Source organism: Nostoc sp. C117 (assembly GCF_043099735.1).
In the GTDB taxonomy this organism is placed as follows: domain Bacteria; phylum Cyanobacteriota; class Cyanobacteriia; order Cyanobacteriales; family Nostocaceae; genus Nostoc.
On record NZ_CP170991.1, the window covers coordinates 959899 to 1017569 of the forward strand.

The following is a 57671-nucleotide window of genomic DNA, read 5'->3' on the forward strand; positions in this document are numbered from 1 at the left end:
CACAGTTAATGCTCAGCATAGTACAGCAAGACCATCTGACGGTTAATAGCGAACTCAGCCTACTAAACCAGGTACAAGAATGGTTTGAGCAATTTTGTCTGCAACATTTGTCTCGACTTGGTTGGTCAAAAACCCAACTCGATCGCCTCAATTTAGCATTAGCAGAAGGCTTTACTAACGCTGTTCGTCATGCTCATTATGCCTTACCGCCGGAAACAACCATTGATATTGACGTTTATCTTTGGGCTGACCGACTAGAGATTAAAATTTGGGATCATGGAAAACCTTTTAATCCTGATGCGATCGCCGAACCAGAACCAGGTAGTCTCATCGTCGGCGGTTATGGATGGTTTCTGCTGAGGCGCTTGGCTGACCGTGTTGTATACGAACGTGTTGCCGATGGTCGAAACTGTCTGCTCATCGTCAAATATTCTGTAGAAGGACAAAGTTATAACTCAAGCACTCAAGCATAAAACAAGGCAGAATGCTTTTCATATCAATTGACGATCTTGCAGAAAGTCTTTAGTAAGAGAGCAAGCAGTCTTGGAATTAACTACACAGCTATTTGATTGATATTATACTATTTTTCTAGAAGCTCTAAATTGCAGTAATATATTTCTTAAGTAAAATTACTTAACGATTGTGATTTTTTAGTCAAGACTAAAGAGTATTGTTGTATAAAAAGAATTAGTGAATACAGTAAAGATAGCATTCGAGTTATGTAACCTCCTTTGTTAACATTTGTCAGCAGTGTTGAGAGTCTTAATTTTTGTTCTCCAACAGATGCCATTTAGTGCTTAAAGAGATAGAGGACATAGGGGACAAAAGATGACTAAGACAGCCCTAATTACAGGAATTACTGGTCAAGATGGCTACTATCTCAGCCATTTACTCCTCAACCAGGGTTACCGAGTTGTCGGCTTAGTACCCCCGCACCGCCAACCTAATTTAACAAAATTGGGAACACTGGCAAATCAGGTAGAAATTTTCACGGTGGACTTGAGGGATAGTATGGCGCTCTTGACCGCAGTCGAACAACTACGTCCCCAAGAAATCTATAATTTGGCAGCTCCTAGTTTTGTACCCGATTCTTGGAACGATCCCTTAGGCACCTTAGATTTAATAACTGGTACAGCTACTAGGCTATTAGAAGCAGTACGACATGTTGGTTTGTCTACTAGGTTTTATCAAGCCAGCAGTTCAGAAATGTTTGGTGATGTATTGGTTTCCCCTCAAGATGAGGAAACTCCTTTTCGTCCGAAAAATCCCTATGCTGCGGCCAAGATGCACGCCCATTGGACAATGGTGCATCACAGACAGCGCTATGGACTATTTGCCTGTAGCGGAATTTTATATAACCACGAATCTCCTCTACGCGCACCTCAGTTTGTCACACGCAAAGTTTCTTTAGCAGTTGCATCAATTAAATTGGGTTTAACTGACACCTTAGAAATCGGTAACCTAGATGCCAAACGCGATTGGGGCTTTGCAGGAGACTATGTGGAGGCTATGTGGCGAATGTTGCAGGTAGATGAGCCAGAAGAATATGTAATTGGCACAGGGAAGCTACACAGTGTCAGAGAATTAGTAGCTACAGCCTTTGAGTCTGTCGGATTAGATTGGACAGAACATGTAATCATAAATACTAATTTATTGCGACAAGACGAGCATTTTCAATTAGTTGCCAACCCCAGTAAAGCGAAAAGAAACCTTGGTTGGGAACCACAAGTCAGCTTTGAGAAACTTTTAGAAAAAATGGTAAAAACAGATTTAGAGCAGTTACAAAGCGGTGCAATCGCTTCCTTACCACAAGTTTAAATAACCAAACATGCTCATCCCCACAGTGACAGAAAACCTAAAATTAGGTGATAAAGTTAACAAAAAAACCAGCCATATCTTCGTGTTCTTAGAAATTTTTGCCCACGAAGGCGGCATTCAATCATATATAAAAGATATTTTTCGAGCTTATTTGAAACTCAATCAAGGCTACAAGGCGGAAGTCTTTTTGCTACGAGATAGTCCTGAGAGCTTAAATTATTTTGAAAACGAAAATTTTAAATTTCATTACTTTAAAAATCACTCTCCCCATTTGGGAAGAGTGAAAATGGCAGCCGCTTTACTGAAGTGTTTATTGCAAAACCGTCCGCAACAAGTTTTCTGCGGTCATATTAACTTAGCAGTATTAATACAAACCCTTTGTCAGCCATTGGGGATTCCCTATACCGTGCTAACTTACGGTAAAGAAGTTTGGGAACCGCTAAAAAATCAAGAACGTCGCGCCCTAGAATCCGCAGCAGGAATTTGGACAATTAGTCGCTATAGCCGCGATCGCGCTTGTATTGCCAATGGTCTAGATCCCAAAACAATCCAGATGATTCCTTGTGCAATTGATGGTGATAAATTTACCCCTGGTAACAAACAGCCAGAATTAGTTGAAAAGTATGGCTTCAGTGGTGCTAAGGTGTTGATGACAGTGGCACGTCTGTGGTCAGGAGATATTTACAAGGGTGTGGATGTCACAATTCGGGCTTTACCACAAATCGCTGAAGTTTTTCCAGAAGTAAAATATTTGGTAATTGGTCGCGGTGATGACCAACCGCGATTAGCTCAGCTTGCTAAAGATTTAGGTGTAAGCGATCGCGTTGTGTTTGCTGGTTTCGTTGCTACAGAAGAATTAATGGAACATTATCGCCTTGCTGATGCCTATATCATGCCTTCCCAAGAAGGCTTCGGCATTGTCTATTTAGAGGCGATGGCTTGTCAAGTCCCTGTATTATCCGGTGACGACGATGGGTCAGCTGACCCCTTGCAGGATGGTAAACTGGGATGGCGAGTACCACACCGCAATCCTGATGCTGTAGCAGCAGCTTGTATAGAAATGCTCCAAGGCAACGATCGGCGGTGTGATGGACAGTGGCTACGAGAACAGGCGATCGCCCTGTTTGGCTTGGATGCACTCCAACAGAGGTTGCAACAACTGCTTCTCTCCTCAGTTATCAGTCATAATAACAAATGACTAATGACTTATGACCAAAATCGCTATCCTAGAGGGAGAGCAGGACGACATTTAAAAAATGAGCTTTAAGTCATTTCAATTGAATCTTTTAAATCTCCGCCCTTGGCTCACCTTGCTAGCAGTTATTTGGTTGCTAGCGTCATTGGGCTTGGGTTGGTTAGTTAATTCATTACTAATTATTTTCGCGTTGGTGTTGTTAGCACCGATTGTCGCTTTCTTTGGCTTTCGTTGGTGGCTGCAACGCAACTTGATTGCCGATCGATGTCCCGTCTGTGGATATGAATTTACAGGTTTAAATAACAGCCAGGTGCAGTGTCCTAACTGTGGTGAGTCATTGTTAGTACAAAATAGTCATTTTCAGCGATTGACACCAGCGGGCACTATTGACGTGACAGCAGTAGAAGTACCAGCTAAATCATTGGAAGATTAGTCATTGGTCATTGGTCATTTGCAAAGGACAAATGACTATTTATTTTGTTGCGAGATTGAAAGGATGTAGTTAGACTGTTGCTGAGATAATTCGCCCACATACAGCGAGTATGTTCCTGCTTGCCAATACCCAGAAAGTTCTGGCTTGCCTCCAGAGTAACTATCTGCTTGGACACAAAATTTTCCTCCAGGTCCGTCAATTAATAGCGTTGGCTTTCCTTGGCTTTCTACAGTTAATCGTAAGTAAGGCAGTGACTCTTTCACGTGGATAATTTGATTCGGTGTAATGCTAATATTTCCACACTTACTTTTGACAGATCCCCCAGACTTTCCGTTCAAAACTAGCGGATCTGGTTGGAAATTCCGATTAATTTCAATCTGTGGTGTCTGTGCTAAATTAGCCTCAGTGAGCATCAAACTCATCGCCAAAGCTGTAGGAACAATTGTCAGTAGCCTAAGCGTCTTCATTTTACTAATGCTCCAGATTCTTTACTAGAGCAACATAAGTTATACATAGCCTGATTTAGTAGACGACAGCAATTCTTACTTGGTTCCAAAAGCTGCCGTGTATTCTAATACCGTTAAGCCAAAATTTTTTCTAGAGATTTTATCTAGAGACATTCCAGACAAGATGTCGATTCTACAAGAAAAGTTATATGGTTTTTATTTGAAAGTCTCTCATAAGTTGTTGGAATAATTCAGCACTAAGATGCATGAATTTGATACTTAAACTTTGATACAGCATCTAAGTGATAGTGCTAGGCTCAGAATGAAGGCTGGAAGATCGCCAGAAAAAAAGATAATTTTTACCCGTTGAGAAAGGTCTTGCACACACAGACATTAGCTAAAATCACAAAGACAACCACCAAAACAAAATTTGATTGGTCTGTTGTTGAAAAAGTGTCCTAGCTGAGGTAGAAAAATTGATGAATCCTCAAAGAGAAGAAGACTTGCAGCGTCGCCTCGATAAGCTAGAGGCGGAGATTAATTCGTCGCCTGAGGTGGTTCCGCAATCGCCAGAACAAAAACAGGCATTTCAATTTAGTTTTGCTAACCTAAACTTGCAACTAGAGCGATTTCAGATCTGGTTCAACAGTTTATCTGGAGCAAAAAAGCTGGTAGTTGGGGGTGTATCTGTGCTACTAGGTTTGGCGATGGTGCAGGCAGTATTTAAACTGGTTGCATCTGTAATTAGTCTGGCACTTTTGGCAGTGTTAGTGTATGTTGGATACAAATTTTTTGTGTCTGGTAGCTTTCAACGTAAGCAATAGTCTATTTTAATTGTGCCGATAAGGGCGTAGAAATAATGTCAAAGGGAATTATACAATGACGACACCAACTGTAAGGAGAAGTAATCAATCTGGTCAGTCAAAAGAACCGGAAAGAGCCAATTCACTGCTGTTAGCAAGTAGGCGTTTTGCTGCTTGGGCGGCTGAAATCACACTAGTGGTTACTAGTGGGTTGATTCCCTTTGGCATTGGTGTCTATGCCAATTCCAGGAGCGATCTGAATCGGGTGCCGCTTAACCCTGTGCTGGTAACAACAGAAAGAGCGATCGCCAGACCATTGGCTCTGCCTGTGAGCTATGGCATTCCTAACGTAGCATGGCCGACTAATTTTTTATGGACAATAGCCTTATTAGCGCCCGTAACTCTCTCGTGGTGGCAGTTGTATTTACTGGCTAAGACTGGTAGGACAATTCCCAAACGTTGGTTAGGAGTGCGGGTTGTCAACGCTCAAGGAATGCCACCTGGGTTAGGAGCAGTTGTACTCAGAGAAGGAGTTGGTCGTTGGAGTGTACCCATTTCCATCGCTTATCTCCTGTGGCGCTACAGTTTTGCTTTTCCTAATTTAGGATTATTCACATTTTTGGGAGTGTTAATGGTGTTGGGTGAAGCAATAGCTTTACCATCCGGTCGGGAGCGTCGCGCCCTCCACGATCAACTCGCGGGTACTTACAGCATAGATGCTACTCGCCCTTTGCCATCTTCATTTTTAGCTAACAAACAACTTCAGTCTACTAGTGATAGCGATCGAGCAGAAGAATGGCAGGAGGGAAATGAAGAATTAGCTCTAGCCCCAACCCAAGCACCTCATATATGGCGGCGGATAAAACAAAACCCCAATCTGACTTTGTTTGTGGTCGGGCTGACGAGCATGACTGCTGTGCTGGCAACCTTAATCGGCACTCAAGTTTATATTCAAATTCAGCAATCCCAGCGAGCAACCAAGCAAATAAACGGCCAACAGTTCGTCGAACTTGTTAAACAATTAAATCCCAGTTCTGGAGCGACCAATGAGCAACGCCAAAGTGCAATTTTGGCATTGGGCGGTCTTAAAGATCCACAGTCTATTGAATTTCTCGCGGATCTTTTGGTCAAGGAAACCAACCCCAGCCTCCTGGATACGATTCAACAAGCTTTGACAACTGTCGGTCCGAAAGCCATACCCGAATTGAAAAATAAAAATCAGTTCCTAGTAAGTGAACTAGAGTCTTTGAGTAGCAGTCCAAGCCAAGAGCGAGAACTGCAACAAACGCGGTTACAAATCAACCAGCGGACGATCAATAAAATTCTCTCTGTTTACAGCGGGAAAATTGAGGGTGTTGACCTTAGTCGCATCCAATTAGGTCAAAGCGGTACTTCTGGAAATTCCTCATTTAACTTGGTATTAGACAACATTGATTTGTCAGGAGTTAAGTTAAAATCTGCAAATCTTAATCAAGCCAGTTTTAAGGGTAGCCGCTTTCGGAGTATGGGTGAGGATGGACGCTGGGATACCTACGACGATGTAATGGCTGATTTAAGCCAAGCTCAGTTGCAGCAAGCCAATCTCACTGATGCGAACCTCAGCAGAGTTTTGATGAACCGTACCGATTTGAGCCGCGCCACTCTCAATAGAGCCAACTTATCTAGTGCCCGTCTATTTGAAGCTAAGCTAAACAGTACCCAACTAGTAGGAGCGGATCTGCGAAACGCAGTCTTGGAGCAGGCCAGCTTAACTGGAGCAGATTTAGGTGACGCCAAATTGAACGAAGCTAATCTGTACGCTGCGCGTTTAGGTCGCGTTTCTGCCATCGGAACACAATTATCGTTTGCCAACTTAACTAACACTGATTGGGAAGGGGCAGATTTATCAGGAGCCTATTTGGATCGGGCTAATCTCAGCAATGCCAACCTGAGTGCTACTCGTCTGACTGGTGCTGTTTTGCGTTCTGCCCAGATGGAAAACGTTAACTTACAAAATGCTGACCTCAGTCTTGCAGATTTACGAGGGGCAAATGTAGCAGGAGCAAATTTTAAGGGAACAATTCTTGCTCCAAGCAAACAAGATCCAGCCGATCAATTTGTCAAAACACCAGATTTAGGCTCAGTATCTGCTGTAGTCCAAGGCGTTGATTTTTCCCAAGCCAAAAATTTAGATTCCAAGCAACTAGCGTATATTTGTACACAAGGAGGCATTCATCCCAGTTGCCCGTAGAATGGGAGGGAGGGGAAGCAGAGGGGCAGAGGGGCAGAGGAGCTAGAAGAGAATAATTAATTACCCATGCCCCATGCCCAATGACAAATTAAAAATGACAAAATGGTGTGAGGAGTTGGGTTATGAAATATATTCCATATTTGGCTTCAGTTTTGGGGGCTGGCTTAGTCTTGAGTTTGGCTCAACCAGCGCACGCTCAAGTAGCATATGGTAGTTACATCGGTATCGGTCCAACTGTTGGTTTTACCGATGGTATCCAAATTGGTGGGGTTATAGCTGGCCGTTACAAGCTTTTGGAAGCACCAATTTCTCTCCGCGCTCAAGTGTTAATAGGTAATAATACCGCTGTTGTGCCAACGGTTTCTTACGATATCCCGCTCAACTGGCAAGCTGATGCATACTTGGGCGCTGGGTTGGTACTGGCTGGTGGTGGTGGATCTTCTCCTGTGGGCGACAAAATTAGTTTTGCTTTACAGCCAGGCATTGATTATATGATTCCCAATAGCAATACTGTGCTTTTTGGCAACGCCATTATTGCTTTTGATGCCTACCGTGATAGCGGTGGTACAGCTATATCTGTACAAGGTGGTGTTGGTTTGAGATTTTAAGCGGCACTTCTATTGTGCATCCGCTGAGATACATAGGTAGCCTTTTACATAGTATTAGCTTGGAGTTTGTACTTAGGCAGCAGATCGTGGAAATATTCTATGTGTCGGTCAATTCCAAGTTCTATCTATGGCTTTACGCTCTTTTGTTTGGTTGAATCTCTCATCTCGAACCCAATCCCCAGGCGATCGCTATCCCTAAAGAAGCGTTAAACTTCATTGCAAATTAAGAAGTTAGTCCAAACAACATGATAATTTTTGATGGTGAAGAGAAACAGCACAGGATTAACTCAGGAGAACACAGTGGCAATGGAATCAAATTTCTTAACTGATGCAGGCGCAGATGAAATGAATCAAGATTTCAGTGAATATGTCGCTAACCTGCAACTTCATATGACTCTGCAATCACGCAATCTTGTTCCAACCCTGAAGCAAACACTACTAGATAGTCGCCAACAGCTGCTCCATCAAACCCAAGCCAACTTTGAAAAGCTAGTTTCTCGACAAGGGTTATAAATCTATACATACTTTAATCAAAATTCAAATAAAATAAAGGCAGATGTTGTTGAGTTAATGCCAATGGTGTTCTCACAAGGTCTGCTTTTTCTGCGTTTTTAAGTATTAAGTTACTAAAATCACACTTTTGGGGCAATTGTCAAGAGCAGAAAGTAGTTAAGATGATTGCAGCAGTTCCTTTGAAGAGCAGTTAGTTAAGGCTAAATGGCGGCTCGAATTTAAAATGACTTCATTACTTCCCCGAAACCTCAACGTTGTTATTCGACCAGTCCAATTCCGGGATCTGGACGGAGTTGAACGTATCACTCAAGAGTCATTCGCAGCCCTCACTCCCAAGGGAGCAGGTTTTGCAATCAGCCAGATGCAAAGGCTGCGTCGCTGGTATGGATTACTCAAATTTTTAAGTTGGTTTCCTAACCCGCTACAGTACCACCTGTGTGCGTATGTAGCAGAGCAAGGGCGGATGCTTCTAGGGATGATTCAAGTGTCACCGTTTAACCGCACGCGTAGTACTTGGCGGATCGATCAAGTGCTACTAGAGCGTGGTGTCGATAAACAAGGAATTGGTTCGCAACTTTTGCGTCATTGTTTTGAATCGATTTTGGAAGCTCGCACTTGGCTACTAGAAGTTAATATCAATGACATAGAGGCACTGGCACTATATAGACAGAATGGATTTCAGCGTCTAGCAGAAATGACATATTGGGAAATTGAGCCAGAATTACTGGTTGAATTAGCACAAGCAGAGCCAGATTTGCCCAATCTCTTACCAGTGAGCAATGCTGATGCCCAATTACTATATCAGCTAGATACCGCATCGATGCCGCCTTTGGTACGTCAAGTTTTTGACCGTAACACCCGCGACTTTAAAACCAGTTTGTTTGGTGCTTTGACTGATGCAGTCAAGCAATGGATAACCAAAACAGAAGTAGTTAGTGGTTACGTATTTGAACCGCAACGTAAAGCAGCGATCGGTTATTTTCAGGTGCAACTTGACCGTAAGGGCGAAGTCCCCCACGTGGCAACACTGACAGTTCATCCTGCTTATACTTGGTTGTATCCAGAATTACTTTCTCAACTGGCTCGCATTGCCCAAGATTTTCCCCAGCAAGGGTTACAATTAGCTTCCTCAGATTATCAGGCTGAGCGAGAAGAGTATTTGGAGCGAATCGGGGCAAAACGTATAGAACATACACTGATCATGTCTCGCTCTGTGTGGCACAAGCTACGGGAGTCGAAATTCGTCTCCTTAGAAGGAATTCAGTGGACTGATATGCTACAAGGTCTACAACCGGCTCGTAAACCCATTCCAGGTGGTATGTCATGGCTACAACCAGGAAAGTCGCTATCCTCAGATAGACCCCAGCCAACGAAGCCAGAACCGATTAACTTTTCGGCAAAAAACCCTAGCATAGAAGCATCGCCGATTCCGGAATCAATAGATGCACAGCAGGAGAACTAGTGTGATCCCCCAGGAGCAAGCAAAACCTTTTATTTCAGCTTTGGGATTAGATTTCGGCCGCAAGCGAATTGGTGTGGCTGGGTGCGATCGCACTGGTTTGATTGCCACGGGTATCACCACAATCGAACGTACATCTTTTGAACAGGATGTGCAACAAATCCGACAAATAGTTAATGAGCGCCAGGTACAAGTCCTGGTTATGGGTTTACCTTATTCAATGGATGGTTCGCTAGGATTTCAGGCGCGTCAAGTCCAAAAATTTACTACAAGACTTACCAAAGCCCTGAATTTGCCTGTGGAATATATAGATGAACGATTAACTTCATTTCAAGCTGAACAACTGCTGATAGCCGAGAATCGCTCTCCATCACGCCATAAAGGTCTAATTGACCGCAAAGCAGCCGCTTTAATTTTGCAACAATGGCTGGATGTTAAGCGGGCTAGTTCTCGCAGTTCAGTGACGGCTATTGACTATTGATACCTTTTAACATGATATTCTGAAAACGATTACCCAGCATTTGTATTTACGTGTAAAGCTATTTCATAGTTAAACGATTTACAAACTTGCTGGTATTTATTAAAGTTCTACATTTGGCCATGTCTTTCTCTCCATTTCCTGAAGAAAATGATAACGCTCATGAGGGTTCCATCACCTTAACCGATGAAAAAGGGCGATCGCTCGAATGTTATATAGAGCATTCCCTTGAGGTAGATGGGCAAGAATACGTTTTACTTCTTCCTGTAGACTCACCTGTAGAAATTTTTTCTTGGGAAGGTGAGGGTGAGGAAGAAGAAGCAGTTCTAGTAGAAGATGACACTATTATTGAACAAATTTTTGCCACTGCCCAAGCTGTGCTATCTGAGCAAAACCTGATTCTCAAGAATACAGCTTATGCTCTGACTGTTGCAGGTGATTTACCGCCAGTTGAAGAATCAGAACTTTTCACCTTAGAAATCGAAGATGAAGAGGCAGATTTAGAACCCGAGCAATTGCAGCTACTCGCTAGCTTCTATGATGAAGACCAAGAGTATGCAATTTATACACCCCTAGATCCACTGTTGTTTTTTGCACGGATAACAAAAGAAGGTGAACCTGAATTACTCTCTCCAGAAGAGTTCCGCAAAGTGCAACCTCTGTTAGAGGAGCATCTTTTTAATGAAGTAGAATAAGATTAAAAATTCAAAATGTAACATTTTCATTTTGAATTTTTTAATTAGAAATTTTGCATTGTTATCACAATTGAGTTAAACCTTTTGGTATTTTCTATTCAATGTGAAAGCAGTGAAATATTGACATAAAATTGAGATAATTTTGTTTAAGATTCTGGAAAAAAGACTTTGGTAATAGTTTTTAATCTAAAATCCAAGTTGCGCTGTCAGCACATCAAAGATGCGACCTAAAATCCAAAATTCCTATGAGTGAGGCGCTGAAAATGGCTTATAGCGACTTTACATTGAGTAAATTTAAAAAGTCATTCAGCATCCACATTGATGAAGAAACTGATTTGTGTGGGAATATAGAGCCTTTACAGCCAAGTGAAAAACTTACCAATTCTTTAAAAGAAACTACGGAACTTGCTTTAGCAATTAATACTGAAAAAGCTCGTTCAGAAATGATTATTACACCGATATTATTGGAGATAAGACGCATAGCTAATTATCCCATAAGTTTGTTTTCGGGAGCAGAATTTAATGTAGATGCAGAAAAAGGTTTGAATGGTTATTGTGACTTCATCATCAGTCGTTCTCAAGAGCAACTAACAATTAATGCCCCTGTATTGATTATTGTTGAAGCAAAAAATGAAAATATTAAAGGTGGATTAGGTCAATGTGCGGCGGTCATGTTAGCAGCTCAATTGTTTAATCAACAGGAAGGAAATGAAATTAGGAAAATTTACGGCGCGGTAACAACGGGGGATATTTGGAAGTTTTTGAAGTTAGAAGAAAACAATGTATTTATTGATTTGAATAATTATTACATCAAAGAGATAGATAAGATTTTAGGGATTTTATCTCAAAGTGTTCGTGGAGATATTCCAAGATTGAGTTCGACTAACTAAACTGTATTGGTTATGCTCTTTTGTCTAGAGCTGTTTATATTTAACTGTTGAGTATGACCTGGAACAATCTTTTACAGCCTGACTTAATTTTAGAAGGTTCAGTATTAAATCTGACACCAGATATTATCCAAAAATACGCTCTGAAGGGGCTGGTGTTAGATGTGGATGAAACTTTAGTGCCTTTTACAGTGGGGGTAATTTCCCCAGAACTGCAACGATGGGTAGAGGAAATTCGTGTTTGTACTGCATTGTGCTTGGTGAGTAATAACCTGAGTGAAGCGCGAATTGGTGGTATTGCGCGATCGCTCAATTTGCCTTATTACTTGGGTGCAGCTAAGCCTTCTCGACGCAAAATTAGGGCAGCACTTAGGGGAATGGATCTACCAGTGCATCAAGTAGGGATGGTAGGCGATCGCTTGTTTACCGATGTTTTAGCGGGTAATCGCTTGGGGATGTTTACCATTTTAGTTGAACCGATTATCCATCCAGGCGCTGCCCTGCGCTCTCATCCCATCCGGAATTTTGAAGTCTGGGTATCTGAAATTCTCGGAGCCTCTATTACGCCCAAGAAAACCAAGATTCACAAAACTTGACAAATCATCAGGAAAGTAAATCTAAAGAAATACTTAAGGAATCTTACTGGAATCTCAAAATCGGGGATCATAAGTATTAATAACATGGAGTCAGCTAAAAAAGACTCTAGCGCATACAAAATAAATATAAACCCGTAAAGCGCCAGCCTTCACTTATAGAGGGACTGGCGCTTTATAAGTTGGGTATGGGTATTACGTATTAAAAAACTCTTCCTTATTCCCTAATACAACACGGGAGAAATAAAGCACCCATTGTCAACCAATGAAACCCTTATGCTCTATTCATTTTGAATTTTGCCTTGGGTTACGATTCCTGATTCACAGGATATTACATAAAGCCTAACAAGCATTTCATGATGCTACATAAAAGTGATACTATATCACTTAATTTCACTTAAGTGTTTATTTAAAAATATTACATGGTAGAAAATCCTTTTATTGTTGGAATACCAGTACCTCCAGAGCGCTTCGTAGGACGCGCATCAGAAATCGCCGCAGCCTTCGATCAAATTTATAACCGCAGCCACTTAGCGATTTGGGGCGGCTCAGGTATGGGCAAAAGCTCATTTTTACAGAAATTAGAATCACCCCAAGCTTGGAAAGATCACGGAATGGATTCATCCCAAGCAGTAATTGTTCGCTTTAGTTGCGAGAGTATTACTCCTTTTACTCCTAGCAATTTTTGGAAAGAAATACTTACCCTTGTCAAAGAAAAAGTAGCAGATCAATCTGCATTGGCAGTTGAAATTGATACAATTCTGGAAGTAGGAAAACCGACTAAAGATAGTCTGCGACTGATATTACGAAAGCTGAAAATACAAGATAAATATCTCGTGTTACTAATCGATGACTTCCATGTAGCACTAGACACGAACCAAGAATACGACGAAGATGCGATGCAAAGGTTTTTGAGTGAGTGCCGTAATTTAGCTGTTCACTCTGCGGAAGGACAATATCTGTCGATGATTGTTACTTCTCTGAAGCGTCTTAATGAACTAGGTCCAAAGCTTAACCCTAACGCTTCTCCGTGGTATAATCATTATCTATTTTTAAGACTTAAAACATTTAATAATAGTGAAATTGACGACATATTTAAGACATTAAGAATACCAGAACTACGAGAAGCAATTAAAGAAAATACAGGTGGACACCCATCTTTACTACAAACATCTGGCTTTTTACTCCATAGAGATTTACTTACTGCAAATGCACCAAGTGTAGATAAATTTGTTAGCGATTTTGAAAGTATGACACAACAAATTTTTCAAAATATTTGGCATAGGTGTAGTGAAGTAGAGCAAACTCTATTGATGCTCATGGCTCTTTCTGCTTTAAAAGGTCGTCTGCATAAACAAAAACAATTTGATGTGAGTGGAATTGAATTAATTTTTAGTCAAAGAGAAGGAGAGTTAATCAAACTGGAAGAACAAGGTGTAGTAACCCACACTATTCAAGAAGAGAAAAACATTTACTCTTTCAGTTCATCAACAATGGAGCGTTGGGTAATTCAAGAACTTTGGCAAACAAATGAAAAGTGGTTGCAATCACGAGAAAAAGTTTTTCTCAATTTGATGAGTCGCCAACAAATGGATAAATTCACTACAGCTATTAAATGGTTATGGAATAATCAAGACAAAATTCCTAAAATTTTAGATTGGTTTGGTAAGTTAGTAGCTGCTTTCCCCAAAGGATTTATTTTACCAAGTAATTAGTAGTGACAAATAATAATATGAATGGAGCAAATAATCATAGAAATCCTTATATTCTTGGTCGTGTAATACATGAACGGAACAAATTTTTTGGTCGGGAAAGTCTATTCCACTTTATTGAAGATAATCTGAGCCAAGATGTAAAAGTTATCTTATTACATGGTCAAAGGCGTATTGGAAAGTCTTCCGTACTACGTCAAGTTTCAAATTTTATTACATCTAATGATATTATTTTTGTTCAATTTGATTTGCAAGATAAAAGTCAGTCAAGTCTAACTAATATTATCCATGACTTGGCTATGGCCATTACCGAGCAACTTGGCATAGATGCGGAGAAATTACAAACACCAACAAACACACAATTAGAAGAAAATATAAATTTATTTTCTGAAGTTTTTTTGCCAAATATTTATGAGAAAATACAGCATAAAAAAATAGTATTGCTCCTCGATGAATTCGATGTTGCAAATAATGAGACCAACGATATTAATATTGTTGAACAACAAACATTATTTCCCTACTTAAAAAAACTATTAAAGGAACATAATAAGTTATTTATCATACCAGTGATTGGAAGATATCTTAATGATTTACCAAACTTACTAAGTTTATTTAAAGGTGCGCCGTCTGAATTAATTGGTTTGCTAGATGATACTAGCGCCAAACGAATGATTGTGAATCCTGCCGAAGGTATTTTGACATATGAACCAGAAGCAATAAAAGAAATTTTACAGCTCTCAGCACGACATCCATGTTTTACTCAAGTTATTTGCTCTGCTCTTTTTGAACAAGCAAGAGAAAACAATAAATGGACGATTGAACGTGGTGATGTAGAATCAATTTTACAAAAAGCAATTGAAACAGCCGATTCTTTCTCGCAAAGTTTTTGGCAAGTCTTAACTGTCGAAGAAAGAATTATTATGTCAACTGTCGCAGAGGCTCAAAAAATAGCTATTGAGCAACAAAAAAGAGTTCCTGAAGAACCGCTATATTTGCTTGCTAGAAATGGTATAAATCAGACAGAAAAGCTATCTCAAGCATGGAACAGACTAATCGAAAACCATTATTTATCTGATGATGGACGCAAACTCAGAGTTGAGTTAATCCGTTATTGGTTGCTACAATATCATCCACTACAATATGAAATACAAACTTTTAGAAGACAGGAATTACAAACAAAATTACAAATCCAGGAAAATCAAGAAGATATTGTTAAAAACCTGATTGGAGTAGCGAATTATTGGTGTGAACAGGGACAAAACCAGCTAGCATTACAGCTTTACGAACAAGCCTTAGCAATTAATCCTAATAATTTTAATATCGCAGTATCTTTGGCTGAGCAATATTTACAAGTAAAAGATTTTGAAAAATCTTTAGCACTTCACAAAGAACTTTTTCAAGTAGATTTTCAATCTTATAAAGAAGGATATTTAGATGCATTGTCAGAATATGGACATTATTTAATAATTCAAAGAGAATATACACCAGCAAAGGAACAGTACAAGAAAATTTTAGAAATTGAACCTAATGGAAAATTAGCTATACAGAAAATTTTAGAAATTGAAAGTTATGAAAAAAATATTATAACTACGACACCAGATATAAATAATTACCTAACTAACCCAAAAGAGAGAAATCACCGAGGTTCAACTTTAAAAACAATACTCGCAGTAATGACAGTTTTAGTCTTGGGATCTGTAGGTTATGCTACTTATCGTTTCTCATCTGAGTGTCCTGTAGGTAAGGAGAAGCAATTTGGTCTTTTATGTATAGAAGATAAGGGTAGAATTAGTAGTGGCGATCGCACTTTATTTCCTAATATGAGGAATAGCTATCGTGACGAAGGAATTAAAGCTTTTAGACGAAAAGATTATACAGATGCCGCTAAACAATTTGGAGAAGCTATAAAAGCTAATTCCAATGACCCAGAAGTAAGAATTTACTATAACAACGCTTCTGCGCGTAAGGCTGGAAATCCGATAACTTTGGCAGTAGCTGTTCCCGCAGGTGATAACTATACTAACTTAGCTCAAGAAACGTTACGCGGCGTATCAGAAGCACAGCAAGAATTTAATGAAAAAAATGGCTTAAATGGTCGATTGCTGGAAATTAAAATTGCCAACGATGGAGGTAAACCAGAACAAGCCAAAGAAGTAGCTGCGGAATTAGTGAAAGACACATCGATTTTAGGAGTGGTTGGTCACAACAGTTCTGAATCTACTCAAGCCGCCTTAGAAGAATATAACAAAACAGATATTCCTGTGATCTCTCCCAGCAGCACTAGTACACAATTACAGGGGAAGAAGAATTTTTTTAGAACTTTGCCGTCTGATGCTGCTGGAGGAAAAAAATTAGCAGAATATGCCTTCAAGAACTTGAAGTTAAGAAAAGTAGTGATTTTTTCTAATCCTGACAGTTCATACAGTGACAGTATGAGAGAAGAATTTACCAAGACATTTGAAAAATTAGGAGGTGATGTGCTTCACGAACCACAAATTAATTTAGCTGATACCTCACTAGATATAGATGCAGAAGTTTCCAGAAGTTTTTATAGACACAAAGCAGAAGGAGCGGTCTTAATTCCAGATAGGAAATATATAGGTGTTGCTCTCAAGATTGCTAGGGCAAACCAGGATGTAGTTGATAGATTAAAATCTCAAAATAGCACCAAATCGGGACTGAAACTTTTAGCTGGAGATACCCTTTACAGCAATGACATTTTAAATGAAGGTGGAAATGCCGTCGAAAAATTAATTGTAGTTGTTCCCTGGTTCCGGGAAGCACCACAAGCAATGAACTTTGCTGAAAAAGCCAAAAAACTATGGGGACGAGAAGTGAGTTGGCGAACAGCAACTAGTTATGACGCTACAAAAGCTTTTATTGAAGCTTTATCTACTAATTCTGAACGTACAACAGTTATCGAAAAGTTGAAAATTGTTAATCTTTCTCAAGATAATACTTCCGGCGATAAACTTCAATTTAGTGCTGAAGGAGAACGACAAACAGAGCCAATTTTAGTTCAAATACAAAGTGGAAAGTGGGTTATGTTACAGGCAAAATAATCTATTTATGTTAAATAGATTACATCACTGCTATCCAGTGAAAGCCAGTCTGGTGGCCTGAGAAACGACCAGACCAGCAATTCAACATAAAACAATGAAAGGAGCTAGTTGTATGGTTAAAGCAACCAACCCCAGACAATCTAATGATAAGTCAATAGTCAAAGGGATTAACAGTAGTCTGGCAAAAGCCTTGAAATCAACCCCTACTGTTGTCATTGTTGGTGGGTTAGTAGCTTTTATGGCCTTGTGGGTCATAGGCTCGTCTAACTGCGGAGGTTCATTAAACTTTAGGCTGTCATTTTCTATCAATGAGTTCCAACTCAAAAAGGAGGCTTGTCCGCCAACTAAATAGCGAGTAGTTAAATATCTGAGTATCTGCATACTCATAATTAAGGCGATCGCAGCCATACCTTGACCAAATCGCCTTTCCTCTTAAACGAAGAATATTTCCGATCGCATAACAATTATCGAAAAGTTAAGAAATATTAATTTTTGCCGTAATCAATACAAATACTCTTGTAGTATCCACTTCAATTTACTCCAAAAGGAGAAAGACAAACAGAGCCAATTTTAGTTCAAATACAAGGTCGAAAGTGGGTTATGTTACAGACAAAATAATCTATTTATGTTAAATAGATTACATTACTCCTTATTAATGTACGGTTAATGGTATGGCAAACTTGGTATCTCGGAGAAACCCTTATATAATCGGTCGTCCAATCGATGACCCGAAACTACTGTTTGGAAGGCAAGATTTGTTCTATTTTCTTGAAGATAATCTCAGACAAGGTATAAAAGTAACTTTATTGCATGGTCAAAGACGTATCGGTAAGTCGTCTATAATTCGTAATATTCCAAAATCTGTTCACTTAAAAGACTTTGTTTTTATTTCATTCAATTTAGAAGATTATTCTCGTGAGACTCTAGGTAAAATTTTAGCAGAACTGGCTAAAGAAATTGTCGAACATCTAAATATAGATCCAACAACAATTAAACTACCTAAGATTCAAACTTTAGAGAAAGATTCCTCTATTTTTTATAGTCAATTTTTAACGAAAGTTTTGGATAGATTAAATGGTAAAAAAATAGTTTTTTTGTTAGATGAGTTTGAAGCATTAATTGATAACTACTCTGCATCAATGCTAGAAAACTTTTTTAAGTATTTGGATTTCATAATTCAAAAGGAAGACAAACTATTTTTGATTATGTTTGCAGGTAGACAATCTGCAAATATGCCAAATTTACTCGATTATTTTCAGGATGCTTCTAGCCATGATACTCGTGAAATCGAAATTGGTTTTTTAAATAAAGATAGTGCTACACAGCTAATTACACAGCCAGCTCAAGGAATCTTAGAATATGCTTCAGAAGCCATTCAAGCGATTATTGAATTATCGGCAGGACATCCTTATTTTATTCAAGTCATCTGCTTTGCTATTTTTGTTAGAGCTAGAGAATTAGATGAATGGCATATTAATGTTCAAGATATCGATAATATTGTTGATAAAGCAATTGAGAATGCAGAAGCTGGACTAGCATGGTTTTGGGATGGGTTGACTATTCCAGAAAAAGTTGTGTTTTCTGCTGTCGCGGAGTCTCAGAAAATAGCTATTGAAAAATATCAAAAAATTCCAGAAAACCCATTAAAGCTACTTAATAAGTATGGAATAATTAAAACACAAGTTCTGGAACAAGCAGTGAAAGAGCTTATTGCGTATAACTTTTTGTATGACACAGGCGATAGAATCAAAATTGAATTAGTACGTCGTTGGTTACTCCAACGTCATCCATTACGACAAGAAATTAAAGAACTAGAAAAACTCAATACAGAAAAAAATAAGCTGCCCCCACAGGAAAAAAAACAGAATAATTTAGCTCATAAAACTATTTTTGCTCAAAGTCAAAGTCCTAAAAGTTTAAATTATGCCCTAGCTGTAGCTGAAGGATACTCAGATAAGCGTAATTACCCAACATTAGAAAATTTAATATTTTTTACACAAAAAAATAAACGAGAAATTTCAGAACAGCAACAAAATTATCGAAGTATCTCAAAGGTAAAAGACTCTTCTATAGTCACATTGAGGTTACCAAAAAATATTCATGTTCTTGTAGCAGGAGCAATAGCAATTTCTGCCATTGCAGGGATAGGTATTGGTCGTTTATCAACACCATGTTCAGCAAGCGAAAATAAACTATTGGGTGTTATCTGTGTAAAGAATCCCAGCGTGAATTTTAGTAGCGGCGATCGCACTTTTTTTCCTAGTATAAATAATGCTTATCGTGACGAAGGCATTGAAAGTTTTAAAAAGGGCGATTATCAAGCTGCTGTTACATTATTTAAACAAGCAGTAGTTACTAATCATACAGATCCAGAAGTATTAATTTACTATAATAACGCCCTTGCTTATGACAAGGGAAATTATTTTACCTTGGCAGTAGTTGTCCCCGCAGATAACAATAGTGGCTTTGCTGAAGAAATATTGCGTGGTGTGGCACAGGCACAACAAGAGTTTAATAAAAAACATGGCTTAAATGGTAAATTACTGTCTATTCTGATTGCTAATGATGGTAATGGCAAGGAACCAGAAAAAGCAAAGCAAGTTGCTTCTGAGTTAGTACAAAATAAATCTGTATTAGGAGTAATTGGACATAATTTTAGCGAAGCAACCCAAGCAGCTTTAACAGAATATCAAAATTCCGGAATATCACTGATATCTCCTGCCAGCACTACTACTTCATTGCACAAGAGTAATGTTTTCTTCCGAACTGTACCTTCAGATGCAGCAATGGGTAAAAAATTAGCAAAATATGCTATTAAGTTGAATTTAACAAGAGTAGTAATCTTTAAATCTGAAAGTTTATTTAGTGACAGTATGACACAGGAGTTTAAAAATAAATTTGAAGATTTAGGAGGTAAAGTTATTCGTCAAGTTGATTTAACAAAAAGCACACTAGATGCAAAAAAGGAAATTAACCTAAGTTTAAATAATCAAGCACAGGCAGCAATTTTAATTCCAGATAGACAATATACTGATGCGGCTCTAGATATTGCTAAAGCAAATAATTATCTAATTAATAGTTCTAATAATCCCCAAAAACGAGGACTAAAATTATTAGCGGCAAATCCACTTTACAGTGATGATACTTTAAGGAAAGCTGGAAGTGCAGTAGAAGGTTTAATTACAGTTGTTCCTTGGTTTAGGGATGCGGCACAAGCAAAACAATACGCTCAAAAAGCTAAACAATTATGGAAGGTTGATGTAACCTGGCGTACTGCTAGCAGCTATGATGCGACACAAGCTTTTATTCAAGATTTATCTACTGATTCTAGTCCCACAACTATTCTCTCAAGTTTGCAAAATGCCAATTTTTCAGCCGATGAAACTTCAGGATATCCACTAAAATTTAGTTCTGAAGGAGAGCGAGAAACTGAGCCAATTTTAGTACAGATCAAAGATGGGAAGTTTGTTGCTGTACCATAATGAGTTATGATGGCAATTCTTAGATTTTAGATTGAAGGAAAAATCTAAAATTAAATGGCTCCTCACTTCTAACTTTTTAGATGTCATTAACGATTGTTGTCAAAATCGGCACCTCTAGCCTCACCCAACCAGAAACGGGACAATTAGCGCTTTCCACGATCGCCACATTAGCGGAGACACTCTGCCATTTAAGACGCCAGGGACATCGAGTGATTTTAGTTTCCTCTGGCGCTGTGGGGGTGGGTTGTGCGCGATTGGGCTTAACTGAACGTCCCAAAGCGATCGCCCTGAAACAGGCTGTTGCCGCAGTTGGACAAGGTAGATTAATTCGTATATATGATGATTTATTTACTACTCTGCAACAGGCGATCGCTCAAGTATTATTAACTCGCAGCGACTTAGTACAGCGTAGCCGCTATCTCAACGCCTACAATACTTTTCAAGAACTGCTAGGACTAGGAGTAATTCCCATAGTCAATGAAAACGATACTGTAGCAGTAGAGGAACTAAAATTTGGCGACAATGACACCCTTTCGGCATTGGTCGCTAGTTTAGTGGAAGCCGATTGGTTATTTATACTTACTGATGTCGATCGCCTCTACTCAGCCGATCCGCGTTCCGTACCAGATGCGCGACCGATAGCTTTAGTTAGTAGCATTAAAGAATTAGCTCAATTACAAATACAAACAGGTTCCCAAGGTTCTCAATGGGGTACTGGTGGGATGGTAACAAAAATTTCCGCTGCGAGAATTGCGATCGCGGCTGGAGTTAGGACTGTAATTACCCAAGGGCGATTTCCCCACAATATAGAAAAAATATTACAAGGAGAGCCTATTGGGACGCATTTTGAACCCCAACCCGAACCAACTTCTGCACGTAAACGTTGGATAGCTTACGGCCTTCTACCTGCGGGAAAATTGTATTTAGATGAAGGGGCGATCGCGGCAATTTCTTTGGCAGGAAAATCATTATTAGCTGCTGGAATTAAAGCAGTAGAAGGAGATTTTGATACACAAGATGCCGTGCAATTGTGTGACACCAACGGTCAAGAAATTGCTAGAGGACTTGTAAACTACAACAGTAATGAACTGCAAAAAATTTGCGGGCGTCATTCACGAGAAATTCCGATAATTTTAGGCTATGCTGGTGCCGAAACAGTTATTCATCGGGATAACTTGGTTTTGATTTAGTAAAAAATATTATGGCTCAATGTTAGAAAAAAACCATAACTAATTTACACCCCGTAGTTTACGAGTGTTATCAACTAAACTTTGGGCAAATTCGTCAAATCTTTGAGAAAGTTTCTCATCTAGTAGTTTACCTTCAGGGCTGAAAGCACCCCAAGCTTGTCCGATGGCAATTTGTTCTGGAATCACCCAACCATGTACCCATCGAACAATTAGCCTTAATTCATTCAGGGCGTTACTATTAGACTGACCCCCCAAGACGCTAATCAGTCCTGTAACTTTATCAGATAGTTGTTCAAAGCTCATCAAATCTAGAGCATTTTTCAGAACACCACTGACGCCACCATGATACTCAGGTGTCGCTAAAATTAGCCCATCGGCGTTACTAACTGTATCCTGTAACCGTTTCACATCAGGGTATTCTAGATACTCCTTTGCACCATTACAAAATGGTAGTTGCAACTGCCGTAAATCAAGAATCTCTACCTCTGCACCCAAAGCTTCTACTCTTTGTATTGCAACCCCTAAAGCAAGCTGAGTATAGGAATTGGGTCTCAAACTACCGCCAATGCCAACAATTCTCACCATAATTAATTAACCTACAAATTACTAACTAGCTACTATCACAAGGATTCTAAAAAACGAAGTCATTATGACTATGTTTATTTTAGCGATTTGTATCCGAATGTGTCAAATCGATATCGAGGGAATTGGGGATTGGGGACAAGGGGACAAACAAAACTCCTAACTCAGCAAGGGCTAAACGCCCCGCTATCCATGTACAGCACTCCTAACACTCAATGCAGTATAGATATTTGGGAATGTTTTTATCTGGAAGTTAGACTAGATAAGAAAACTCTAATTTCCAGTTATTGGGATTTTTGCTAAAAGAGTAGGCATAAAACCATAGCTCAGCTTATGCCAGCAGACAAAGGGTAATTATTATGACAAATTTGGGAAAAAAAACATTGATAAAACAGCGATCGTCAAAGCGAGTTGCTTGGATTGGTTCTATAGCAGCTAGTTTGATTATGTTGCCCGGAATTTTCGGGAGTACGCCTGTTTTGGCGCAAAAAGCAGACAGCAACTCTCTAAATTATGGCGAGTTGATCAAGAAAGCGAAGGCGGGAGAAGTCCAAAAAGTTGAGCTTGATGAAGCCGAACAGATAGCAAGGGTTTATCTAAAAGGGCAAAAAGAGAATACTCCACCGCAACAGGTGAGACTTTTAGCACAAAATACAGAGTTAATCAATATACTGAAAGATAAGAATGTTGATTTTGGTGAGATTTCTTCTGCCAACAGTCGGGCTGCTGTTGGGTTGTTGATTAATCTTATGTGGATTTTGCCACTAATAGCTTTAATGCTATTGTTCCTGCGTCGTTCTACTAATGCTTCTAGCCAAGCGATGAATTTCGGCAAATCCAGAGCTCGCTTCCAAATGGAGGCAAAAACTGGAGTGAAATTTGAAGATGTTGCTGGAGTTCAAGAAGCGAAAGAAGAACTTGAAGAAGTTGTTACTTTCCTGAAACAGCCAGAAAGATTTACTGCTGTAGGCGCACGTATTCCCAAAGGAGTGCTGTTAATTGGTCCTCCTGGTACAGGTAAAACTTTACTAGCAAAAGCGATCGCTGGTGAAGCAGGTGTACCATTCTTCAGTATTTCCGGTTCAGAATTCGTGGAAATGTTCGTTGGTGTGGGTGCATCCCGCGTTCGTGACCTCTTTAAAAAAGCCAAAGACAATGCACCTTGCCTAATATTTATCGATGAAATAGACGCTGTAGGCAGACAAAGGGGTGCTGGTATTGGTGGCGGTAACGATGAGCGAGAGCAAACCCTCAACCAACTGCTCACGGAAATGGATGGTTTTGAAGGTAACACTGGCATCATTATTATTGCTGCCACTAACCGCCCAGATGTATTAGATGCAGCACTGCTAAGACCGGGACGCTTTGACAGACAAGTGATGGTAGATGCACCAGATCTGAAAGGGCGAGGAGAAATACTGCAAGTCCATGCGCGGAATAAGAAGATCGATCCTAGTGTGTCATTAGAAGCGATCGCTCGCCGCACTCCTGGTTTTACCGGCGCAGACTTAGCCAACTTACTCAACGAAGCTGCCATTCTCACAGCTAGGAGACGCAAAGAAGCTGTCACCATCTTAGAAATCGATGCTGCTATAGATCGAGTCGTCGCAGGTATGGAAGGTACCGCCTTGGTAGACAGCAAAAGCAAGCGCTTAATTGCCTACCATGAAGTTGGACATGCCTTAGTCGGCACACTACTCAAAGACCACGATCCTGTGCAAAAAGTTACACTCATTCCCCGAGGACAAGCACTAGGATTAACTTGGTTTACTCCCAACGAAGAACAGGGATTAATTTCCCGTTCCCAACTGAAAGCACGGATCACTGCTACTTTGGGTGGTCGTGCCGCTGAGGAAATTGTTTTTGGGAAGCCAGAAGTGACCACAGGTGCAGGGAATGACCTGCAACAAGTGACAAGTATGGCTCGGCAGATGGTCACCCGGTTTGGGATGTCAGAATTAGGCCCATTGTCCCTGGAAAATCAGAGTACAGAAGTATTTTTGGGACGCGATTGGATGAATAAATCAGACTATTCTGAGGAAATTGCCGCCAAAATTGATTCCCAAGTCCGCGAAATTGTCAACAATTCATACATCAAAGCAAAAGAACTATTGGAAGGAAACCGCATAGTTTTAGAGCGTTTAGTAGATTTGCTAGCAGAACAAGAGACAATTGAAGGCGAATTATTCCGCGAAATTGTTGCCAATAATGCCGAAGTAGTTGATGAAAAAGTGGCTGTATCTCATTAAGAGATTAGCCAAGATTTAATAGTCAATAGTCGATCAACTCTCAACCATTGACTATTGACTTCTCTGCGCCTCTGCGCCACCCTGCGGGTTCGCTCTTAGCGTTCTCGTAGAGTAGCCGCAAAGCGTCTACTGGGTGAGAAAAAAGTCTAAATGCGTAGCCCTAGCCATCGCAGTTTTGACTCAGACATAACTCTATATCCACCTCTTACGCTAAAGTTGCAAATAACCGTGCATCTAGAGCTAGGAGGAAAGAGTCGTGAAAGCAGTCTTGATGACATCAGCTGGCAGTCCCGAAGTTTTGCAACTACAGGACGTGCCAAGCCCTGCTGTTCCCGTGGGAAATACTGAACTTTTAATTCGCTTAGTAGCAGCTGGTCTTAACCCCATTGATACCAAACTTCGTAGCCGAGGGACTTTTTATAGCGATCGCCTCCCAACCATTTTAGGATGTGATGGTGCAGGTATCATTGAAGCAGTAGGCGCTGGCGTACAACGTTTTCGTCCAGGTGATGAAGTATATTTTTGCTATGGTGGCTTAGGCGCACACCAAGGTAATTATGCTGAATATACTGTTGTGGATGAGCGGTTTGTGGCACGTAAACCCGCCTCTATCTCCTTTGCCGAAGCAGCGGCAGCACCCTTAGTATTAATCACAGCTTGGGAAGCCTTATACGAACGCGGAAGATTGGAACCTGGGGAAAGAGTTTTGATTCATGCGGGTGCTGGTGGCGTCGGACATGTAGCAATTCAATTGGCAAAACTCAAAGGTGCTAGTGTTTGTACCACAGTAGGTTCTGAAGAAAAGTCTAATTTCGTCAAACAATTAGGCGCTGACCATGTAATTTTATACAAAAAAACAGACTTTGTACAAGCGGTATTAGATTGGACTAACGACGAAGGCGTAGAGTTAGCTTTTGATACCGTGGGTGGCGAAACCTTTCACAAAACTTTCCCCGCAGTGCGAGTATATGGTGATATTGTGACGATTCTCGAACCAAATGCCAATACTGTTTGGAAAACTGCTAGAACACGTAATCTTCGCATAGGTTTAGAATTCATGCTGGCACCAGCATTGCTAGGCTTAGAAGAAAGTCTCCAACATCATGCAGAAATTCTCGAACAATGCGCCACCTGGATTGATGAAGGTAAGTTAAAAATCCATGTTGGTTATGAGTTTCCCTTAGAAGAAGCCGCTAAAGCCCACCAATTACTTGAAAGTGGTTCTGTAACAGGTAAAATTGTTCTGCTGATTAAGGATGAATAATCAAAGAATTTGCACAAATTATTTTTTAAACGCAGAGGCACGCAGAGGTTAAACGCAAAGGTACGCAGAGTTTTTTCTTTGGGTACCTCTGCGCTTTCCTTAGCGTTCCTTTGCGTTTTATCAATTCTTCTCTTCTTCCCTCTACCTACCTGGGCAACGCCACAACCAGAACGCACACCTTTAACTCTAGAATTATTACAAGAACGCCTGCATACACCAACACTCCACGAAGGCAATTTGACGGTGGATTTGCAGAAGATGGTGATTGATTTGCGTCCAGAAAATATTAGTTTTCGTGATGCTTTTTACCAATTATTGCGAAAAGAACTGGGTGCAAAACCTCTGGCTTTAGACCTGAGTTATGCTTTGATTTTGGGGGATTTTGTGGGCAGCGATTTGGGTTTAAGAACACCTTTGTATGCCAACGCGATCGCCCCTATTTTTACTACCAGCGAACAAGAAGAATTAGAACGTTTGCGCTTCATTTGTTTGGAGTCACTGAGCATCCCTTTACCCAACTCTAAAGATTGTCGATCGCTTTTAGGAACAGAGTCAACTACATCGAGTGAAATTAGTGTCTTTCGTGGTGTTTTGACACTAGTGCAAACTCGCTTCAATGGGGAAGTGAAGTTTTCTCACACCTTCTTTCTTCAGTCTGTGGATGCCCAAAATGCCACCTTTGTCCAAGCTACTAACTGGAATGAAACTAGATTTGCTCGTCCTGTTAGCTTCGCCAGTGCTAACTTCCGACAACCAAATAATTTTCATGGCAGTATTTTTTTTGATAAAGCTAATTTTAAACAAGCTCAATTTCAAGAAACTACTAATTTTCAAGGTAGTTTTTTTGAAAAATCTGTCAATTTCAATCAAGCTTATTTTAAGCAATTAGCTAAATTTAATAGCGTGCAGTGGCAAGAAAATACTGATTTTTCTGATGTGCGTTTTGCTAATCAAGCACAGTTTACTAAAAGTAATTTTAATCAGTTACTCCTCCTCAAAGAAACGACTTTTGAGCAAGCTGTAATATTTCGAGAAGTGCAGTTTAACCAATCGGTAAATCTCCAAAATGCAAGTATTATTAACCAAGCAGATTTTAGCGATGCGAGGTTTGCTAAAGAAGCTTGTTTAAATGTACCTGGTCTAACTTTTAATTCTAACCAAGCAAAAATATTAGGTAATCCAGGTGAAATTGGTAAGATGTTTTGCATCCCGACATTGCAAGGTAATCAAAGTATTTTGCGGAATTTGGGGCAAAACTTCCGTCAACAACAGCAAGTTGCCGATGCTAATGATGTGGAGTATACAAAACAACGACTGCGATTAATAGAATTAAGCCGCAGTTTGACGGCTACAAATATTAATAGTGCAACTGTTGCAAGTTTGATTAACTTAGGTTTTTCTCCAACTCAGTCCGAAGCGATCGCCCAGCGTCGTTTAGTAAAATTATTTCGTAATAGCAGTGAGTTACTGACTTTAGCAGACATCGATTTAGAAAAATACACCCAATTGAGCGATCGCTTAACAGTTGGCGAACCCTTTTCCATAGTTACATGGTTACTGCAAGCTTGGAGTTGGCTGGCATTAAGTGTACTGCTTTTATTGAGTGGTTATGGGACAAATTTTTGGTTAGTGTTTGGTGTCGGAGGAGTAGCGATCGCTTACTTTGGCTTATTATTTTGGTTAGTAGATCGCTGTCGTCGTGTGCGTCCCCTACCAATTCTTCCCACATATTACGAAACTATTTCAATATTAATAAGTTTTACAGTTTTAGAACTATTGAGCTTATTAGCCATTTTTCGCAATGCACAACAGCCTTGGCTGACATTGGGGTGTCTTTTAATCATTATTGTCCCCGTCCCAGTGGCTTTATTAATCCGACTTTACCAACAAGGTCGTTATCATAACTTAATGGATATTTCCTACTTTACAGAAGACGGAACATTTCGACAATTACGATTATTAATTGGACGTTTGCCAGTTATTCCGAGAAATCAGACGTTTCGTGAACGATATATGCCACTGCAAAGCGATCGCCATTGGAACTGGCTCAACTACTATGATTTTAGTCTCAATAATCTTGTGAAATTAGGATTTAATGATATTCGCCTACGAGACGAACATTTACCAGGTCTGATCTCTGCACTTGCTTGGTATCAATGGAGTCTAGGTTTAATTTACATCACCCTAGTTTTGTGGACACTTTCCCGCACAATTCCCGGATTGAATTTGCTGATTTATTTGAAGTAATCTCTGACTTATACCAATTTAACGTGAAGTTGCACATATCTTGATCCCCCTAAATCCCCCTTAAAAAGGGGGACTTTAATAGATGTTTTTCTGGCTCCCCCCTTCTTAAGGGGGGCTAGGGGGGATCGAATTATATGCAGCTTCATAAAAAATTGGTATTACATTTGAACAAGTTTTAGCAGTGGGTAACATTGCTTAGAAAATAGCGATCGCAGTTATTGATATTGTTGAAAAGAAGAATTAAACAGCGATCGCTCTTGATATTACTATTGTAAAATTTTTAACAATGCTTCTCGATAAATTTTTAGTCCCTCTGCATTCAGATGGTCACCATCACTTGTTAAATCCTTTTTCAGAACATTATTTTCATACAATGGTGCTACTGCTGCTGCTTCAACTGGGACTTTTTCTGTTTCTCCAACTTGATTAATTAGAGCATTAATTTGCTCGACTCTAGGAAGTGGCGCTGAAACAGTTGGATCTGAGCTAGCCTCAGCTGTTGAATAAAAAGCCGGAATCAGAAAAATCTCTTTAGTTCCCATTGTGCGAACAAGTGCGATCGCCTCTTGCAGATTCTTAGTAAACAACTCATCACTAATTCCATACCAAGCATCATTTCCACCTATGGCAATAATGGCTTTTTCGCATTTCACCTTGGTAGGAATTAAACTTTTCAGTTGTTCTAGTAATGATATTGTACTCAAACCATTTAATCCAAAATTAAAAGTCCCATTCCCAAGGGTATTACCAAGTCCAGCCGAAATAGAATCACCAAATAAGCAACCGGAAAACTGTTTATTTTGAACGGCGAGTGTCTGATATTGCAATGCAATTTGCCCTAAAGGTGAAGAACTTACATTATCCTTTGGCGGTGCATCAGCAGAACTAGAAGATGAACTTGCCATACCAGCTAATTTGGAAATTTTTGAGACATCAATGACTAGTTCGTTACTGGGATAGGCTTCTAGAAACGTGATAAGCCCTAAACCTTCTGGTGATTTTGCTCCCAAGATAATAGCAGATCGTAGCGCTTGGACACTGGCTCGATCGCGACGGGCGATCGCTTGGGAAGCAAAATATAAAATTTGCTTGCCCATTTGGGTGTTTACTAGCTTGTCTAAAGCCACAATATCAAGAGACATTTTTACTTGAAGTGCGTCTTGCAACTGCTGTTTCTCTTTGGGACTGAGATAACCTAAAATAGATTGCAAATTAGCAGAAACCTTTTGTGTTTCTCCATACTTGCGTATATCTGCGACAGGAATCGATTCCTCAAATAATCCATACCTGACAAGAACTTTTTCGGCTGCAAAACTAGGCAATACACCAAAAAAACTATGCACTAGTGGAAATATTGAGTAACCAGATAGGGTTAATAAGAGACGATAAAAAGATTTCATCACAAAAGGTAGTTAGAGAATCAATAGTTAATAGTCAATGGTTAGTGGTCAAGAGTCAAGAGTCAATAAGATGCGATCGCCTTTATGAAGGCATGAATATTATTGCTGTTACAGGCTTAAAAGCCATTCGGAAGTTCACAATCAAAGCTTTGGTAGCAACTGAAATATAATTCCTTGAATCCCCTAATATATGGGCTAGAAATATCTCCGATTTGATTTTGGGAATACTTAAATCAGTAGGCGTGAGGATAGAAAAGTGGTAGAAGAAGGTGCATATTGGCTAGCTTGGTCGCAAATTTCGGGGATTGGCCCGGTATTACTCCGACGGCTACAACAGCATTTTGGTACACTAGCCACAGCTTGGAACGCCACCAAGGTACAGTTAGGAGAAGTTGAGGGTTTTGGCTTTCAAACACTCGAAAAAGTAGTCCAACAGCGATCGCGTTTATACCCAGAACAGTTATTCACTAAGCACCAACAGGAAAACTCTCATTTCTGGACACCAGCAGATGCAGATTATCCCCGTTTACTCCTAGAAACTCCCAGTCCACCGCCAATTTTGTACTATCGTGGTGAAGTTGAACTCCAAGAAAATCTTGCACAAAAACCACTAGTGGCTATTGTGGGAACACGCCGCCCTTCAGAATACGGCATTCGTTGGACTCGCCAAATTAGCACAGCTTTGGCTAAAAACGGCTTTACAGTGGTTTCTGGAATGGCAGAGGGAATCGACACAGAAAGCCACATCGCTGCTATGAAAGCTGGTGGACGCACCATCGCAGTTTTAGGGACTGGTGTCGATGTCATCTATCCCCAGAAAAATCGTGATTTATACAAGCAAATTTTGACGGCTGGGTTAGTTGTGAGTGAGTACCCGACAAAAACCCCACCCGATCGCACTCACTTTCCTCGCCGCAACCGAATTATTGCAGGTATAAGCCGCGCCATCCTAGTAATCGAAGCCCCATTAAAATCTGGTGCCTTAATAACAGCTACCTACGCCAATGAATTTGGTAGAGATGTCTATGCATTACCTGGGAGAGTAGACGATCTTCCATCTCAAGGATGTTTAAAGTTACTGAGTCAGGGAGCATCTTTCATCCTCAAGGAACTAGATGAACTATTAACAATGTTGGGAGCAATACCACAAATTGATGAAGTCGAAGCTTCCACAGCACCAGAACAATTAAGTTTGCCTGATTTATCACCAGAATTGCAACAGGTAATGAATGCGATCGCCTTTGATGTTTTACCCTTCGATCTAATTGTCCAACAAACAGGTATACCTGCTGGCTCAGTTTCCAGTGCTTTGTTACAGTTGGAGCTTATGGGTTTACTATCTCAACTACCAGGAATGCGGTATCAAAAAAGTTAAAAATTCAAAAACAACATACGAATTATTTACGGTCGCGTATCAGAAACCCCTTTTGCCACAGTCCTCCCTTATACAAAGGGGTGCGTTACAGCTAAAGCCGTTACGCACCCTATCTAAGATTTACTGAATTCTGCTGTAATTCAGTTGAATTAGATATTTATACTTTGGGGAATTTGGGAAGGTAGCAAGAACTTGTAAGGCATTATTCTTTGACAATTCTTCTCATTAATTTTTTTCTCAATTCCTTTGAGTTCATTTTGAAAAGTCAGCAGAGCCGAACTCATCTGTGGCTTGGATTTAAAATATGAGTTGGAGTACTGTCCTAGCTGGGTATAGTAAACCGACCCAAGTAAATAAGTTACCTTAAGTTGGGTTTTAGCTTGGTCTAGGGGAGGTAGCATACTCATCAAGTCGCCTGGTTGGTCAAGATTTGTGGGTGCTGGCGAGTACATGGCTAGAGGAAAAGCAGGTGTATAGGTCATGAGTTCGCCTTGGGCAAAGTTAACCGCAGCGTGTTGGGCGCTAGCAGTAAAAATAACGGTCGAAACAGCATCAATTAGATAATCTAGCGTTTTAATTGTCCCTGAGGCATCTTCACCAAAATTCTGGAGGCGACCACCTTGTTCGGAAATCAATTCCTTTGCCCAATTCTGTAAAGCTTGGTCTGCTAGTAGCTGTTGTTCGCTGGTGTAGTAACTGCTCAAATAGGCACGCACCCATTGATGAATAGCATTCCAAATCAGCAGTCCGTCATCTCGATAAGGATATTCGGGTAGCTGAGAAGGGTTATTAACACCACGACTGATTAAAGTCTTGGGAAACATGGCATCGTTGAAATGATGCAGATAGTCTTGGGCACCTTCAACAGTGAGTTGGCGATCGCTCTCAATTTTACTAGCTAAAATCGCATCTACTTCACGGCCATCGGCAACCAAGATTTTATGAGCGCCGTAATTGATTAATATAGTTCCCTCAAAATGCGGTTCCAGCAAAATTCTTAAATGGTGGTTTGCTGGTAATCGGCGTCTAGTAGCGATCGCAAATGGTTCGACAAATAAATGAGTGCGACCAAGATGGCTAATTAGTTCATGGTAGTTGCTATCGGCCATTTGCACAATGCTTTTAGCGATCGCCCAGTTCTCTTTGCCATTGAGAGGTGTGAATACTGGCTGTTCAGCCTGACACTGAATAGCTAATGGCACTAAAGACTGAGGTTTGCTACCAGATGGTGGGACTGCAAATAATGCTAAAGGCGAATAGATATATTTTTGTCGGTTAGGAAAACTTCCATTTTCCATATTTTTTAACTTAGAATAATCAGCTTTATAGAGCCGACCTTCTTGAATTGCAGCTTCCAGGGAATCGTTTGGAATACCGATAATTTGCTGATATTCTTCGTTGCTAATTTGTAAAGGTTTGTCCTGTTCTGATACTTGTTGCAACATCAGCGGATTTGGTCCAGCAACCTGCATATAGCCAAAAACTAAATCCTCTTTAAACCTAGAGCTAATCTCTGGTAGAGTTATTTTCTTAAATAATTTATTATAATCTTCAAGACTTGGGTTACTTCCAAATGCATCTGTAGAAAAGTCTACTTCTGCGGGCAAGGCTTGAGTGTTTTCTAATTCCAACAATTTTGCATCAGAATTAATGATTTTCTTGAAAGCAGAACTTAACAAGTCTGTGATTGAATCATCTAAATCAGATGGCGAAGAAAAATCTATATCTCCTGAATTTTCATGGGCTTGATGTAAATCAATTTGTTCGTCAATCCTTCTAAGCTGTTCCTCAAAATCTGATATTTCTCCAATATCAAATGACACATCACTAGACGGGTTAGCAGCAACAATTTCGTCGGTAATTGCTTGAGTAATTGATGCCAGACTTAAAGCAATTTGTTCTAAGTCTTGGCGACTTTCAGCATCTTGAATTCTTTGCTCGATATCTTCTAAAGCTTGTACTTTAGTGTCGATGGATAAGTTATTACTGTCGTCATCATCATCCACTCCGAAAGATATGCCGCGATCGAAGAAACTTGAAAAGCTACTGAGAGTATCATTCACCAAAATCAGCGTTAGCTTTTGAGCTACTGCAAGTACCCATTTTAAATTAGGTAACTCTTGGACTGGGAGTTCTACGTTAATGACTGGCAATGGCAGAGCGCCTGTCATAGCTAGAGGAGGAATATAATTATAATTGTATTCATATTGCATGTATTGCAATGATGCTTTACTAATTTTCACTAACTTGTATAAAAGTATCAGAAGATTTTGGATATCTGATTTTGAGAGACCTAAAGAAGAAGATATGACGTGAGAAGTTAGAGACATATTGACTCCTAAATTTAACAAAATTTTTACGACCAAATCAACATAATTATCTCTATATAAACATTTTTGTTGATGTGGTTAAATCAATCAAAGATAACACAAGATATGAGAAAAGACCTATATCAAACAAAATAATACTTCTAATATTCTCAGTAACAAACTCATTAATTTTTAAGATATTTTTGTTTTAATTAAGCTAAATATATAGCAATCATATTTGATTTGCTCTCCACCGATAGGCTCAGATACCCAACTTCTTCAAGAAGTCGGGGATCTTTGTGTTCACAACTTATTTAGAATTGCTATGATCTATGCCTACGCACATATTCTTATCGCTATCACTTTCTGGTATGTCCTGGCGATTTTTGAGATAGTAGCTTGCCCAATCACAGGCATTAACCATGAGCGAATCTAGTTGCCAATCCCACAGAATGATCGTTTTGTCGTCACCAGCAGCAGCAAGGGTTTTGCCGTCTGGACTAAAGACCAGAGTTTTGCCTACGGGTTCATAAGATGTGGGTTTGCCATCACGGTAACGGACTTCGTTTTCTCTTTCAGGTTTATCATAAAGAGTGTATAAAAGTTTGCCCGTTAAATCCCAGACGTTAACGGCATAGTTATTAGTAGCAGAAATCAGAGTTTTGCTATCAGGACTAAAGACTACACTATTGACATCAACCTGATGGTAAAGGGTTTGCAGTTTGTTACTTTCTAAATTCCAGAGTTTGACGGTTTGATCTTCACTAACAAGAGCAAAGGTTTGACCATCTGGACTGAAAACTAAACTGTTGACTCCAGCCTTTTTGAAGGTATGTAGTTCCTTACCCGTTAAATTCCAGAGTGTGACGGTTTGATCTTCACTAGCAGAAGCCAGGGTTTTGCCATCTGGACTAAAAACCACACTGTTAACCGCAGCCCGATCTTTGAAAATACGTAATTCCTTACTCGTTAAATCCAAAAATTTGATACCATCTTGATTAGCAGAGACTAGAATTTTGCCGTCAGGGCTAAAGACCACGCTATTGACCTTAGTCTCATCGGGAATAATTTGAAGTGTCTGACTTGTTAAATTCCAAAGTTTGAGTGTTTTGTCAATACCAACAGAAGCCAAAATTTTGCTGTCGGGGCTGAAGACTACATTTTCAACCTCAGCATGATGCAGGAGAGTTGGTAGTTCCTTGCCTTTTAAATCCCAGAGTTTGAGTGTTTTGTCACTACCAACAGAAGCCAAAATTTTGCCATCGGGGCTGAAGACTACGCTTTCAACCTCAGCATGATGTGGGAGAGTTGGTAGTTCCTTGCCTTCTGAATCCCACAGTTTGAGTGTTTTGTCACGACCAACAGAAGCCAAAGTTTTGCTGTTGGGTCTGAAGACTATGCTTTCAACCTCAACTTGATGGTGAAGGGTTGGTAGTTTCTTACCTGTTAAATCCCAGAGTTTGATAATACCATTGTCGCTAGCAGAAGCCAGGGTTTTGCCGTCTGAGGTAAAGACTAGTTTACTGACCAAATCCTGGTTGTAGAAAGTGAATAATTCCTTACCTTTTAAATCCCAGAGTTTGATTTTACCGTCACGGCTACCAGAGACAACGGTTTTGCTGTCGGCGCTGAAGATTACGCTTTCAATCTGAACTTTATTATGGTCGAAAGTGTCTAGTTCTTTAGTTTTTAAATCCCAGAGTTTAACTTCATTATCACTATTAGTATAAGCTAGAGTTTTGCTGTCGGGGCTGAAGTTCAGATTTTCGATCTTATCCTGATTTTGGAGGGTGAATACTTCCTTGGTTTTTAAATTCCAAAGTTTCAATGTACTATCACGATTACCAATAGATGCCAAAGTTTTACCATCAGGGCTGAAGACTACCTTTTCAACATTAGCCTTTTCAACATTAGATTTATGGTCAAAGGAGAGTAATAGCTGACCTGTTAAATCCCAAACTTTGACTTTACCCTCTCTACTACCAGAAGCAAAGGTTTTACCGTCAGGGCTGAATGCTATACTGTTGATGAATTCAGCCTGATGGTCAAGGAAGAGTAATTGCTTACCTGTTAAATCCCAAACTTTGACCTTACCGTCACTACTAGTAGAGGCAAAGGTTTTGCCCTCACTGCTAAAGACCAGATCATTAACCTCATCATGTTTGAGGGTATATAATTCTTTGCCTGTTAAATCCCAGAGTTTGATGATACCGTCATAACTAACAGAAGCTAAGGTTTTGCCATCGGGGCTAAAGACCAGAGTATTGACCTCATCATGTTTGAGGGTATGTAATTCTTTGCCTGTTAAATCCCAGAGTTTGATGATACCGTCATAACTAACAGAAGCTAAGGTTTTGCCATCGGGGCTAAAGAAGATTAACTTATCACCAATATCTAACCGATTGTACTCTCTGACTCTATAAACTGCTTTTTGTAATGCTCCTAAAACCTGAGTTTGTGTTACTTGATATTCATTGAGGATTTTTCCTGCTCTTATTCCTTCAATAAGGGCATCAAAATATTGATGAGATGCAAACAGTGATAAGGAATATTGACCTAGCGCTTCAGCTTTAGTTATTTGCGCGTCTCGCTTTTGAGACAAAGCCATCCTTCCAAAAGCAGTACTAACAATCAAAGCAAGCACCGCTCCCCCAGCTACTCCCCAAGCTGTTCTAATTTCTCGACGGCGACGCGCTTCTTTTTCCTTTTCCTCACGTTGGCGCAATTCCCTGCAAGCGTTAACATAGTCAGCCTCTGACTGGTTTAAAAAATTAGTGTGTTTCGCCAACAGCTGAGCATCTTCTAATCTTCCTCCGCGATGCACCAAATAATTATCATCTTTTTGCAGCTTTTCCCACTCCAAAGCTGCTTGACGGATAGTTTCGCGGAGTTGTAAGTTAATGCGGTTATCATCTAGCCACTTGAGCAATCGCGGCCAATAGCGGATTAAGGCTTCATGGGCTACTTCCACCTCTTCTCGATTTGTAGAGGAGTCTACACTGGTAACTACTAATCGCGCTCCTTCACCAGCCAACTTCTGCACCAACTGTTTGGTACTTGCCAAATCACCACCCGCAGCTACTAGTTCATCTAGCCAAACTCGCCGTCTTGTATCTCGGCGTTTTTCTCCTTCCATCGCACTTTCATCTAAACGGGTTAAGCGGATGAAGATATTCTTAACTTGGTCTTGTTCTGGGACTGACAGACTATTGTAAACATCATCGGCAGTTTGAGCGATCGCCATATTCACACCACCGATCGCTTCATACTCCACACCACGCAACCATCTACCATGTCGCCTCTTCCACATCTCTAGCAATGCATGTTGCAGCAGTGGCATTGCTCCTGGCTCACCTTGAACATCATCGAGAATCGAGTTACTTAAGCCTGGTTCAAAGCGTAGCCCTACTTGAGCCGCTTGCATTTCCATTGCTTTTCGCAATTCTGCTGCATCCATCGGCCCAATTAGTTTTTGCCTAGCTTCCATCAAATCTTTCAGGTTGCGATAGGTTGCACACTCACCCCAAAAGTCTGCCCGCATAGTGATGAGAACTTTTTGGTGAGGAATCAGGCTTAACAATTTTTCGATGAAAGTTATTCTCTGTGCTTCATCAGTACAGAGGGTAAATAGTTCTTCAAATTGGTCGATGACTAGTATTGAAGATTGGCCTTGAACTGGGGAAAGACTAGTTTGCAGTTGTTCAATAGGGTTACTGCTTGGTGTCATGTATGCTAACTGCAAATCGCTCTGTTTTTCTTGTAGCAGCGGTATTAACCCCCCTAACACCACCGATGACTTACCACTACCAGAGGCACCTAAAACAGCTAAAAAGTTGTCTTCAGTCAGCTTTTGTTGCAGTTGGGTAATTAGTTGTTCTCGCCCAAAGAAAAATTCGCGGTTTTCCACCCGAAAAGGATACAAGCCCCGGAAGGGACAACGAGAATCATAAGTGGGTGGTTGCTGACCTAATGCCAAAGCATGAAAGGTGAGGTCTAGTATTTCCTCAGAGAGGTTGTTAATTTCTTCTAAAGTCTGCTCTCGTTCTTTGAGGGCTTCTTTGCTCAAGGCTGCGACATCTGCCCCTAGCGTGTTTTTTAGCTGCTGTGCGATGTCTGTGAACTTCTTTCCGAGAATAGGCGATCGCTCTGGTAGTAACTCTAAAATCTTTTCCAAACCATATTGAATTTCGGCGTTGGTTAATTCTCGGTCAAGCTGATCGCTGAATAAAGGACGCCCCCCCAAACGGCTAAATAGTGCTGGTACAGTCACATCACCACGTTCTGCTAGACCGGCTGTAGCTTCATGTAATGCTGAGTCCACCTCTCCCGACTCTCGAAGTTGGAAGTAAAATTTCTCTGCTAGCGCCTGTGCCGTCTTGATAGTCACTTTCTCGGTCATCGCCACCACCGCAGGCATCCCTAAATCCCGCACCAATCGCTGTCCTAATCCTCCCAATCCGGCTTCTGCACTGGGGCTGGCGCTCTCACAAGTGCAAAGAAAAGTAAAGTGGGGTAGCCCTCTTGCTCCCCGTAACGGGCGCACTCTTTCCAATAACCTTGTTGCTGTCACCACCTCCACTGTGTTGTCAGGCTTTGACCAATAAAGGAGGGTTTCGCCATCATCCATTACCCTTCCGTGGCTAACGAAATGTAGTATTGTATACTGCTTTGTTCTGTCAGTGAGGTGAGTACAAAGTTCATCGAGGGTAGGTAAACCAATAGCACCATCAACTGTTGCTAAAACATCTGTGGGAATATCCCCCAAAGCTGACTGCACACTCTTCACAGTAGCTTCAACATCAAATGTGTCTAATTTATACCGTTGAGAATCCGATGGACTCGCCACTAGTACCAGCGCCCGCAAGTCCCGACGCCCAATGGGGGGAAAAAGTCGGTCAGTAATGGCAGGAATGTAGAAGCAAAAGGGCACTCGTTGATTGATGGCTAACATCTGCCAGTCGCCATCAATAGGAGCGCATAATCTTTCCCAGCGTAAAGTTCTGAGTTCTTTGTCTGCGGCTTCAATAAACAGCAACACCCGTAATGTTTGTTGGTTGTGACTCAATGCCCTGACAAATCCATCACGCACTTCGTCTCGTAACAGTGCTTTCCCCAAAAAGGTACCGTAATCCGCTACCCGTCCTAAAAGACTGGTCAAACGCTGGAAATCTTCATCAGTCAGACAGAGATTACCTTCCGATCGCAACGGCAGAAGAATACCCGGTTGGGTATGTTCCACTACAATTGGCCAGTTATCTCCTGATTTTCGTTGGATGGTAATCTCAAAGGTATTCATTTAGTTAAGTATTTATAGTATTTTTAAACGGTAAGAGTTAAAAAGCTTTGATTTTTATGCAATTTTACAATTAATTAAAATGTAAAATTAGATACGTAAAACCTGGCTTTAAAGTAAAATTACTAAAAGCCAGGTTTTTCACGTTTGCTGTTAATTCAATTTCTTCAAGGTGTCAACTAGACTAACGACGGCTAATAGCGCGGCCTGAAGTTTTTCTGTGCGGTCAACTGGAGCTTGCTCAACTGTGTTGACAAACTTTTCTAGAGCTTGGGTTAAGTTTGTCTGGGCATCCTGGATTGTAGATGATGTATTGGGTGTAGTTGCTTCGAGTATTTTAGGTGCAGCAGGTAAATTAACTGTGGCGATAACGGAGCGATCGCCTACTGAATGATCACCCACAACTAACCGCACTGCGGGGTCACCAACAATGGCGTAACTCCGAGCGTCATTGTTGGCTGTCCACATGTCAGACAAAGTTGTGTGTTCAGGAGTCTCACCATATTTAATATCTTCTAATTTCATACTCAAATCAGAAGAAAGTTCAGCATAGCGCTCGTTGAAATACTCAACAGCTGATCCCACAGGATGACCTTCTAGCAGCCTCTTGAGGGTACTTTGAAACACTGCCAATTGCTTACCAGTGCGTCCCCAGACGAAAGAGCAACCCCAAGCTCGTTCTACATGACCGATGACAGCCAAAGCACCACCTTTGGGGTGACTCAATAGACGACGGGGTAGAGGAGCAACAAAGGCATTAGGGGCGATCTCTGCCCTTTCACCTTTTTTATGGGCAAACTCATCAAACTTGGGTGTCCCAGCACCATAACAAGCAAAGTGAAAGGCAATTAGCCCTAGTAAGCGAGCATCGTCGCTAACATCGTCCGCAGAAAAGTAAAATTCTTCGGGAATTGGTTTTTTACCCCACTCATCTTTGCCAGGCCAGTCCTGACAGAGTAAAGCACCTTGATGGCGTAGTTGTCGCTCATCCCCATTGCGAAAGCCCATACCATGACTTGCAGTGAACAACAAAGCAGGTGTTTCTTCACCGCCTAATAGTTTCCCTAACCGCGCCTTGGTAGCTTCTTCTGCGAGTAAGGTTTGTACTGCCCAATTATTGTCTTTCTGGTCATCAAGCATCCAATCAGCTAGGGGCTGAATCAAGTTATCAGCACTGAGTTCAGTGGCTCCATCACCCTTGGTACGCACACCGAAAAAGCTAGCTTTACGAGCCAGGTTTAAATTAGTAGTTTCAGCCTGTACGACACTGCGAGCATACTGAGCATATTCTTGGGGTGTATCAAAGTAGATGCGACCCACCGCATACTGCACATCAAGTTGATATTGAAAACGATAAGGAATGGCCTCTGGATCGCCAACAATCAACAGATAATAAGGCATTTTCTTTGGATCGACAGGGCCAGGAGCAGCATCATTACGGCTCAAAAACTCATTCTTCGACTCCCCTGGACGATAAATGTATTCCTTATAATACTTCTCGTTATTTTGAGTCGCTTGCTTTTGCCGATGCTCTAACAGTTCCTTCAGTCCTTCTTTGATTGCTTCTTTGATTGCTGGGTCGGGATTATAAGCGAAGATAACTCCCCAACCTGTCTCTGCGAGATTTTTTGGATCTATGCCCTCCATCGGGGCAAAGTGACCATCTAGTTTTTTAACTTGGTTATCTTTTGCCTTGAGTTCTTTGATATCTGTAGGATCGAACTCTTCGCCCTGAGCAATCTTGGAAACCTGCTCAGGTGTCAAAGGAGGCAACAAATAGTCTCCTGATGTACCATCAATTCCATTGAAATATAGCTCTTTGGTCAACTGTTCGATGCTCATTTTACGTAATCCTTGTGTTGGTAATTTGAAAGTACAAAAGTAAAAGAAGTAATGATTGCGATCTGCCTAAATTTATTTATGGATAAAAAAGGCGTAGGCGTAGCCCATCGTAGACATCGCTTAAAATTCCCTGATTTTAATTACGGGGATTCTCTTGGCGTTTTATCAAGTAGCGTATGCTGCCGACCATACAGCATGAGCTACTTCAGGTTTATCAATGGCGTTGTGAGCGCCTGTGAAAATATCTAGTTCGCTAGAAGGAACAACAATATAATCATTGCTATTCAGGTTATAAATTTTACCTGGTTCAAAGTCGTAGGATTTTTCTAGCGATCGCATATATGTTATGTCGGCGCTAATTTGCAAACCATCACCCTGAATTCCATAACAACCAATGCCACCGACACCAGGATAATTCGTGGTATTAACGTCAAAGTCTATATCTTGCCCGCCAAATATTCCCAGTGTTCCTGCCATCGGATAGGCATTTTTAACAGCGTTATCATACTTAGATTGGGTGGTAATAATTGCTCCTGTAACTTTGCGATCGCTAATAATCGAGTGGAAGTAACCAGGAATATTTTTTCTATGAGGGACATTTGAGCAGAAAGACCAGAGTGATAAAGCGCCTTGTATTAAGACTAGAGAATTAACTGGACGGATTAATTTATTATTTTTAGTACCTGCTACAGTGGCTGAAACAAAAATACATCCAAAACTGTGACCTATGAGGTGGAATCGCACAGTTTTATCTGTTACCTGTTGCAGTCTGTTTAACAAATTGAAACCGCTGGTTTGACCAATTTTCCGAGCGAGGTCTTTCATCTTCCAAAAAGATAATAATCTCGGAATGTTTAAAAATCGATCGGCGGCTAATTTCAAATCATCGCCAATTCCAAAGCTGACATCTCCACTTTCTTCTGCCAGGGTAGCTTCATATACACTTTCAGGATTTAAATCTAATGGTTCGTTTTCGCTCCACCCATCTGCATCTTCTCCTTCAGCACTCAAAGATGCTTCCTTAATCAAAACCTGGCAAGCTTCGCGTACTTCTGATGGTAATGTATCGGGTGCAACTTCATATTCTCCCGCTGCTGTGAAAATTGTTCTGAGCGCTTCTCTAGTAGTTTCAGTATCAGCTATCCGCTGAGCATATTGTTCAATTAAGTCTTCTTGAGAATTATCTGCCGTATCAAAAGAGACAATTGTTTTATCTGGTGAAACTGCCTTCAGGTCTTCATTTCCCCAAGGTTTACTAGGCCAATGTAGACCAATCAACAAGGGGTTAAATCCTGGTCGCACCTGTTTCATTTTTTCAAAATCAGCCCGGTTTTGACCCATAGCTGTAATCCATTTTTTGTACTGGCTTGTTGCCGCAGGAACATCACCTTGCCATCCGTGGCTCATTAAGAAAATATCAGTAATTGGTCGATTTGACTGTTGAGATTTAGATAAAATATCTAATACTTTTTGGCTGATTAGCTCACCATTGTTTTCGCGTTCTTTGCCATTAGCATCAAAAGCGATTAAATAGTAGGTCAAAGTAGTTCCAATTAATGTTTCTTGCATATCTAAATCCTTCTAAATCAGGGTTTAATTTCATCAAAAGAATAATGAGAAAAGTTCATTAATTTCACAAGAATTTCAGCTGCTGTTCGATAACAGCACACCTCATTTTTTGCCTAAAATTACTTAGACAAATATTTCACCAGCAAATCTTTGAACTTCTGCTGCTTGTCGCACTGTCTCGGTCTTTGCGTAAGACTACAGTTTCATGGTCATTAATGAGATTTTGGCGTATCTTTACACAGAACTCGTATAAGATAATTAACGCCAAAAGCTGATGAAAATTGTTGCTGGGTGACCAGTTAAGAAGCAAAGTTAGCGACTAAGCTTGCTAATTTGTGGCTGATCGATCGCTAGGATCTGGTGAATGCTAAATTAAGTTCCGGCTTTACAATCTGTTAACACGTAGTAAAGGTTACATTAATACTTACAGAATAACTTTGCAGAGCGAAGATAACCTGAGTGATGATACTGAGCTTTAGGGGAATTTTACTTAAAATATATTGAAAAAAAATAATTTCATATCAGTACCGTAACGCATAGGAAAATTAAAGAAGATTTGATGTCATGTCCCATTGAAAGATTGATATGGGGACGCGGGGAGATTTTTTTTTGATGATTGGAAATGATTGAGCGGTATCTATGCATCCAGGTACGGCATAAATTTAGGGTGGGCAAAATTTTGCCCACCCTATAAAACTAAACTATCTGTGTGCGTCCCTCAAAAACGCACATTAATGATGATGGTGGTGGTGGTGGCGATCGCCAGCTAGTTGGGGATTAACTGCCAAGGTTTCCTCTGACAACAACTGTGCAATATGATCGTCAGCCCATTCGGCAACCATTGCTAAGAACTCTGGGCGATCGTTGACGCAAGCCATTTGCACGTAGTTTGTACCAGGATGCTGTTTTTCCAAAGCATGGATAATATGGTGTACATCCAATAGAGTTTCGTGGTTTTCTGTGGCAAAGCCAATTGGCATAAAAATTACCACTTTTGCACCTAGTTGAATCAAGTTATTTGCTGCTTGTTCGGCGTTTGGCTGTGTCCAATCAATTAAGGGCGTGTCATGATTAAGCCAACCCACCGAGATTAACGGATAGCGGTTAATCAACTTATCCCGAACTAAATCGTACATTGCTTCACTTTCGGCAATCCCAGAAGTAAAGCCTTTAGCTTTATGGGGACAGCCATGATTCATTAACACAATACCGATTTGAGAAGGTAGATAAGCTCCTGCTAACTCAGCAATTTTCTCCTCAACCAAATGAGCCATCAAATCGATGTAAGCTGGTTCGTTGAAGAAAGAAGGAATGTAGCGCTGTGCTTTAACCCAGTGTTCTTCACCATCAGTTAACTCAACGAGAGCGTTGTTAACTTGCTCGATGGCAATACCACTGGTAAAGATAGAATCAACCACCAGCAATGGGTAAATTAGCAGCTTCTCAAAGCCTTGGTTTTTAATTTCTGCTAAAACTTGGTTGGGCAGAAAAGGGGCACAGAAGTTGAAAGCTTTGAAAACTTGAACCTTATCACCCCATTTTTCTTGTAAATTCTTCTCAATCCCAGCCCGTTGCTGTTCAAAGATGGCATTGTGTGGGGAGATAAAATCATGGTGTGTGTGTCCCCACTCATGGCGGTCAAATAGCGCCAAAAGCTTTGCTAGAGGGGGATAAATCCAGGTTGGTACTGGTGCAAATTTTGCTGTCAGTAGATTTAAAGCCTGTTCGTTATAGTTGGCGAAATCTTCGTAGCTTTCGACTTCGCCGTAGCCCATAAGCAGTACGGCTACACGGTCTTTACCTGATAGATGCTCGTGGGTATGTTGTACTTTTTCCGGCGTGGCAACCACAATTAGTTCCTCAAATATAACCAGAGTGCAGAGAAATATAAAGTTAGGGAATAGTTTACACATTTTCCCTACTAGTAACTTATCCTATCCCATCCAGGGGGATAGGATGGGTCGGGAAATCCCAATAATACATCAAAAGACATAAAACACTGACGTGGGGCATTGGGCATTGGGCATTGAACTAATGCAGCATCTGCTATGTTGCTGGAATAGTGAAAGTGCTGAAGATGCCAAAAAGACGCGTTTTCAGTGAAATTAATTTGGTACAGCTTTTTGCTAAATGCGTCTATGAACGCCGTGAAATTTTGCCTATCATCAGATAGTGTGAAAAATGAGTTAATCAAAGTAATTAGGGCTTTGTGTAAATATTCTGGTTTAGAAGTTACACAGTTAATTCATTTAAAAATAAAAGCTATTTATAAACGCAAGTGTAAGAAAATGTTTCAGGTGGAAGAGTTTCAAGAGAGGGTTATTAAGATATAACAGGAAAATAAAAGGTTGAAAATTGAGAGTAAAAGACTGAGGTTGTATATATTAGATTTTTAGCCCACCTTCGGCACCTTAACTGTCACAAAGGTAAATGTTCTAGAACTTACGCATTGACAGGGGTAGGGTCACACAGCTAGCTGTGCGCCCCTACAAATGATTTGTCAAATAATTGCCTTTTTCCCTAGATTAAATCTTCATCTCCTTGGTTTTGCTTGGTTTCTTTCGTCCTTCCGGCAGGTGTGCCTCCGATGAAGACTCGCGTTAATTAACAGTTTCATTCCCTTTCTTGTCAGTATTATCGTTGCCAGAGACAATGAACCAGTCTTCACCCTGTACACCGTCAAGAGTGTCACCGGCTACTGAGTCTACGACATTATCATCAGTGATATTGGCAGGTTTGAGTGCATAGAGACTATCAAAGCCTACGCCATTCTTGAGGTTGCTGATACGTTGAGAGTAGGAAACTGGTTGTAACCAAGCAGCTAACAGAGCAGCGATCGCACTCAAATCGGATGAATATCTATAGCTACCAGAAATCAAAATATCGTCACCCTTGTCAGCGTTGATGGTATCTTGCCCGAAGCTACCTAACAAAATGTCTTTGTCTATACCACCATAAATCGTATCGTTATCATTGCCGCCATCGATAAGATTGTTGCCAATTCCTCCACGGATAGTATCATTGCCGACATCGCCAAAGATAACTGCGTTAATCGCGCCAAGGTCAGAATTAACTGTGATGGTATCATCCCCGGCGTTACCGTAGATAATAATCCGACCGATAGTTGAGCCATTAGTGGTTCTAGCAAATTCGCCTTTGTCAGCGCCGTTGACTAACACGCGGATTGTGGAAGCACTGCTACCGCGGCGTACCTCAATGTTATCATTACTGCTACCACCACCGACAAACAAAGCGCTTTGGGTGGAGTTGGTTGGGTCTTGGGCAACGAAAACTTGATTGAGAGTCACATCGTTATTATTACTAGTAGTGGGTGGGTTGGTTGGCGGGTTGGTACTACCTCCACTTAAAGGAAGGGCTGTGGTGCGATCGTCTTCGGGGCCGCCTTGGGTATCGCGTCTGGCTTGGGTATTGCCAGGTTGGGGGTCACGAGGTGAACCACCTTGGTCTTGCCACTGGGGATCTTCTTGTGTGACTAGACCCAGTTCGCCATTAGGTTCGCTCAAGGTGCGGTCGGCTCCACTTTCTTTGCCCAAATCCAGTAAGAACTGCTGAATCTGCGGTGAAGGTGAGCGGACAACAGTTGGGTTACCGAAGGCGCTAAAGGGAACCAAGTAGCTGTTAAACTCGCCGCGCCAGTCGAAGAGGCGATCGCCACCTGTGTTGGCAATCAGCACATCTAGTCCACCGCCGCCGAAGGCAAAGTCGCGATCGGCAAATTCTACGGCATCGGGTTGGTTATTCAGACCGCCAGCCGTGTCATGATTATCATCGGCGTTCATTAGGTCGTCACCAAAACCACCAAAGAGACGGTCATTCTGCGTTCCACCAACTAGCCAATCGTTACCCAAATCCCCAGATACGCGGTCTTTACCATCATTGATTTTATTGCTAGCACCATCGACAGCATCAAAGTTGAGGAAGAAGTTATTAATTTTCTTCATCGGATTATTGGCATCATAGGCTGCCAATTTGCGAGTTACTGGGTCATAGCCCAGTGGGTTGGTGTTGGTAACTGGATTGCTATTGTAGAAAGCAGCTTGGGCTTCTGCACCGGAAATGCCATCGTCACCTGCACCACCGTGGAGGAAGTCATCGCCCAGACCACCGTAGATAACGTCACTGCTGCCACTTTCTAAGGCTGCTAAATCCACTGTTTTGTTTAAGCGGCCAGTGATGAAAGTCCATGCACCTGTGAACGGCCCAGGCAGACTGATTTGGGTTTGGGCATTAATTGCATTAACGCCGTAGAGACTTTCAGTTAGTCCATTGCGGCTAGTAAAGATTTTGCCATCATCCCCAAGCACGCCGTCTTCGCCAGTACCAGCGTAAATGCGATCGCTACCCACACCGCCATAAATATCATCATCCTGTCCTTCACCAAAGATCACATCGTTGCCTGTCATACCGTGGATTACGTCGTCGCCTGATTCACCGTGTAGTAGGTCGGCTGTACCGCGATCGCTGGCTGCACCACCTTGAGTGTAATCCAACAACTGAATTGTCCGTGGAATTACCTTCAGGGAACCGTAGAAGTCGTAGTTGAATTTGAGGAATTGACCATTGCTACCAATTAGGCGCAGGATATTACCGTTATCGCCAAGGATGTAGTCAGCATCACGGGCATGACCGTTGGCAGATTGATCGCCCAAGTCATTACGGGCAATATCGGTTCCTGCACCACCAAAGATGGTGTCAGCGCCGTCGGGTCGCTGGGTAGATGCAGTCAGGCTAAACAGGTTAGAACTGCCACCAACAATGTCATCTTGTCCGAGATTTCCTAAAATCAGGTCGCCGCCGCCGTTGCCTTCAATGTAGTCATCGCCATCAGTGCCAGCACCAGCAAAATCTTCCACGGATGCAGTTGTGGGAGTTACGTTAATTGAAACTGAACCGTCACCTTGAATGGTATCGTCTCCCAATTGACCGAAAATCACATCATCCTGTGCGCCACCTGCAATGTTGTCATTGCCAAAGGTGTTGGCTGCTGGGGTGTCGGAGTGGTCAAACAGGACAATTTGCCGTTCTTCGACGCCAGTAGGATTGACTTGGAGACTACCTGTAACTTGGGCAGTGCCGTTACTATCGTAGATGGCTTGACCATTGAGGACGCGGATACGAGGATTCAGGGCATCACCACGGCGGAGGATGGAAGCATTATCACCAGCAATGACATCGTTACCAGTGCCGCCGTCTAGTACGTCGTTGCCATCATTACCACCAGCTACATTGTGTCCGCCAACGATGTCGTCATCTTTACCGCCACCGTAGACGGTATCTGCACCCTGTTGACCAAGGATGATATCCTTGCCATCGGTTTGCTGTTCTGTGAGAATTTCGTCACCGTAAATTAAATCATTGCCACCGTTAAAGCTGTTGAGTGTGAAAATTGACTCAAACCGGAATGGATGTTGGGCAACTGGAAGACTCAGTGGTAAAAGTTGCCTGTTAATTGGTTGTCCTGCGACATTCGTCTCCACAAGTCCGTGGTCGCCAAATATCAAGTCATTGGCTGCGCCACCCATAATCTTGTCGCCAGCCGCACCACCAATGATGATGTCGTTGCCCAATTCCCCGGAGATTTCATCACTGTCACCGTTGTTCGGCTCCTTGGTTGTCAGTTTCAACACCTGACCAGTGGTGAGGATTTTGGTATTAGCAGCCACGTTTTGAGTAATTTCACCATGATCGCCGAATATCAGGTCATCAAACTCACCTGGGTTGCCTGCAACTATGGTTGCGTTAGGTTCAAAGTCACCAAATATCTTATCCTTACCACCTAGCAGATTGTCAGCGTTGAGGAATGTACTGGTGTTTGCTGTGGGGATAGTCAGCGTGCGGGTAATCACGTCAACATTGACACCGGAATCACCGTAGATATGATCCGCTCCTCGCTGTCCGTAAATCGTGTCATCACCGGAACCGCCTGCTAGATGGTCGCCAGCTTGAGAGCCGTAAATCGTGTCATTGCCTGCACCACCGTAGACGGTTAAACCGACACTAGGAAGTTGTCCAGCCGGGATGGTCTTGAAGAGATTGCGGGCATCAATGATATCATTGCCGCTCAGGTCAAAGGAATTTGCTAAGGGGAAGAGGAAGCGATCGTCAGCAGTACCCACTTGGTCAAAGGGCTTTTGACCAAAGTCTGCACCTGTAACGGTTTCTGGGCTGCCGCTATACCAAATGCCATCTTGAGAGGTGTCGCCATAAACCACCAACGGAGAGGCTGAACCACCACCACCGTTGACAGTAATTGTGTCACCGCCGATAATCTTTTGACCATTGCCATCGAGGATGAATGCCCCAGTGGTTGGATTGGTGAGGTAGCGGTTGCCACCACCGTGAACTGTTGTGATTCCGCCGTGGGTAGCAGTGGTGTTTAGTGTACTTTCAATTGTCAAGTTGTCGTTGCCACTGCCAAGTAACAAATTCAGGACTTCAAAAGTGGATTTGCCTGTAGTCGGGTCGCCGTAGGTAATGCCGCCCTTGAACACACTCGGCTCACCAAAGGTGGTGGTTCCTGAGAAAGTCAAATCCCCTGCCATGTTGAAGCCGGATAGATTAGTGGAAGTGAGTACACCTGTTTTATCTTCTTGGCTAGAGTCGTCAAAGATGTTGAGGGTGTCAATTTGCTGTTCTTCCGGCGGTTGAGTACCAATTCCCAACAGTGGCGCGTTCAATTCCTTAGGCAGGATGACGGCTGGATTCAGCGAACGATTGACTGTGGTAGTACCGCCAATGACTTCCAAAGGCCCGCGCAAGTTGCTTAATAGGTGCGGCTGGGTTGGGAACTGCTTCACCTTTTGGGTGCTAGGAGTCGGGACAAAGGAGGAATTGGCACTGACATTAACTGTCTGCGGTTGGAACCAGTTCGTTTGGTTGAAGGTGAGGGAAGTAGGCGTTGTAGTAGCTTGCCCATCATTTAACAGGTCAATGGTGACTTGCCCAACAGGTGCTTTAGTCAAGCGAACTGTGTACGTATCCCCTACTCCTGGGTTTGCTGGTGTGCCATCACCCTTAATTAGCAGGGTAGAACCATCGGTTTCCGTGACAATAACACCTGGTGTTTCGTCGTCTAAGACTTCTACATCTAATGAGCGTTCTCCCTTGGAGTTGCCGAAGGCATCGCTCACCACAAATGTACTATCTGTACTAGTAACCTTGTGTGTAATCACGGAAATCTTGGCATCCTCTGGTGCAACATCTTGGGTTGCAGAAACCTTAACGATAAACGGTGTATTCCAGTTGTTTTCGTTGAAGGTGATGGATTTATTTGCCGCCGAGAAGCGTGTATCTGCGGGATTAGCTGCCGATAGGGCAATCTGTCCATCATTAGCCAGCGTTACTGTCACTGTCCTACCAGCAGCAGGAGCCTTCGTTAGTTGCACGGTGTAAGTGTCAGTAATACCCGTTGTGGCATCTCCCTCCAGCACCAGCGTGCCGCCATTGCTTTCATTAATAATCAAGCCAGGCTGGTCATTGTCCAGCACCGTCACTTCAACATTTTTCACTGCCGCTTGATTGAAGGTGGCATCTTGGCTGGCGACGCTGTGGCTGACTGTAACTACCCGTTCACCCTCGGCGAAATTGTCATCATCTGCCAGTACATAAACCGTCTGCTGTTGATTCCAGTTGCTGCTATCAAAAACCAGCACAACTGAGCGATTATCTACAACTTCCGGAACCCCATTGCGAAGCACCGTATGGCGGAAGTTGCTTGCATCTTGAGAAACGAGGAGAGAATCAGCTCCTTGGGCTGCTTCTTCTGACGCTGACATGGCAGCAGAGACGGTAATGTAAACTTTAGCGGTGGGTGCTTCAGCTAGGCGCACTGTGTACTGGCCGACAGTTCCACCTTCGCGGACAACTGTCTCACCACCAGCTTGCTGAATCACCACCGCGCCTTGTTGCTGGTTGGCAACGTTGAGGTCAACACCCGCAGCTAGGAGCTTGTCATAACCTGCATCGGTGGCAGAACTGACTTTGTGGTTAATTACACCGCTCTGTCCTTCAATTTCTTGGGTAATGATGTTTTGGCTAACATCACCCCCGACATTTACGTTGTCACTACCCAGTCCGCCAATGATTCGGGTAGCTATGCCGAAGGGTGTACCAGTGACGAAGAAATCATCATCTCCTTCCAAACCGTCGATTTCAACGACTTCCACCCCGTTAAACTTGACATTTACGCCAGCGCCGAAGATGCCGTCTTCCGAAATCACAAAGTTATCGGCGAATTCCGTACCCAGGACGACTACTTTATCGAACCCAGTGCCGCCATCAATGGAAACGGGGGCATTGATGTTGTACTGTACTTGGTCATCACCGCTACCCGTCTTCACATCGACATTGCCATTGGTAGAGAAGTTGCCGACGACTGGATTCCCATTTTCATCGGCGAGGGCAAAGGCACGGATGACAAATTGGTCGTTGCCTGCATCTCCTTCTAAACGTAGCTCTGCTTTGTTCGCATAAACGGAGAAGGTATCATCGCCTGTACCGCCTTGAACAACTGTGGAGAAGCTATTGCCTTGGCTGAGGAAGCCACGGGTAGTTCTGATGGTACTGAAGACATCGCTGGCAGCTAGATTACCAATAGCGGCGGTGCGATCGCTACCATATAGTTGCCCGATTTGGAATTGGTCGTTGCCTTTGCCACCATCTAAGGAGGTGATGGCGCTGTTGTCGTCGCTTGCAAAGAAGTCATTTCCACCCAAACCGTAGACGTTGAGCCGTCCATTAATGTTGGCATCGTAGTTGACGCGCTGTACTTGTTGTGGGCGAACGCTGGCTAAATTACTGGGGGTTTGTGTCTGTCCTAATGTGCCATGCAGCAGGGCAACAAAGGCGGGAGAATCTGCTGTTTCACCAGGAATAGAAGTCATGCCCCGCAGCAGGAAGATATCATCAACTGGATCGTTAGCAGCGTTGGCGTTGCTGTCTGCACCGTTGATGGTCAGCGTATCTACACCATCATCTTTTGCTCCTGTATCCAAGGCGTTGATGACATAATCTCGGCGATCGCCTTGGCTGCCAGTGGTATTAATAGTGTAAGTATCCGTGTCTGCCTGTCCATCCAGGTTGAGGGTATCGCGCTTACCGCCCCTTGATGTTGTCATCGACTGGAGTTGGTTGACGGTGAACTGGTCTTCGCCATCGTTTGCCCCAGCAGTCACAGTTGCACCACCGAAGACGTTGGTCTGTCCTTTGAGGAAGGTCTGGTTGAAGACGAAACTATCGGCATCTGCATTACCAAAGATTTGTGTCTTATCAGTGACATCTGCACCAGATTGAATTGTCCCTCGTAAATCCATAACTGTGCCGAAGCCAGCATCAGCGTTTAAGTAATCTCCCTGAATTGTAATGTTGTCACCAGCAACTATTTCGCTGTTGTCTGTGGTGCTAACGTTGTCACCGACTCGCAGGTTGACTCCCTTAGCTGCTGCAATCCGTCCATTGGGAATTGACGTACCCACAGAATTTTCACCGCTTGCCAGTAGCTTCAGGTCTTCGCCTTGTGCTGATGTTTCATTCACTGTTAGCCGCACATCACCATCTACGGATTCTGTCAATAGTACATTTAGTGTACCATTCGTCTCCGTGAGGTAAATGTTGCCGTCAGTTGTAGTACCGCCATCTGCCTCCGCCACCAAGCGCCCAGTTGTCGGGGTGGAAGAGTTAATTTCCAGGTCATTATTACTGGTGCCAATACCACCACCAATGGCTTTCAGGTCAATGTTAGTCGCGTCAATATTACTGTTGCTGTCATTGCGGGAGTCTAAAATCGAGCCTTTGCTGGTGGTTAAAGTGACATCGCCTGCTGTGGATGTTACCTTATCAACGTTCAAGTCACCATTTGTCTCTGTAATGAAGATGTCTTGAGGAGCGGTAGCATTAAGATCCCCAACATTGGGGTTAGAGGAGTCGATTTCTAGGAAGTTAGAACTTGAACCAATGCCACCCGTCTGCGCTGTCAAAGTGATATTTTCACCTGTGACATCACTTACTGCATCGTTGAGGACATCGACAATCGATCCCAGAGCCGTCAAAGTAACATCATCATCAAGGGAAGTAATCGCTCCTACCTCGAGGTCGCCTGTTTTTTCAGTAACATTAATGGAGCCATTGGTCTCAATGTCAACGCGACCAGTGCCTAAGATATCCGTGATGCCAATGATATTAATTCGGGTAGTCGCAGTTGAGTTTTTCTTAACTACAATGTTGCCGCCAGAGGTAATTGAAGGATCGTTTGTGGGGTTGCCATTGGCATCTCTGCTAGCAAAGCGATAGGTGCTGGCGATCGCACTTGGGATGGTAGCAAAAACACCCACATCTTGGTCTTTACGAGCGCCAGCATCTGGTCTGAAGAAGTTGTAGTAAGGATCGGGGTGCTGGCTGGCTGGTTCATTAGTGGCATCAACGGTAATACCGCCGACTTTGCCAACTGTCGTTTCCTTAACACTGTCTTGCAGCAACAAGTCGATATCACCGCCAGCAACCAGCGGATCGATGTTAATTGTGAAGTCAGAAACAGCTGCATCCCGCAGACGACCTTTTAAGCTGAGTGAAATATCGTCCTTGGCGTTGATAAAAATCTGCTCGGCGCGATTGGGACTCTGCACCAGTTCCACATTCACTCGATTGTTAACGGTACCATCTGTGGCGATCGCACCGATACTGTTATTTGTGGCATTAACGTTGAAAATATTAGTGCGAACGGTTTGGGAAGTACCAGCTAAAATATTACCGCCCTGATTGAGGATGTTTGTTTTGCCGATGGGGTTCTCAATCAAACCATTGAGCGTAATATTAGATGCACTCAAGTTTTGGATATCCACCAAGGTTGGTGCGACGCTGCGCTCAATATTAAAGTTGAGGGTTACATTTGTGGCAGTGAGTCCTACCTTTGGTTGACCAGTGCGGTTGACAACATCAATGTTATTGACGGTTAGCTGCTTGGAAGATTTATTAGTGATTTTGACTGACTTAAATGTATCCAGGAAATCAAAGGTGCCTTGAGTTCCTTGAATCGTGCCATTTAACGCCTCAAACAACACCTCAGCAGTGCCTCTGTTTTGGATATTATCAACAGAAATATTCCCAGATATGGCTCCTGTGGTTTGACCGCCATTTACTGTCACGTTCACTGCTTTGGCGATGTTACCGTTGGCATCAACTTCTAACACCGGATTGGGAACGCCAAGAATCTCAACGTCAGCATTCCAAGTTACTTGCCGAGTTTGCACCTCGCTTGATTGATTGCTGTCAAAGTAGCGGTCTGATGTGTCAACGGAACCAGCCGACCTTTCTAAAGGAGCGTTAAAGGTTTCTACGAACAGTGCTAAATCATCTTTGTTCTTGTCTTCTAACGGGCTATTGCTGCCTCTAGCTCCTGCAGAGATTTTTGCCCCGGCTTCAGCGTTAACTGTACTAGAAATATTATCTGTACCCAGCGCCCGCGCTTCTTGGGGTGGAATCAGTGCCACTGCCAAACGTCCTGCTTTGCGCTTGATTTCAAAATTATCGGTGTTAGCGGTATTAGAGTCGTCTTGGTCACCATGTCTAGCTTGAATGTCAACGCCCTGGTTGCCTGCAATCTCGGCGTTGCTCTTAATTGCCACATTAGCATCGGAATCAATGTCAATTTCTGCATCCGAGAAGGCTGTGGCAACTCCCAACAGAATTGGGCTAACGGCTAAACTCTCAGCGGTGGCGGTGGCTTTCATCCGCGATACTTTGGCATCGATGTTAACCGCCTCGCCAGTGACGATCGCTCCTTGACCAATTTCCACCTCGGAAATTGCCCCTGTGGATTTCCCAACTCTTACACCACCAGGGAAATCGCTGTTATCTTCTTTATCGGCGTCAGCACCAGCACCGATAGCGATCGCTTTGGTTTTAGAATTACTGGAGGCGGTCGTTGCGGCATCTGTGTGAATATTTACCAAGTTGCCGGCGGTAATGTTGGCATTTCCTCCCACCTTTGCCTGGGTCTTGTAGTCAACCTGGGCTGAAGTATCAGCAACCGCCGCCGAAATGGCACCGCCGCCTTCGGCAGTAGCGCTAACATCCACTACGTTATCGGAGGTGGCAGAGAGTTCAAAGTTACTGCCTGCTTTAATCACCACATTCGTAGCATCGCCACTTTCGTTGCCAACAAAGGCGGTTGTAGTTGCTTCTCGCGTCACCTTCGTCCGCACAACACCGATTTGGATGGCACCACCCGCTCGGTTATCTGCCAAGGTGGAAATATCTCCAGCAGATGAGGAAAGAATTGCCACATCTCCACCAGCATTGATTTCGTTGGCAGCAATGTAAGCTTTAACGGTTGGTTTTGACTTGGCAACAGATGTCGGAACTGCCACATCTGCCAGAGAACCACCAGCACTGACTACTGTTGTTGAAGATTTCCCATCGCCGGATGTCGGTAAAAGCTGACTGAAGGGTGTACCACCAGCACCCAAGAGCTGATGCTGTCCAGTCGGCTGGGAACTGAGATCGATGTGCAGTGTATGGCTTCCTGTTGCCCCACCAGATAAATCAACGCCTTCTGTGCCGATGAAGTGAGTTCCGGTGATGTTAGTTGCATTCAAAGTAATGGCAGTACCGTTGGGAGTTGCCGCCAGTTGGAAGGTGCCAGCACTTTGGTTGGCGTTGACGACGTAATAAGTGAAACCATCTTGCAGACCAGAAATTGGCTTGTCGCTGGCTCGAATCAAGGTGTGGATAACGTTTTGGTCGGCTGCGGCAGTTTTCGCAGGTATTAAATCGATCGCCTTCACCGCAATGTCATCGCTGGTATCGTTAGGCGTTCCGTTATCACTGCCTGTTGCTTGTGCCTGGGTTGCTGCCAACTGGATTTCATCGGCGTTTTTCACGATTACATAGTAAGTACCGCCATCAACGAGATTACCGATGGTAGCTCCGTTGCCCTGCTTGCGATAAATCACAGCTTGACCTGTGGTGAAACCGTGATTTTCTAGGAAGATGTTGTTTCCTTCCGGTACATTTTGAATGTTATTGTTACTGTCTAGCCCTAGTTGGCGATCGCCGTTGTTTTCCACAACGGACACATCAACTAAGCTGCTACTGAATTGCTTGGCTGAAGGGGCGCGGTAAGTAACAACCTGTCCATTGCGGAAGTTATCATTTGTGTCATTATTTGTGATGGTTAATGTACTACCGCTAATGGCTGTTGGGCTGAAGGATTTAGTTGGTGCTGTCGCCTCTGCTAAACTGCTTGCTAACTTAATGGTGGTGTCATCAATCTTGCGGACGTAGTAAACTTGGGTTTCATTCAAGCCACCAACATCGGTGTTGCTGCCACTGCGATACCGAACCACATCTCCAGTCTGGAAATTATGGGGGCCGTCGAAGGTAATAGTATCTTTTTGTGCATTAATCTTGGCAGCGTTAAAGGACGATCCCAAACGGATGGAAAGAGGCTTAACGGATATATTGCTTGCCGTTTCCGTTTCTAGTTGATCCTGACTACTCAATGTCAGCGTTGAGCCGCTAATCGCAGTAATGGTATATGTGCCTTCATTCTTCGTCAACCCTGAGATGACGATGCGTTGTCCAACACGGAAGCCGTCTGTCGTCCATTGTTGACCATCGCTGCGAGTGATGGTATCTGCACTGCCAGCGTTGGTAAATACCAATTGCTTAACGCTGACGGCCGTCGTTGCCAAAACGTTGTATTCCCGTCGCTCTTGTTGATTTCCTGGGGCTGTGATGAATTCCTGCAATCCGCCGATGGCCGAGGAATTATTTGGTGCATCATAGGTGACGACGATGCCATCAGGCAACTCATAACCAAAGTCAATTGTGTCTTGGGTCAAGTCAACCGCCGTCGATGGTGTGAACAGATCCGTCGGCGGTGTACCATTTCCGTCAGATGCTGCCTCGGCTTTAACACCAATGTTACCCTCTGCTTTGATGGTCGAGCCTGTGCCGATGTAACTGCTGACTTCCGGCGAAATCGTGGTATTCACCGTAGCCGCACTCACGTTAGCGCCAATGCTACCGCCATAACTCCGAGCAGTGGCATCTCCTTCTGCCCGAATTGATTTCGCGTCTACTGTGACATTGCCGGCTACTTTGTTTTCTGTGTTGACATTGTTACCAATATATGCAGTTGTTGTGGGTTTAACGTTAACTGTGGCATCAATGACGTTGACATTTGCCAAGACGCTGCCTGCACCTGCCAGCATGTCGGCAGTGACAACATCTGTGCTTTCAGCATTGATGGCGATCGCTCCTGCCTGTTTAATGGTCGCGTCATTGCCAATATAAGCCAAGGTTGCTTGGGTATCTTCGGAATTTGCCACCATACCACCCACAGCAACCAATCCGCCGACACCTACGCGGGTATCAGCTTTGGCTGTTACCTTCGAGGTGGCTTGCACCTGAACTGTGCCATTGGCAGCGGTAATGGTGGTGTTACCCGTGGAAGTACCATCTGCTGCTTTACCGATGTAAGCCTCTGTCTTGCCTTGTGCCTTCGATATCGAATTAGCGCCAGCACCAGCACCGCCAATAGCAAGTGCTACTGAGGTCGCTATGGAAAAGGCTGTAATATTGGCAGTTGAGCCAGCGATCGCTGTAATACTACCCGTTGTCGAGGTGACATTCGCGCCATCAATGTATGCTTTAACTTTGTTGCCAATGGTATTTTCACTGATAGAAACACCAACTGAAGCCCCAGCTACAGCAAAGGACAATGCCCCAGAGCCTACATCAGACTTGATTGTGGCAGAATCCAATCCTGAAAGGTTAACGGCTCCAGTGGCGTTAATTTTACTACCACCAGTGATATAGGCGGAAATTTGGTTAGTTGTTTTGTTCTTGGCGCTAGCTCCCGAACCTGCTCCCGCAAAACTGAATTGAGAAATTGCCCCAGCCACGGAAACAGCCACAGACAAGGCAGTAATAGTTTGAGTAGACTTAGCTGCTAGTTCAACACTACCCGCAGATGTCACAGTTGAGTTGTCAATATAAGCTTTAACGCCGTTGTTGATGGTATTCTCAGCGATTGATGCGCCAACAGCCACCGAGCCTGCGCCACTACCCCCGGAAATGGCGACGCTACCGCCGCCAGCATTGGCGGTAATAATGGAGGTATCAGTTGCAGTTAACTTAACTGTGCCGTTATTGGTGGTGGTAACTGTACTGCTGTTGCGAATTGATGCGGCGATCGTATTGTCAATTGTGTTGTAAGATCCAACTCCAGCCCCCGCCAACGCAACGCTACCAGAACCGCTAGCAGCCACAGAACCAGCCCCAGCTAAGGCAAGGACATCGACATCGGCGGTGGAGGTGGCGCTGAGTTCTACATTACCAGCAGTGGTTACAGTCGAGTTATCTACGTATGCCTCAACAGTATTATCGATGGTGTTATTAGCTAAAGAAGCACCAATGGCTAGGGAACCAGCACCACCAGAACCTGCGGAAATTGCGATCGCCACACCACCCGCATCGGCGACAATTGTGGAGTCATCCGTTGCAGTTAGCTTGACGTTGCCAGGATTTGTTACAGTCACATTCGCTGTATCCTGAATCGATGCTTCAATTGTGTTGCTGATGGTGTTAGTTGTTTGCGAACCAGCACCAGAACCAGTTAAACCACCGCCACTACCACCTGCCACTGATAAACTGCCAGCGACTGCCAAGGCATCGATATCTGCGGTGGATGTTGCTGTCAGGGCTACACCAGTAGAGGCATTAACTGTTGATTTGTCAATGGTTGCTTTGATCGTATTGTCGATGGTATTAATAGCGATCGCTGCACCCACAGAAACAGCAGTTCCACCACTGCTACCACCAGCCAGGGCTACTGCTACCCCACCTGCATCGGCATTAATAGTAGAAGTGTCAATTGCTGATAGCGTCACACTTCCGCTATCTGCTGTGACATTAT

Annotated in this window: 32 protein-coding genes (1 of these 32 running past the window's edge); 22 read left to right on the forward strand and 10 right to left on the reverse strand. The window is 42.5% G+C overall.

The window, feature by feature from the left end; genetic code table 11:
- Positions 1-8: 8 nt before the first annotated feature.
- From ACFG4S_RS05660 to ACFG4S_RS05675, 4 genes are all read left to right on the forward strand, one after another.
- Entirely contained in the window at positions 9-473 is a 465-nt protein-coding gene (locus ACFG4S_RS05660) for an ATP-binding protein (RefSeq protein ID WP_392533864.1), read from the forward strand.
- Positions 474-828: 355 nt separating this feature from the next.
- On the forward strand, positions 829-1818 hold the full coding sequence (locus ACFG4S_RS05665) for a GDP-mannose 4,6-dehydratase (protein ID WP_392533865.1): 990 nt from the start codon (positions 829-831) through the stop codon (positions 1816-1818).
- A 10-nt stretch (positions 1819-1828) separates the two neighbouring features.
- Positions 1829-3016 (forward strand): glycosyltransferase family 4 protein, encoded by a 1188-nt coding sequence (locus ACFG4S_RS05670; RefSeq protein ID WP_392533866.1) that lies wholly within the window; start codon positions 1829-1831, stop codon positions 3014-3016.
- A 58-nt stretch (positions 3017-3074) separates the two neighbouring features.
- Positions 3075-3446 carry a hypothetical protein gene (locus ACFG4S_RS05675; protein ID WP_392533867.1) on the forward strand — a complete coding sequence of 124 codons (372 nt, stop codon included), beginning with the start codon at positions 3075-3077 and terminating at the stop codon, positions 3444-3446.
- A gap of 35 nt (positions 3447-3481) precedes the next feature.
- Here the strand turns inward: ACFG4S_RS05675 and ACFG4S_RS05680 are convergent, their stop codons facing one another.
- Complete coding sequence (locus ACFG4S_RS05680) at positions 3482-3913, reverse strand: hypothetical protein (RefSeq protein WP_392533868.1); 432 nt, start codon at positions 3911-3913, stop codon at positions 3482-3484.
- Between the two features lie 458 nt (positions 3914-4371).
- Between ACFG4S_RS05680 and ACFG4S_RS05685 the strand changes: the two genes are divergently transcribed.
- The 11 genes from ACFG4S_RS05685 to ACFG4S_RS05735 all read left to right on the forward strand — a co-directional run bounded on the left by ACFG4S_RS05685 (position 4372) and on the right by ACFG4S_RS05735 (position 16932).
- Positions 4372-4716 (forward strand): hypothetical protein, encoded by a 345-nt coding sequence (locus ACFG4S_RS05685; RefSeq protein WP_392533869.1) that lies wholly within the window; start codon positions 4372-4374, stop codon positions 4714-4716.
- A 55-nt stretch (positions 4717-4771) separates the two neighbouring features.
- Positions 4772-6925, forward strand: a complete 2154-nt coding sequence (locus ACFG4S_RS05690; protein WP_392533870.1) for a pentapeptide repeat-containing protein — start codon at positions 4772-4774, stop codon at positions 6923-6925.
- Positions 6926-7047: 122 nt separating this feature from the next.
- Positions 7048-7533, forward strand: a complete 486-nt coding sequence (locus ACFG4S_RS05695; protein WP_392533871.1) for a hypothetical protein — start codon at positions 7048-7050, stop codon at positions 7531-7533.
- 306 nt (positions 7534-7839) lie between these two features.
- Complete coding sequence (locus ACFG4S_RS05700) at positions 7840-8046, forward strand: hypothetical protein (RefSeq protein ID WP_392535917.1); 207 nt, start codon at positions 7840-7842, stop codon at positions 8044-8046.
- 223 nt (positions 8047-8269) lie between these two features.
- A complete protein-coding gene (locus ACFG4S_RS05705) occupies positions 8270-9508 on the forward strand; it encodes a GNAT family N-acetyltransferase (RefSeq protein ID WP_392533872.1) in 1239 nt (412 codons plus the stop codon).
- On the forward strand, positions 9489-9986 hold the full coding sequence (ruvX, locus tag ACFG4S_RS05710; protein ID WP_392533873.1) for a Holliday junction resolvase RuvX: 498 nt from the start codon (positions 9489-9491) through the stop codon (positions 9984-9986). The genes ACFG4S_RS05705 and ruvX overlap by 20 nt, the downstream gene beginning before the upstream one ends.
- A gap of 119 nt (positions 9987-10105) precedes the next feature.
- Positions 10106-10678 carry a DUF3727 domain-containing protein gene (locus tag ACFG4S_RS05715; protein ID WP_392533874.1) on the forward strand — a complete coding sequence of 191 codons (573 nt, stop codon included), beginning with the start codon at positions 10106-10108 and terminating at the stop codon, positions 10676-10678.
- 263 nt (positions 10679-10941) lie between these two features.
- The gene (locus ACFG4S_RS05720) at positions 10942-11568 is read left to right on the forward strand and encodes a hypothetical protein (protein ID WP_392535918.1); all 627 of its coding nucleotides are present in this window, start codon (positions 10942-10944) and stop codon (positions 11566-11568) included.
- Between the two features lie 53 nt (positions 11569-11621).
- Complete coding sequence (locus ACFG4S_RS05725) at positions 11622-12161, forward strand: YqeG family HAD IIIA-type phosphatase (protein ID WP_392533875.1); 540 nt, start codon at positions 11622-11624, stop codon at positions 12159-12161.
- 419 nt (positions 12162-12580) lie between these two features.
- The gene (locus ACFG4S_RS05730) at positions 12581-13873 is read left to right on the forward strand and encodes an ATP-binding protein (RefSeq protein ID WP_392533876.1); all 1293 of its coding nucleotides are present in this window, start codon (positions 12581-12583) and stop codon (positions 13871-13873) included.
- 17 nt (positions 13874-13890) lie between these two features.
- Entirely contained in the window at positions 13891-16932 is a 3042-nt protein-coding gene (locus ACFG4S_RS05735; RefSeq protein ID WP_392533877.1) for an ABC transporter substrate-binding protein, read from the forward strand.
- Between the two features lie 81 nt (positions 16933-17013).
- Here ACFG4S_RS05735 and ACFG4S_RS05740 read toward each other — a convergent pair whose 3' ends face one another.
- Entirely contained in the window at positions 17014-17340 is a 327-nt protein-coding gene (locus tag ACFG4S_RS05740; protein ID WP_392533878.1) for a hypothetical protein, read from the reverse strand.
- Positions 17341-17603: 263 nt separating this feature from the next.
- On the opposite strand from ACFG4S_RS05740, the gene ACFG4S_RS05745 reads away from it, so the two are divergent.
- Positions 17604-20414 carry an ABC transporter substrate-binding protein gene (locus ACFG4S_RS05745; protein ID WP_392533879.1) on the forward strand — a complete coding sequence of 937 codons (2811 nt, stop codon included), beginning with the start codon at positions 17604-17606 and terminating at the stop codon, positions 20412-20414.
- An 80-nt stretch (positions 20415-20494) separates the two neighbouring features.
- The gene (proB, locus tag ACFG4S_RS05750) at positions 20495-21604 is read left to right on the forward strand and encodes a glutamate 5-kinase (RefSeq protein ID WP_392533880.1); all 1110 of its coding nucleotides are present in this window, start codon (positions 20495-20497) and stop codon (positions 21602-21604) included.
- Positions 21605-21643: 39 nt separating this feature from the next.
- Here the strand turns inward: proB and ACFG4S_RS05755 are convergent, their stop codons facing one another.
- Positions 21644-22189, reverse strand: a complete 546-nt coding sequence (locus tag ACFG4S_RS05755; RefSeq protein WP_392533881.1) for an NADPH-dependent FMN reductase — start codon at positions 22187-22189, stop codon at positions 21644-21646.
- 356 nt (positions 22190-22545) lie between these two features.
- Between ACFG4S_RS05755 and ftsH the strand changes: the two genes are divergently transcribed.
- The 3 genes from ftsH (at position 22546) to ACFG4S_RS05770 (ending at position 27946) form a co-directional block, all read left to right on the forward strand.
- Complete coding sequence (gene ftsH, locus ACFG4S_RS05760; protein WP_392533882.1) at positions 22546-24435, forward strand: ATP-dependent zinc metalloprotease FtsH; 1890 nt, start codon at positions 22546-22548, stop codon at positions 24433-24435.
- A gap of 256 nt (positions 24436-24691) precedes the next feature.
- Entirely contained in the window at positions 24692-25699 is a 1008-nt protein-coding gene (locus ACFG4S_RS05765) for a zinc-dependent alcohol dehydrogenase family protein (RefSeq protein ID WP_392533883.1), read from the forward strand.
- Between the two features lie 9 nt (positions 25700-25708).
- Entirely contained in the window at positions 25709-27946 is a 2238-nt protein-coding gene (locus tag ACFG4S_RS05770) for a pentapeptide repeat-containing protein (protein ID WP_392533884.1), read from the forward strand.
- Positions 27947-28212: 266 nt separating this feature from the next.
- On the opposite strand, the gene ACFG4S_RS05775 is transcribed toward ACFG4S_RS05770, so the two are convergent.
- The gene (locus ACFG4S_RS05775) at positions 28213-29289 is read right to left on the reverse strand and encodes an alpha/beta hydrolase (RefSeq protein ID WP_392533885.1); all 1077 of its coding nucleotides are present in this window, start codon (positions 29287-29289) and stop codon (positions 28213-28215) included.
- 11 nt (positions 29290-29300) lie between these two features.
- On the opposite strand from ACFG4S_RS05775, the gene ACFG4S_RS05780 reads away from it, so the two are divergent.
- Together ACFG4S_RS05780 and dprA are read left to right on the forward strand one after the other, a co-directional pair.
- Positions 29301-29516: a hypothetical protein gene (locus ACFG4S_RS05780; RefSeq protein ID WP_392533886.1), complete on the forward strand. Its 216-nt coding sequence runs from the start codon at positions 29301-29303 to the stop codon at positions 29514-29516.
- An 86-nt stretch (positions 29517-29602) separates the two neighbouring features.
- Complete coding sequence (gene dprA / locus ACFG4S_RS05785) at positions 29603-30721, forward strand: DNA-processing protein DprA (RefSeq protein WP_392533887.1); 1119 nt, start codon at positions 29603-29605, stop codon at positions 30719-30721.
- 149 nt (positions 30722-30870) lie between these two features.
- Here the strand turns inward: dprA and ACFG4S_RS05790 are convergent, their stop codons facing one another.
- The 6 genes from ACFG4S_RS05790 to ACFG4S_RS05815 form a co-directional block, all read right to left on the reverse strand.
- Entirely contained in the window at positions 30871-33051 is a 2181-nt protein-coding gene (locus tag ACFG4S_RS05790) for a lipoxygenase family protein (RefSeq protein WP_392533888.1), read from the reverse strand.
- Between the two features lie 289 nt (positions 33052-33340).
- Complete coding sequence (locus ACFG4S_RS05795; RefSeq protein WP_392533889.1) at positions 33341-38326, reverse strand: CHAT domain-containing protein; 4986 nt, start codon at positions 38324-38326, stop codon at positions 33341-33343.
- A 150-nt stretch (positions 38327-38476) separates the two neighbouring features.
- Positions 38477-40165, reverse strand: a complete 1689-nt coding sequence (locus ACFG4S_RS05800; RefSeq protein ID WP_392533890.1) for a hypothetical protein — start codon at positions 40163-40165, stop codon at positions 38477-38479.
- A 165-nt stretch (positions 40166-40330) separates the two neighbouring features.
- The gene (locus tag ACFG4S_RS05805; RefSeq protein WP_392533891.1) at positions 40331-41734 is read right to left on the reverse strand and encodes a hypothetical protein; all 1404 of its coding nucleotides are present in this window, start codon (positions 41732-41734) and stop codon (positions 40331-40333) included.
- A 731-nt stretch (positions 41735-42465) separates the two neighbouring features.
- Positions 42466-43584 carry a ferrochelatase gene (locus ACFG4S_RS05810; RefSeq protein ID WP_392535919.1) on the reverse strand — a complete coding sequence of 373 codons (1119 nt, stop codon included), beginning with the start codon at positions 43582-43584 and terminating at the stop codon, positions 42466-42468.
- Positions 43585-44334: 750 nt separating this feature from the next.
- Positions 44335-57671, reverse strand: partial view of a DUF4347 domain-containing protein gene (locus ACFG4S_RS05815; protein ID WP_392533892.1) — the 3' portion only. 8113 nt of this gene lie beyond the right edge of the window; the window shows 13337 of its 21450 coding nt (coding positions 8114-21450); the start codon falls outside the window, past its right edge — the gene reads right to left on this strand; the stop codon is at positions 44335-44337.

Excerpts from the sequence above, each read along its gene's own strand:
- ACFG4S_RS05660 (WP_392533864.1), top strand. The coding sequence starts at position 9 with ATGCTCAGCATAGTACAGCAAGACCATCTGACGGTTAATAGCGAACTC.
- ACFG4S_RS05700 (WP_392535917.1), top strand. The coding sequence starts at position 7,840 with ATGGAATCAAATTTCTTAACTGATGCAGGCGCAGATGAAATGAATCAA.
- ACFG4S_RS05800 (WP_392533890.1), bottom strand. The coding sequence starts at position 40,165 with ATGAGCATCGAACAGTTGACCAAAGAGCTATATTTCAATGGAATTGAT.
- ACFG4S_RS05795 (WP_392533889.1), bottom strand. The coding sequence starts at position 38,326 with ATGAATACCTTTGAGATTACCATCCAACGAAAATCAGGAGATAACTGG.
- ACFG4S_RS05695 (WP_392533871.1), top strand. The coding sequence starts at position 7,048 with ATGAAATATATTCCATATTTGGCTTCAGTTTTGGGGGCTGGCTTAGTC.
- ACFG4S_RS05715 (WP_392533874.1), top strand. The coding sequence starts at position 10,106 with ATGTCTTTCTCTCCATTTCCTGAAGAAAATGATAACGCTCATGAGGGT.
- ruvX (WP_392533873.1), top strand. The coding sequence starts at position 9,489 with ATGCACAGCAGGAGAACTAGTGTGATCCCCCAGGAGCAAGCAAAACCT.
- ACFG4S_RS05680 (WP_392533868.1), bottom strand. The coding sequence starts at position 3,913 with ATGAAGACGCTTAGGCTACTGACAATTGTTCCTACAGCTTTGGCGATG.
- ACFG4S_RS05720 (WP_392535918.1), top strand. The coding sequence starts at position 10,942 with ATGGCTTATAGCGACTTTACATTGAGTAAATTTAAAAAGTCATTCAGC.
- ACFG4S_RS05685 (WP_392533869.1), top strand. The coding sequence starts at position 4,372 with ATGAATCCTCAAAGAGAAGAAGACTTGCAGCGTCGCCTCGATAAGCTA.
- ACFG4S_RS05690 (WP_392533870.1), top strand. The coding sequence starts at position 4,772 with ATGACGACACCAACTGTAAGGAGAAGTAATCAATCTGGTCAGTCAAAA.
- ACFG4S_RS05735 (WP_392533877.1), top strand. The coding sequence starts at position 13,891 with ATGAATGGAGCAAATAATCATAGAAATCCTTATATTCTTGGTCGTGTA.
- ACFG4S_RS05725 (WP_392533875.1), top strand. The coding sequence starts at position 11,622 with ATGACCTGGAACAATCTTTTACAGCCTGACTTAATTTTAGAAGGTTCA.
- ACFG4S_RS05730 (WP_392533876.1), top strand. The coding sequence starts at position 12,581 with ATGGTAGAAAATCCTTTTATTGTTGGAATACCAGTACCTCCAGAGCGC.
- ACFG4S_RS05675 (WP_392533867.1), top strand. The coding sequence starts at position 3,075 with ATGAGCTTTAAGTCATTTCAATTGAATCTTTTAAATCTCCGCCCTTGG.
- ftsH (WP_392533882.1), top strand. The coding sequence starts at position 22,546 with ATGACAAATTTGGGAAAAAAAACATTGATAAAACAGCGATCGTCAAAG.
- proB (WP_392533880.1), top strand. The coding sequence starts at position 20,495 with ATGTCATTAACGATTGTTGTCAAAATCGGCACCTCTAGCCTCACCCAA.
- ACFG4S_RS05740 (WP_392533878.1), bottom strand. The coding sequence starts at position 17,340 with ATGGCTGCGATCGCCTTAATTATGAGTATGCAGATACTCAGATATTTA.
- ACFG4S_RS05790 (WP_392533888.1), bottom strand. The coding sequence starts at position 33,051 with ATGTCTCTAACTTCTCACGTCATATCTTCTTCTTTAGGTCTCTCAAAA.
- ACFG4S_RS05670 (WP_392533866.1), top strand. The coding sequence starts at position 1,829 with ATGCTCATCCCCACAGTGACAGAAAACCTAAAATTAGGTGATAAAGTT.
- ACFG4S_RS05665 (WP_392533865.1), top strand. The coding sequence starts at position 829 with ATGACTAAGACAGCCCTAATTACAGGAATTACTGGTCAAGATGGCTAC.
- ACFG4S_RS05755 (WP_392533881.1), bottom strand. The coding sequence starts at position 22,189 with ATGGTGAGAATTGTTGGCATTGGCGGTAGTTTGAGACCCAATTCCTAT.
- ACFG4S_RS05705 (WP_392533872.1), top strand. The coding sequence starts at position 8,270 with ATGACTTCATTACTTCCCCGAAACCTCAACGTTGTTATTCGACCAGTC.
- ACFG4S_RS05745 (WP_392533879.1), top strand. The coding sequence starts at position 17,604 with ATGGCAAACTTGGTATCTCGGAGAAACCCTTATATAATCGGTCGTCCA.
- ACFG4S_RS05805 (WP_392533891.1), bottom strand. The coding sequence starts at position 41,734 with ATGCAAGAAACATTAATTGGAACTACTTTGACCTACTATTTAATCGCT.